Annotated in this window: 54 protein-coding genes and 1 tRNA gene (2 of these 55 cut by a window edge); 25 read left to right on the top strand and 30 right to left on the bottom strand. The window is 70.9% G+C overall.

Annotation, left to right across the window (positions count from 1 at the left end; all coding sequences use genetic code 11):
• Both AC07DC_RS14095 and AC07DC_RS14090 read right to left on the bottom strand, forming a co-directional pair.
• Positions 1 to 872, bottom strand: the 5' portion of a protein-coding gene (locus AC07DC_RS14095) for a M24 family metallopeptidase (protein WP_478914609.1). Its footprint begins 250 nt before the window's first position; the window shows 872 of its 1122 coding nt (coding positions 1-872); the start codon lies at positions 870 to 872; its stop codon lies beyond the left edge, outside the window.
• Between the two features lie 167 nt (positions 873 to 1039).
• Positions 1040 to 1111 (bottom strand) — tRNA-Val (locus tag AC07DC_RS14090).
• A gap of 189 nt (positions 1112 to 1300) precedes the next feature.
• Between AC07DC_RS14090 and AC07DC_RS14085 the strand changes: the two genes are divergently transcribed.
• The 3 genes from AC07DC_RS14085 (at position 1301) to tmpA (ending at position 4604) form a co-directional block, all read left to right on the top strand.
• Positions 1301 to 2542 carry a hypothetical protein gene (locus AC07DC_RS14085; RefSeq protein ID WP_478914608.1) on the top strand — a complete coding sequence of 414 codons (1242 nt, stop codon included), beginning with the start codon at positions 1301 to 1303 and terminating at the stop codon, positions 2540 to 2542.
• A gap of 87 nt (positions 2543 to 2629) precedes the next feature.
• Positions 2630 to 2845: an FmdB family zinc ribbon protein gene (locus tag AC07DC_RS14080; RefSeq protein WP_478914607.1), complete on the top strand. Its 216-nt coding sequence runs from the start codon at positions 2630 to 2632 to the stop codon at positions 2843 to 2845.
• Positions 2846 to 2969: 124 nt separating this feature from the next.
• Complete coding sequence (tmpA, locus tag AC07DC_RS14075; RefSeq protein ID WP_478914606.1) at positions 2970 to 4604, top strand: 2-trimethylaminoethylphosphonate dioxygenase; 1635 nt, start codon at positions 2970 to 2972, stop codon at positions 4602 to 4604.
• 43 nt (positions 4605 to 4647) lie between these two features.
• Here tmpA and AC07DC_RS14070 read toward each other — a convergent pair whose 3' ends face one another.
• Together AC07DC_RS14070 and AC07DC_RS14065 are read right to left on the bottom strand one after the other, a co-directional pair.
• Positions 4648 to 6591 (bottom strand): phosphocholine-specific phospholipase C, encoded by a 1944-nt coding sequence (locus AC07DC_RS14070; protein ID WP_478914605.1) that lies wholly within the window; start codon positions 6589 to 6591, stop codon positions 4648 to 4650.
• Positions 6592 to 6695: 104 nt separating this feature from the next.
• Complete coding sequence (locus tag AC07DC_RS14065; protein ID WP_478914649.1) at positions 6696 to 7424, bottom strand: GntR family transcriptional regulator; 729 nt, start codon at positions 7422 to 7424, stop codon at positions 6696 to 6698.
• A gap of 293 nt (positions 7425 to 7717) precedes the next feature.
• Here AC07DC_RS14065 and AC07DC_RS14060 point away from each other — a divergent pair, with 293 nt between their 5' ends.
• From AC07DC_RS14060 to AC07DC_RS14035, 6 genes are read left to right on the top strand one after another with little or no spacing between them, the layout of a single operon-like run.
• The gene (locus AC07DC_RS14060; protein ID WP_478914648.1) at positions 7718 to 8863 is read left to right on the top strand and encodes an ABC transporter substrate-binding protein; all 1146 of its coding nucleotides are present in this window, start codon (positions 7718 to 7720) and stop codon (positions 8861 to 8863) included.
• Positions 8863 to 9717, top strand: coding sequence for an ABC transporter permease (locus AC07DC_RS14055; RefSeq protein ID WP_478914604.1), 855 nt, complete (start codon positions 8863 to 8865; stop codon positions 9715 to 9717). The genes AC07DC_RS14060 and AC07DC_RS14055 overlap by 1 nt, the downstream gene beginning before the upstream one ends.
• Positions 9714 to 10592 carry an ABC transporter permease gene (locus tag AC07DC_RS14050; RefSeq protein ID WP_478914647.1) on the top strand — a complete coding sequence of 293 codons (879 nt, stop codon included), beginning with the start codon at positions 9714 to 9716 and terminating at the stop codon, positions 10590 to 10592. Before AC07DC_RS14055 ends, AC07DC_RS14050 begins: the two co-directional genes overlap by 4 nt.
• 35 nt (positions 10593 to 10627) lie before the next feature.
• Positions 10628 to 11707 (top strand): ABC transporter ATP-binding protein, encoded by a 1080-nt coding sequence (locus tag AC07DC_RS14045; protein WP_478914646.1) that lies wholly within the window; start codon positions 10628 to 10630, stop codon positions 11705 to 11707.
• Positions 11704 to 12405, top strand: a complete 702-nt coding sequence (locus AC07DC_RS14040; protein WP_478914603.1) for an HAD family hydrolase — start codon at positions 11704 to 11706, stop codon at positions 12403 to 12405. Before AC07DC_RS14045 ends, AC07DC_RS14040 begins: the two co-directional genes overlap by 4 nt.
• Positions 12406 to 12459: 54 nt before the next feature.
• The gene (locus AC07DC_RS14035; RefSeq protein WP_478914602.1) at positions 12460 to 13002 is read left to right on the top strand and encodes a DUF4383 domain-containing protein; all 543 of its coding nucleotides are present in this window, start codon (positions 12460 to 12462) and stop codon (positions 13000 to 13002) included.
• Positions 13003 to 13030: 28 nt separating this feature from the next.
• On the opposite strand, the gene AC07DC_RS14030 is transcribed toward AC07DC_RS14035, so the two are convergent.
• Entirely contained in the window at positions 13031 to 13690 is a 660-nt protein-coding gene (locus AC07DC_RS14030) for an O-methyltransferase (RefSeq protein ID WP_478914601.1), read from the bottom strand.
• 52 nt (positions 13691 to 13742) lie between these two features.
• On the opposite strand from AC07DC_RS14030, the gene AC07DC_RS14025 reads away from it, so the two are divergent.
• The gene (locus tag AC07DC_RS14025) at positions 13743 to 14369 is read left to right on the top strand and encodes a nucleoside/nucleotide kinase family protein (RefSeq protein WP_478914600.1); all 627 of its coding nucleotides are present in this window, start codon (positions 13743 to 13745) and stop codon (positions 14367 to 14369) included.
• Positions 14370 to 14411: 42 nt separating this feature from the next.
• Here AC07DC_RS14025 and AC07DC_RS14020 read toward each other — a convergent pair whose 3' ends face one another.
• The 3 genes from AC07DC_RS14020 to AC07DC_RS14010 form a co-directional block, all read right to left on the bottom strand.
• Complete coding sequence (locus AC07DC_RS14020) at positions 14412 to 15266, bottom strand: HAD family hydrolase (RefSeq protein WP_478914599.1); 855 nt, start codon at positions 15264 to 15266, stop codon at positions 14412 to 14414.
• Complete coding sequence (locus tag AC07DC_RS14015) at positions 15263 to 17728, bottom strand: phosphoribosyltransferase (protein WP_478914598.1); 2466 nt, start codon at positions 17726 to 17728, stop codon at positions 15263 to 15265. Before AC07DC_RS14015 ends, AC07DC_RS14020 begins: the two co-directional genes overlap by 4 nt.
• A gap of 106 nt (positions 17729 to 17834) precedes the next feature.
• Positions 17835 to 19001, bottom strand: coding sequence for an HpcH/HpaI aldolase/citrate lyase family protein (locus tag AC07DC_RS14010; RefSeq protein ID WP_478914597.1), 1167 nt, complete (start codon positions 18999 to 19001; stop codon positions 17835 to 17837).
• 177 nt (positions 19002 to 19178) lie between these two features.
• Here AC07DC_RS14010 and AC07DC_RS14005 point away from each other — a divergent pair, with 177 nt between their 5' ends.
• On the top strand, positions 19179 to 20009 hold the full coding sequence (locus AC07DC_RS14005; protein ID WP_478914596.1) for a TerD family protein: 831 nt from the start codon (positions 19179 to 19181) through the stop codon (positions 20007 to 20009).
• A gap of 8 nt (positions 20010 to 20017) precedes the next feature.
• Here AC07DC_RS14005 and AC07DC_RS14000 read toward each other — a convergent pair whose 3' ends face one another.
• The 6 genes from AC07DC_RS14000 to AC07DC_RS13975 form a co-directional block, all read right to left on the bottom strand.
• Positions 20018 to 20752: a TerD family protein gene (locus AC07DC_RS14000; RefSeq protein ID WP_478914595.1), complete on the bottom strand. Its 735-nt coding sequence runs from the start codon at positions 20750 to 20752 to the stop codon at positions 20018 to 20020.
• A gap of 88 nt (positions 20753 to 20840) precedes the next feature.
• Positions 20841 to 21983 (bottom strand): DUF475 domain-containing protein, encoded by a 1143-nt coding sequence (locus AC07DC_RS13995; protein ID WP_478914594.1) that lies wholly within the window; start codon positions 21981 to 21983, stop codon positions 20841 to 20843.
• A 49-nt stretch (positions 21984 to 22032) separates the two neighbouring features.
• The gene (locus AC07DC_RS13990; protein WP_478914593.1) at positions 22033 to 22608 is read right to left on the bottom strand and encodes a TerD family protein; all 576 of its coding nucleotides are present in this window, start codon (positions 22606 to 22608) and stop codon (positions 22033 to 22035) included.
• Positions 22609 to 22693: 85 nt separating this feature from the next.
• Positions 22694 to 23269 (bottom strand): TerD family protein, encoded by a 576-nt coding sequence (locus AC07DC_RS13985; protein ID WP_138356774.1) that lies wholly within the window; start codon positions 23267 to 23269, stop codon positions 22694 to 22696.
• Between the two features lie 98 nt (positions 23270 to 23367).
• The gene (locus AC07DC_RS13980; RefSeq protein ID WP_478914592.1) at positions 23368 to 23826 is read right to left on the bottom strand and encodes a peroxiredoxin; all 459 of its coding nucleotides are present in this window, start codon (positions 23824 to 23826) and stop codon (positions 23368 to 23370) included.
• 211 nt (positions 23827 to 24037) lie between these two features.
• Positions 24038 to 24478 (bottom strand): DUF3052 domain-containing protein, encoded by a 441-nt coding sequence (locus AC07DC_RS13975; RefSeq protein WP_138356772.1) that lies wholly within the window; start codon positions 24476 to 24478, stop codon positions 24038 to 24040.
• A 381-nt stretch (positions 24479 to 24859) separates the two neighbouring features.
• On the opposite strand from AC07DC_RS13975, the gene aceE reads away from it, so the two are divergent.
• Positions 24860 to 27592 (top strand): pyruvate dehydrogenase (acetyl-transferring), homodimeric type, encoded by a 2733-nt coding sequence (gene aceE / locus AC07DC_RS13970; RefSeq protein WP_478914591.1) that lies wholly within the window; start codon positions 24860 to 24862, stop codon positions 27590 to 27592.
• Positions 27593 to 27675: 83 nt separating this feature from the next.
• Here aceE and AC07DC_RS13965 read toward each other — a convergent pair whose 3' ends face one another.
• Together AC07DC_RS13965 and AC07DC_RS13960 are read right to left on the bottom strand one after the other, a co-directional pair.
• Positions 27676 to 27933 carry a small hydrophobic protein gene (locus AC07DC_RS13965; protein WP_478914590.1) on the bottom strand — a complete coding sequence of 86 codons (258 nt, stop codon included), beginning with the start codon at positions 27931 to 27933 and terminating at the stop codon, positions 27676 to 27678.
• A 64-nt stretch (positions 27934 to 27997) separates the two neighbouring features.
• Positions 27998 to 28357 (bottom strand): peptidase inhibitor family I36 protein, encoded by a 360-nt coding sequence (locus AC07DC_RS13960; protein ID WP_478914589.1) that lies wholly within the window; start codon positions 28355 to 28357, stop codon positions 27998 to 28000.
• Between the two features lie 295 nt (positions 28358 to 28652).
• Between AC07DC_RS13960 and AC07DC_RS13955 the strand changes: the two genes are divergently transcribed.
• Both AC07DC_RS13955 and AC07DC_RS13950 read left to right on the top strand, forming a co-directional pair.
• On the top strand, positions 28653 to 29858 hold the full coding sequence (locus tag AC07DC_RS13955) for an alpha/beta hydrolase (protein WP_478914588.1): 1206 nt from the start codon (positions 28653 to 28655) through the stop codon (positions 29856 to 29858).
• 112 nt (positions 29859 to 29970) lie between these two features.
• Positions 29971 to 30705 carry a DUF4429 domain-containing protein gene (locus AC07DC_RS13950; protein WP_478914587.1) on the top strand — a complete coding sequence of 245 codons (735 nt, stop codon included), beginning with the start codon at positions 29971 to 29973 and terminating at the stop codon, positions 30703 to 30705.
• Here AC07DC_RS13950 and AC07DC_RS13945 read toward each other — a convergent pair.
• Both AC07DC_RS13945 and AC07DC_RS13940 read right to left on the bottom strand, forming a co-directional pair.
• Positions 30683 to 31711: an aldo/keto reductase gene (locus AC07DC_RS13945; RefSeq protein ID WP_478914586.1), complete on the bottom strand. Its 1029-nt coding sequence runs from the start codon at positions 31709 to 31711 to the stop codon at positions 30683 to 30685. The genes AC07DC_RS13950 and AC07DC_RS13945 overlap by 23 nt on opposite strands.
• Before the next feature lie 5 nt (positions 31712 to 31716).
• The gene (locus AC07DC_RS13940) at positions 31717 to 32193 is read right to left on the bottom strand and encodes a MerR family transcriptional regulator (protein WP_478914585.1); all 477 of its coding nucleotides are present in this window, start codon (positions 32191 to 32193) and stop codon (positions 31717 to 31719) included.
• A 79-nt stretch (positions 32194 to 32272) separates the two neighbouring features.
• On the opposite strand from AC07DC_RS13940, the gene AC07DC_RS13935 reads away from it, so the two are divergent.
• Positions 32273 to 33088: a serine hydrolase domain-containing protein gene (locus tag AC07DC_RS13935; RefSeq protein ID WP_478914584.1), complete on the top strand. Its 816-nt coding sequence runs from the start codon at positions 32273 to 32275 to the stop codon at positions 33086 to 33088.
• On the opposite strand, the gene AC07DC_RS13930 is transcribed toward AC07DC_RS13935, so the two are convergent.
• Positions 33085 to 33741, bottom strand: a complete 657-nt coding sequence (locus AC07DC_RS13930; RefSeq protein ID WP_478914583.1) for a pirin family protein — start codon at positions 33739 to 33741, stop codon at positions 33085 to 33087. The two genes, AC07DC_RS13935 and AC07DC_RS13930, sit on opposite strands and share 4 nt — an antisense overlap.
• A gap of 53 nt (positions 33742 to 33794) precedes the next feature.
• Between AC07DC_RS13930 and AC07DC_RS13925 the strand changes: the two genes are divergently transcribed.
• The 5 genes from AC07DC_RS13925 (at position 33795) to AC07DC_RS13905 (ending at position 38738) form a co-directional block, all read left to right on the top strand.
• Positions 33795 to 35009: a PucR family transcriptional regulator gene (locus AC07DC_RS13925; RefSeq protein ID WP_478914645.1), complete on the top strand. Its 1215-nt coding sequence runs from the start codon at positions 33795 to 33797 to the stop codon at positions 35007 to 35009.
• Positions 35010 to 35098: 89 nt separating this feature from the next.
• On the top strand, positions 35099 to 36094 hold the full coding sequence (locus tag AC07DC_RS13920) for an ACP S-malonyltransferase (RefSeq protein ID WP_478914582.1): 996 nt from the start codon (positions 35099 to 35101) through the stop codon (positions 36092 to 36094).
• Positions 36091 to 37098, top strand: coding sequence for a beta-ketoacyl-ACP synthase 3 (locus tag AC07DC_RS13915; protein ID WP_478914581.1), 1008 nt, complete (start codon positions 36091 to 36093; stop codon positions 37096 to 37098). Before AC07DC_RS13920 ends, AC07DC_RS13915 begins: the two co-directional genes overlap by 4 nt.
• Before the next feature lie 68 nt (positions 37099 to 37166).
• On the top strand, positions 37167 to 37415 hold the full coding sequence (locus AC07DC_RS13910) for an acyl carrier protein (protein WP_138356760.1): 249 nt from the start codon (positions 37167 to 37169) through the stop codon (positions 37413 to 37415).
• Between the two features lie 60 nt (positions 37416 to 37475).
• Complete coding sequence (locus tag AC07DC_RS13905; RefSeq protein ID WP_478914580.1) at positions 37476 to 38738, top strand: beta-ketoacyl-[acyl-carrier-protein] synthase family protein; 1263 nt, start codon at positions 37476 to 37478, stop codon at positions 38736 to 38738.
• Between the two features lie 77 nt (positions 38739 to 38815).
• Here AC07DC_RS13905 and AC07DC_RS13900 read toward each other — a convergent pair whose 3' ends face one another.
• Complete coding sequence (locus AC07DC_RS13900; protein ID WP_478914579.1) at positions 38816 to 39775, bottom strand: beta-ketoacyl-ACP synthase III; 960 nt, start codon at positions 39773 to 39775, stop codon at positions 38816 to 38818.
• A 99-nt stretch (positions 39776 to 39874) separates the two neighbouring features.
• Between AC07DC_RS13900 and AC07DC_RS13895 the strand changes: the two genes are divergently transcribed.
• The gene (locus AC07DC_RS13895) at positions 39875 to 40495 is read left to right on the top strand and encodes a TetR/AcrR family transcriptional regulator (RefSeq protein ID WP_478914578.1); all 621 of its coding nucleotides are present in this window, start codon (positions 39875 to 39877) and stop codon (positions 40493 to 40495) included.
• Positions 40496 to 40518: 23 nt separating this feature from the next.
• Here AC07DC_RS13895 and AC07DC_RS13890 read toward each other — a convergent pair whose 3' ends face one another.
• Together AC07DC_RS13890 and AC07DC_RS13885 are read right to left on the bottom strand one after the other, a co-directional pair.
• Positions 40519 to 41394, bottom strand: a complete 876-nt coding sequence (locus tag AC07DC_RS13890; protein ID WP_478914577.1) for an NAD(P)-dependent oxidoreductase — start codon at positions 41392 to 41394, stop codon at positions 40519 to 40521.
• A 52-nt stretch (positions 41395 to 41446) separates the two neighbouring features.
• Positions 41447 to 41941 (bottom strand): DUF3145 domain-containing protein, encoded by a 495-nt coding sequence (locus tag AC07DC_RS13885; protein ID WP_164294043.1) that lies wholly within the window; start codon positions 41939 to 41941, stop codon positions 41447 to 41449.
• Positions 41942 to 42200: 259 nt separating this feature from the next.
• Between AC07DC_RS13885 and AC07DC_RS13880 the strand changes: the two genes are divergently transcribed.
• Both AC07DC_RS13880 and AC07DC_RS13875 read left to right on the top strand, forming a co-directional pair.
• On the top strand, positions 42201 to 43079 hold the full coding sequence (locus AC07DC_RS13880; RefSeq protein WP_478914576.1) for an SGNH/GDSL hydrolase family protein: 879 nt from the start codon (positions 42201 to 42203) through the stop codon (positions 43077 to 43079).
• A gap of 113 nt (positions 43080 to 43192) precedes the next feature.
• Positions 43193 to 44677, top strand: a complete 1485-nt coding sequence (locus AC07DC_RS13875) for an MFS transporter (protein ID WP_478914575.1) — start codon at positions 43193 to 43195, stop codon at positions 44675 to 44677.
• Here the strand turns inward: AC07DC_RS13875 and AC07DC_RS13870 are convergent.
• The 3 genes from AC07DC_RS13870 to AC07DC_RS13860 all read right to left on the bottom strand — a co-directional run bounded on the left by AC07DC_RS13870 (position 44646) and on the right by AC07DC_RS13860 (position 49015).
• Entirely contained in the window at positions 44646 to 45494 is an 849-nt protein-coding gene (locus tag AC07DC_RS13870; protein ID WP_478914574.1) for a class I SAM-dependent methyltransferase, read from the bottom strand. The two genes, AC07DC_RS13875 and AC07DC_RS13870, sit on opposite strands and share 32 nt — an antisense overlap.
• An 83-nt stretch (positions 45495 to 45577) precedes the next feature.
• Positions 45578 to 46414, bottom strand: a complete 837-nt coding sequence (locus tag AC07DC_RS13865; RefSeq protein ID WP_478914573.1) for an EI24 domain-containing protein — start codon at positions 46412 to 46414, stop codon at positions 45578 to 45580.
• A gap of 114 nt (positions 46415 to 46528) precedes the next feature.
• Entirely contained in the window at positions 46529 to 49015 is a 2487-nt protein-coding gene (locus tag AC07DC_RS13860; RefSeq protein WP_478914572.1) for a beta-glucosidase H, read from the bottom strand.
• Positions 49016 to 49164: 149 nt separating this feature from the next.
• On the opposite strand from AC07DC_RS13860, the gene AC07DC_RS13855 reads away from it, so the two are divergent.
• The gene (locus tag AC07DC_RS13855) at positions 49165 to 49740 is read left to right on the top strand and encodes a TetR/AcrR family transcriptional regulator (protein WP_478914571.1); all 576 of its coding nucleotides are present in this window, start codon (positions 49165 to 49167) and stop codon (positions 49738 to 49740) included.
• An 81-nt stretch (positions 49741 to 49821) separates the two neighbouring features.
• On the opposite strand, the gene AC07DC_RS13850 is transcribed toward AC07DC_RS13855, so the two are convergent.
• Together AC07DC_RS13850 and AC07DC_RS13845 are read right to left on the bottom strand one after the other, a co-directional pair.
• Positions 49822 to 50250 (bottom strand): organic hydroperoxide resistance protein, encoded by a 429-nt coding sequence (locus AC07DC_RS13850; RefSeq protein WP_478914570.1) that lies wholly within the window; start codon positions 50248 to 50250, stop codon positions 49822 to 49824.
• 135 nt (positions 50251 to 50385) lie between these two features.
• Entirely contained in the window at positions 50386 to 51393 is a 1008-nt protein-coding gene (locus AC07DC_RS13845; RefSeq protein WP_478914569.1) for an NADP-dependent oxidoreductase, read from the bottom strand.
• Between the two features lie 113 nt (positions 51394 to 51506).
• Here AC07DC_RS13845 and AC07DC_RS13840 point away from each other — a divergent pair, with 113 nt between their 5' ends.
• Entirely contained in the window at positions 51507 to 51935 is a 429-nt protein-coding gene (locus tag AC07DC_RS13840) for a MarR family winged helix-turn-helix transcriptional regulator (protein WP_478914568.1), read from the top strand.
• A gap of 135 nt (positions 51936 to 52070) precedes the next feature.
• Here AC07DC_RS13840 and AC07DC_RS13835 read toward each other — a convergent pair whose 3' ends face one another.
• The 3 genes from AC07DC_RS13835 to AC07DC_RS13825 form a co-directional block, all read right to left on the bottom strand.
• Positions 52071 to 52670, bottom strand: a complete 600-nt coding sequence (locus tag AC07DC_RS13835; RefSeq protein ID WP_478914567.1) for an SCO2400 family protein — start codon at positions 52668 to 52670, stop codon at positions 52071 to 52073.
• Positions 52671 to 52826: 156 nt separating this feature from the next.
• Positions 52827 to 54746: an ABC transporter ATP-binding protein gene (locus AC07DC_RS13830; RefSeq protein WP_478914644.1), complete on the bottom strand. Its 1920-nt coding sequence runs from the start codon at positions 54744 to 54746 to the stop codon at positions 52827 to 52829.
• A gap of 41 nt (positions 54747 to 54787) precedes the next feature.
• Positions 54788 to 55631: the 3' end of an ABC transporter ATP-binding protein gene (locus AC07DC_RS13825; RefSeq protein ID WP_478914566.1), read on the bottom strand. Its footprint extends 890 nt past the window's final position; the window shows 844 of its 1734 coding nt (coding positions 891-1734); its start codon lies off the right edge, out of view; its stop codon occupies positions 54788 to 54790.

The following is a 55631-nucleotide window of genomic DNA, read 5'->3' as shown; positions in this document are numbered from 1 at the left end:
ATGACCTTGCGGGCCACCCGGTCGATCTCCTGGCAGGCGATACCGGGCCGGACCGCCTCGAAGGCCGTCTGCTGCGCCTCGCGCACGATGTCGTGCACCTCCCGCTCCTCGGCCGACGGCTCACCGACATGCACGGTCCGGGTGGTGTCGGAGCCGTAGCCGTCCTTCAGCCCGCCGAAGTCCAGCACCACCATGTCGCCGTCGGCGATGGTCCGCTCCCCCGCCTCGTGATGGGGGTTGGCGCCGTTCGGCCCGGAGCCCACGACCGTGAAGTCGACCTGGCTGTGCCCGTACGACACCAGCAGATCCGCGAGATCGCCCGCCACCTCGGTCTCCCGGCGGCCCGCGAACCGCACCTCCAGGATGTCGACGTACGCGGCGTCCGCCGCCGCGCCGGCCGCGGCCAGCCGCGCCAGTTCGTGCTCGTCCTTGACCGCCCGCAGCATCGGCAGCACATCGGTCAGCGACGCGTACGCCGTACCCGGCAGCGTCCGCTGGAATCCCAGCAGATGCATCGCCCACGCCGAATCGGAGATCCCGTACCGTCCCTCGGGCCGCAGCAGCGCGATCGCCGCGTTATAGGGGTCCTGCCCGTCGGTCCAGTCCGTCAGCAGGACCGCCCCCGCGCCCTCCGCCGCCTCGGCGTCCGGCCGCTCCAGGACCGGCACCAGCATCTGCGGCTCCTCGCCGGCGGACAGGACGAGCATCGTCAGCCGCTCGGTGATCGCCGTCGGCTGGTACCCGCACAGATAGACCAGATCCGGGCCGGGTGTCACGACCACCCCGGCCAGCCCCGCCCCGGCCGCCGCCTCCGCCGCCCGCGCCATCCGGGCCGCGTAGTCCTCCCGCGTGAACGGCTGGATACCTGCCATGACTCCTCCTGAGGCCGCCGGACACCACCGGACACCGGACCGTACGGCTTCCAGCCTCAGGGCTCATGACCCGGTCCGCGACCGGGAACGGGCGGCGCGGGCGGGCCCCGGGAACGCCGGGAGCCCCCGGCCATTGCTGGCCGGGGGCTCCCGGATGGATCGAGCGGTGGGCGTGGACGGGTTCGAACCGCCGACCAGCGCCGTGTAAAGGCGCTGCTCTACCACTGAGCTACACGCCCTCGGAACGTGAAGTGACAGATTACATCGCCGGACCCTGTGGTCCCCAACCGGATACCAAGGACGGGTAAAGCATCGCCCGGCGTTCGGTCACGTGTCCGTGCAACCGGCCCGGGCCGTGTATTCGTCTTGGTCAGGTGGGAGACTGGAGCCGACAGACACCAGCGGCGGACCTGCGGGAGAGAGTCACTGTGACGACGGCACGCTCGTGGTGGCGGCGCGGCGACAACCTGCGCGCCGATGCTCAGGCCGCGAAGGACGCCGCCTCTCAGGCCTTCTACGAGCTGGACACCGCACAGCGGGACCTGGACCTGTCGATAGAGACCATCAGCGCCGTCGACAACTCGCCCGCCGCGCAGCGCGCGCTGGCCGGGTTCCGGGCGCTCGGGGAGCAGATCGACCAGGTCAGCGGCGCCTACATCGCCACCGTGGACGCCCACGACCTGGACCGCGACGAGCTGGACACGGCGACCGCCACCCGGGCGCGCAACGAGCTGACGAAGGCGAAGGACGACCTCGACCGCGCCAAGGCGGACCTGGAGCGGTTCGCGCAGAGCCTCGCACCGCTGCTGGGGAAGGCCGAGACGCAGCTGGCGCGGCTGGCGCCGGCGGTGGAGCGGGCGCGGCAGGGGCTGTTGGCGGCGAGCAACGCGCTGGACGGGGTACGGGCCGCCGGGCTGAAGGGCGACGAACTCGCGGCGCGGCTGGCGGCGCTCTCGCCGGAACTGACGAAGCTGAACCAGGGGGCCGGTGCGCACGGCGTGCCGGAGACGCTGGCGCGCGCGGAGGACGTGCAGCGCCGCGCGGAGGCGATCCGCGCGGAGGCGGCCCGGCTGCCGGAGCAGGCGAAGGAGATCGACAAGCGGCTGGTCAGCCTGCGCACCCGCGTCGAGGCGCTGGCCACCCGGGCCGGCGGCGTCGAGCCCGTCCTCAGCGAACTGCGGCGGCGTTTCTCGCTGGCCTGCTGGCAGGACCTGCAGCAGGTGCCGGCGCAGGCGGAGACCGCCGTGGCGCAGGCCGGGGCCAAGCTCGCGGAGGCCGCCAAGGCGCGCGACGAGCAGCGCTGGGCCGACGCGACGTCCCGGCTGAGTACGGTACGGGCGCTGCTGGACGACGTGGACGGGTCGGTGTCCGCCGCCGGTGACCGGCTGCGCCGGCTGAACGAGGTCAGCAAGGATCCGAAGGCCGAGGTCGAGAAGACCCGGTTCGCGATCCGTGACGCGCAGCGGCTGGCGATGCAGGGCCGGACGACTCCGGAGCCCCGCCATGCCCGCCCGCTCGACGACGCGGTGGCGCGGCTGGACCGGGCGCTCGCCGCGCTGGAGGGCCGGCACCCGGACTACTGGGCCTTCCTGACGGAGACGGCGTCGGTGCGGGAGACCGTGAACCGGGTCGTCGCGAACATCCGTGAGGACCGGGCGCAGGGGCGCTGACCCTGCCCGGGCCGGGCGGGACGCGTCGGATCCGGTCCGGGGCCGCGTGCCGATCGCCCTTGAGGTGGCGGGGCTATTCTTCGGGGCATGCCTCGATACGAGTTTCGCTGCCGGTCCTGCGGTACCACCTTTGAGCTGAACCGGCCGATGGCCGAGTCCTCCGCCCCCGCGAGCTGCCCGGAGGGCCACGACGACACGGTGAAGCTGCTGTCGGCCGTCGCCGTGGGCGGCAGCGCCGCCGCTCCCGCGTCGGGCGGCGGTGGCGGAGGCGGCGGGTGCTGCGGAGGCGGCTGCTGCAGCTGACGCTCCTCGTCGGTCCTCGTCGGGACCCGGTGTTCATCCTCGCGACATGTGGCCGTTCGTCGGTCCTCATGACCGGATGCGACGTTCCCTTCTAAAGTTGGCCAGACAACTTATGGAGGCCGTAATGGACCTGACCCGTCTCCCGGCGGCCTGGCTGCGGGACAACTGCGGCTGCGCCCTGTGCCGCGATCCGCGCAACGGCCAGAAGCTCTTCCAGATCACCGATCTGCCAACGGACCTGGCGGTCGGCGAGGTGCGGGCCGGCGACGTCTCGTTCGAGGTGGAGTGGCTTCCCGACGGGCACCGCTCCGTCTACAGCATGGAGTGGCTCGCCGCTGCCGACGCCGGGATCGACGGCGCCGCCGGTGACCACGGCGACGGCCGTACCGAGGCCGGAAAGCACCTGTGGTGCGCCGCCGATCTGGACGGCCGGCTGCCCGAAGCCGGCTGGGAGACGTATCTCGCCGACCCGGCCGAGCGGATACGGGTCCTGGAGTCCGTCCAGCGGCTCGGCTTCGCGCTGCTGCGGGACGTGCCGTGCGCCGAGCGGCAGGTGCTGGCCGTCGCCGGGACGTTCGGCCACGTCCGCGAGACGAACTACGGCTCGCTCTTCGACGTCCGCGTCGAGGCGGACCCGAACAACCTCGCCTTCACCGGCGCGGCGATCACCCCGCACACCGACAACCCGTACCGCGACCCCGTGCCGACCCTGCAGTTGCTGCACTGCCTGACGAACGCCGCGGTCGGCGGCGACTCGGGTCTGGTCGACGGCTTCGCCGCCGCCGCGCTGCTGCGCACCGAGGACCCGGCCGCGTTCGAGGTGCTGACCCGCACCCTGGTCCCCTTCCGCTTCGACGACGCCCGCACCGCGCTGCGCGCCGACCGGCCGCTGATCGATGTGGACCCGCTCGGCCGGATTCGCGAGGTCCGCTTCAACAACCGGTCCATCGGGACGTTGCGGCTGCCGCGGGAGGCGCTGGACTCCTTCTACCGCGCCTACCGGGCCTTCGGTGAGCTGCTGCTCCGCCCGGAGCTCCAGCTCGAGTTCCGGCTGGCTCCCGGTGACTGTCTCGTCTTCGACAACACCCGGCTGCTGCACGCCCGTACCGCGTTCGCCGAGAGCGGCGAGCGCCATCTGCAGGGGTGCTACGCCGACCTCGACGGGCTCGCGAGCACGCTTGCCGTGCTGCGACGGGAGCGGCCGCTCGACGAGCTGGCCGCCCTCTTCGACGGCGCGGGCGCCGAGCAGTACCTGGGCGAGGACGTCACCCAGGCCCAGCACATGCTGCAGGCCGCCTCCCTCGCGGCGGCCGCCGGCGCCGCGCCTTCGCTCGTCGCCGCCGCCCTGCTGCATGACGTCGGACACTTCCACGGGACGGTGAGCGGCGCGGAGCTGATGGCCGGGACCGACAACCGTCACAGCCACACCGGGGCGGAGTGGCTGGCGCGGTGGTTCGGGCCGGAGGTGACCGAGCCGGTGCGGCTGCACGTCGCCGCGAAACGGTATCTGTGCGCGGTGGAGCCGGAGTACTTCGGACGGTTGTCGGAGGCCTCGGTCCACACCCTGCGGGTGCAGGGTGGGCCGATGTCGCAGAGCGAGGTGCGCGACTTCGAGGCCGAGGCCTTCGGGGCCGAGGCGGTGCGGCTGCGCCGGTGGGACGAGGGCGCCAAGGACGTACGGGTGGCGGGGGTAGCGGACTTCGCCCACTACCGGCCGCTGCTGGCCGGGCTGATGAGGATCAGCCCGGCCGGCGTCTGAGCCCGGAACCTCCGACCCGCGCGGAGCGCTGGCCGGACAGGCCCTACGGCTGGAGGCGTCCCGCGAAGCGGCGCTCGAAGCCGTCGGCGGTGTCCGCCGTCACCGTGAAGTCGTAGCGCCCCGCGGCGGCGGACGGGACGACCGCTGTCGCCGAGGCGCCGGGCGCGACCGTCACCTGGTGGCCCGGGAAGGTGAACACCGCTGGCTTTCCACCCGCGTTGGTGAGCTTGAGGTGGACGCCGTCCGGTTCCTCGACCGCCGCGACTTCCGGGTGGGCCTTCGCCGGGTTGGTCCAGGTGCGGACATCGCCCTTGTAGCCGCGCAGGAATCCGTCGGGGCCGTGGGTGTCGATGTCGTACGGGCCGCCGCTGACGGCCTGGGCGCTGAAGTAGTCGGTGATGCTGCCGCCCACCGGCAGCGTGTAGCGCCAGGCGCCGAACTTGCGGTGGTTGACGGTGTACATCGACAGGCCGGCGCCGAGGGTGCCGAGGTTGTCGACGGTGATCCAGATCTGGCCCTTGGCGGCGTCGGTCCGCGAGGACGAGCCGAAGCGGTAGCCGGTGGGCAGCGCCGGGCGGTCGCCCGGTTCCACCTCGGGGAAGTGCTGGGTCAGCGGCGGGAAGAGCGGCGGAAGGACCTTCTTGTGCTGCTCGGCCAGGTCCGCGAGGAGCTTCTTGGTGTCGGGGAGGGCGGGGAACGTCGTGCTGGACGTCCGGAAGTCGAACGCCGACATCAGGTCGCCGCAGACGGTGCGGCGCCAGGCGGAGATGTTGGGTTCGCGCACTCCGGTCCAGTTCTCCAGGAACCGCAGCACCGAGGTGTGGTCGAAGACCTCGGAGTTGATGCGGCCGCCGCGGCTCCAGGGGGATATGACGATCATCGGGACGCGCGGGCCGAGGCCGATGGGCGCGCCGTTGATGAACTCGTCGGGGGTGCCGTCGGGGGCGGTCGGCGGGACGACGTGGTCGAAGAAGCCGTCGTTCTCGTCGTAGTTGAGCAGGACGACGGTCTTGGCCCAGACCTCGGGGTGGGCCGCGAGGGCTTCCAGCACGTAGGAGGAGGTGAAGTCCGCGCCCTGGGCCGGCGGGTGGTTGGGGTGCTCCGACTGGTCGGTGGGGGCCACCACCCAGCTGACGGCGGGCAGTTTCCCGTTGGCCACGTCCTGCGCGAAGTCGTCCGCGCCCCGCTTGACCATGCCGTTGACGTAGAGCGGGGAGTCCTTGGGAGCGGTCTGGTACTGCTTGAACCACGCCAGGGCGTTGTCGTCGTAGTTGTCCTCCTGCTGGTAGACCTTCCAGGAGATGCCCGCGGACTGCAGGCGCTCCGGGTAGGTCGTCCAGGTGTACCCCTTCTCGCTGTTGTCGACGACCGGTCCGCCGGCGGTGCCGCGCGGGTCGACCGTCCCGGACCACAGGTAGAGGCGGTTGGGGTTGGTGGACGCCATGGTGGAACAGAAGTACTGGTCGCAGAGGGTGAAGGCATCGGCGAGCGCGTACTGGAAGGGGATGTCCCGGCGCCGGTAGTAGCCCATCGTGTACCAGGACTTGGCGGGGATCCAGTTGTTGTACTGGCCGTTGGCCCAGGCGCTGTGGGTGCCGTCCCAGGAGTGGTCCAGGTCGAAGATCCGCTGGGCGTCGGAGGTGGCGGTGTCCAGGTGCCAGGGCAGCAGGGTGGTGCCGCCGACGGAGCCGAGCAGCCGCTGGTGCAGGACGTCGGATCCGTTCGGGAAGCGGAGGAGCGAGCTGTCGCCGTAGCCGCGGGCGCCGTTCAGGGTCCCGAAGTAGTGATCGAACGAACGGTTCTCCTGCATCAGGACCACGACGTGTTCGACATCGTCCAGCGTGCCCTGATGTGCGGGCTCGGCCAGCGCCTGCTGGAGGCCCGCGGGCAGGACGCCGGCGCCGATGGCCGCGCCGGTGGCGACGGCGGAACCCAGCAGTTTGCGGCGGGAGATGCCTGGGCCGGGCGGGCGGGAGAGGTCGGACACGGTGCCTCCTGGTCAGAGAGGTGCGAGGGTTACTCGGGGTTACTGGCGAGTAGGATGATCGCAGCCGCACATGAACATAGGAAGACCCCGGGACAGACGTTTCGTCAGATTCCCGTGCGACGGGAGAGGGACGTGACCGCCGTCGAGTTGTGGACGGTGAAGGCCACGGTTCCGGGCAGGTAGCGGTCCTGCGACCACTCCACCGGGGTGCCGGCCGGATCGGTGGTGCGGCGCCGTTCGCGCAGCAGCGGATCGCCCACCAGGCAGCCGAGCAGCCGGGCGTCGTCGGCGTCGGCGAGGGCCAGGTCGATGGTGTGGTGGGCGTCGGTGAACAGCACGCCCTGCTCCTGCAGCGGCACGGTGTGCGAGACCGCGTGCGGGTCCAGCGCCTCGACGAGGGCGCCCACGTGCTCGGGGTAGACGGTGCGCTCCACCATCACCGGGGCGCCGGACAGGGTGCGCACCCGCAGCACCCGGTAGACCTCGGCGCCCGGCTCCAGGCGCAGTTGCTCGCGTTCGACCTCGTCGGCGGGGCTGCGGATGATCTCCACCACCCGACCGCCGGGCTCCTCGCCGATGGAGCGGGCCCAGCGGGTGAAGCTGAGCAGTTCGCCGAAGCTCTGGACCCGGGCGGTGCCGAGGACGACGCGGCGGGTGCCGCGCCTGGAGGTGACCAGTCCGTCGGCGCGCAGTACCGCCAGGGCCTGGCGCACGGTGCCGCGCGAGACGCCGTAGCGGGTGGCGAGTTCGCCCTCGGCGGGCAGGCGGCCGCCGGACCCGTAAGCGCCGTCGGCGATGGCCTGCCGGAGATCGGCGGCCACCTTCCGGTACATCGTCTGCCGGCCGTCCGCCACGCTGCTCCCCACATCGATCGCTGCTCAGGTGACCGAGCCTAGAGCCTGTCCGCCGGATCGCCTCCGGACGGCCCACCGGCGGACCACAGTCGACCCTAACCGCCGTTTCAACCGCCGATTCCGGGACAACCACGCCATTCCTGCGGCCGACACCGGAACGCAGTGGCCCGTTCATCCGCCGGACACTGGACTACGGCGTACTGGGGTCGTCATTGTTCGAGTTGTACAGCCAACCCTGGCTATCTCCCGTCCCCATGGAGAGTCCCGTGATTCTGCTCCGCCCCCGGGCCGCCGGCCTCGCAGGTGTCCTCGCCATAGCTGCGCTCGGCCTCAGTGCCTGTGGCGCCGCACCCACCGAGACCACCTCGGCCGACGGCAAGAAGAGCGCCGCCACCGCCACCTCCGCCGCCGAGTTCGGCGGGATGGACGCCCTGGTCGCCGCCGCGAAGAAGGAGGGCAAGCTCAACGCGATCGCCCTGCCGCGCGACTGGGCCAACTACGGCGCGCTCATCGACGGATTCAGCAAGAAGTACGGCATCAAGGTCGAGGTCGAGAACCCCGACGCCTCCAGCCAGATCGAGATCTCCGCGATCAGCACCCGCAAGGGCCAGGACCGCGCCCCCGACGTCGTCGACCTCGGCAGCGCCTTCGCGCTGAGCGGCGCCGCGCAGGGCCTGTTCGCCTCGTACAAGGTCGCCGACTACGAGAAGATCCCGGCCGCCCAGAAGGACGCACAGGCGCGCTGGTACTACGACTACGGCGGCTACGTCTCGATCGGCTGCGACGCCAAGCGCGTCAAGGAGTGCCCCTCGACCTTCGCGGACCTCCTCAAGCCGCAGTACAAGGGCCAGGTGGCGCTGAACGGCAACCCGACGAAGTCCGGTTCGGCCTTCGGCGGCGTCTACGCGGCGGCCATCGCCAACAAGGGCTCCTTCGACAACATCCAGCCCGGTCTGGACTTCTTCGGGCAGCTGAAGAAGTCGGGCAACTACAACCCGGTGGAGTCGACCCCGGCGACCGTCCAGAAGGGCGAGACGCCGATCAGCATCGACTGGGACTACCTCAACGCGGGCTACACCGACGAGTTCAAGACAAAGAACGTGGACTGGAAGGTCGCCATCCCCAGCGACGGCGTCTACGCCCAGTACTACGCGCAGGCCGTGAACAAGGACGCGCCGCACCCGGCCGCCGCCCGCCTGTGGGAGGAGTACCTGTACAGCGCCGAGGGCCAGAACCTGTGGCTCAAGGGGTACGCCCGCCCCGTGCTGATGGACGCCCTCAAGACGGCCGGCACGCTCGACGCGGCCTCCGCCGCCAAGCTGCCCGCCGTCGCCGGCACCCCGGCCTTCCCGACGCCCGCGCAGGTGGACGCGGCCAAGAAGGCTGTCACCCAGGGCTGGGCCAAGGCCGTCTCCTGATGACCCTGAAGACCAAGGCGCCGGCCGGCATGCTGGCGGCGCTGCCACTCGTGCTGTTCATGCTGGTGGCGTTCGGCCTGCCGGCCGTCGCCATGCTGACCGGTGCCTTCAGTACGTCGAGTGACGCGCCGGGCGGCGAGCAGTGGACGACGGCGAACCTCACGGACTCCGTGCAGGGCGCCTACCTCACCGGGCTGGTCAGCAGCGTCAAGCTGTCGGCGCTCTCCGCGCTGCTGGCCACCGTGCTCGGACTCCCCCTCGCACAGGCCGTGGTGACGTCACGTCACCGCGCCCTGCGCGAGGGCGTCCTCGCGGCGTCCGGGGTGCTCGCCAACTTCGGCGGGGTACCGCTCGCGTTCGCCTTCATCGCCACCCTCGGCAACGCGGGCGTCCTCACCGAGCACCTGGGACTGACCGGCGCCGGCTGGAGCCTGTACACGTTCTGGGGCCTGGTCATCGTCTACCTGTACTTCCTGCTGCCGCTGATGGTCCTGGCCATCACCCCGGCGCTGGAGGGCCTGCGCAAGCAGTGGCGCGAGGCCGCGCAGAACAGCGGCGCCACCGGCCTCCAGTACTGGCGGCACGTCGCGCTGCCGGTACTGGCCCCGTCCCTGCTCGGCGGGTACGTGCTGCTCTTCGGCAGCGCCTTCGCCGCCTACGCCACGGCCGCCGCGCTGGGCAGCGGCTCGGTGCCGCTGATCACCGTGCAGATCGCCGACGCGCTCTCCGGCAACGTCCTGGTCGGCCAGGGCAACATCGCGCTCGCGCTCAGCCTGGACATGGTCGTGGTCGCCGGGCTCGTCATGGCGGTCTACGTCCCCCTCCAGCGAAGGAGCGCACGATGGCTCGACTGACCCGCAAACCGCTGTGGCGCGGCGCCGTCGGCCTGCTGGCCGGCCTGTACTTCCTGGTCCCGGTGGCCGCCTCGGTGATCTTCACCGTGGACATTCCGGGTCAGGGCCTCACCCTGGACGCGTACACCGGCATTTTCGGCGCGGACGGCTTCACCGACAGCCTGCTGCTCACCATGGAACTGGCCGCCGCGACCATCGTCCTGGTGATGCTGCTGCTGGTCCCGGCACTGGTCGCGGTACGGCTCGGCGCCCCCCGGCTGCGGCCGGTCCTGGAGATCATCTGCTCGCTGCCGCTGGTGGTGCCGTCGGTGGCGCTGGTCTCCGGCTACAGCAGTGTGCTGCGCTGGGGCCCGGAACACCTGTCGCGCACCCCGCTGTTCCAGACGTTCACCGCCGTGCAGGACAAGCGGTTCCCGTTCGTGCTGGTCCTCGCCTACACGGTGATGGCGCTGCCGCTCGCCTACCGGGCGCTGGACTCCGGGCTGCGCGCGGTCGATGTCCGCGTCCTGGTGGAGGCCGCCCGCAGCTGCGGCGCGAGCGCGCCGCGGGCCGTCCTGCAGGTGGTGCTGCCCAACATGCGCGGCGCGCTGCTGAACGCGTCCTTCCTCACGCTCGCGCTGGTCCTGGGCGAGTACACCGTCGGCGCGCTCCTCGGGTACCAGCCGTTCGCGGTGTGGATCGTCAACACCGGGGGCAACCAGGCGCAGTTGTCGGTGGCCGTCTCGGTGCTGAGCCTGGTGGTCACCTGGATGCTGCTGCTGGTGTTCGCCGCCCTGGGCCGGCCCCGCAACCGCTCCCGCTCCCTTTCCCGCACGTCCCGCCGGGCCGGCCACGACACGGCCGCTCCCGCACCCATCGCACAGGAGGTGGCATGACCGCCGCCACGGATTCCCAGGCCGCTGCGTCAGCCATGGACCCAACGGACCCGACAGACACCGCGGACACCTCGACGGCCACCACCGTCGAGTTCCGCGCACTGCGCAAGTCGTTCGGCGCCACCACGGCCCTCGACGGCCTGGACCTGACCGCCCGTCCCGGTGAGCTGCTCGCGCTGCTCGGCCCGTCCGGCTGCGGCAAGACCACGGCGCTGCGCATGCTGGCCGGCTTCGAACGGCCCGACTCCGGCCAGGTCCTGGTCGACGGCCAGGACATCAGCGGGGTGCCCGCGCACCGCCGGGACGCCGGGATGGTCTTCCAGTCGTACAGCCTCTTCCCGCACCTGACGGCCGCCGACAACGTCGCGTTCGGCCTGAAGATGCGGCGGACCGGCGCCGCCGAGCGCCGCTCGCGCGCCCACGAGCTGCTGGAGCTGGTGGGTCTGCCGCAGCACGCCGACCGCTTCCCGCACCAGCTCTCCGGCGGCCAGCAGCAGCGCGTGGCGCTCGCCCGCGCGCTGGCGCTGCGGCCCAAGGTGCTGCTGCTGGACGAGCCGCTGTCGGCGCTGGACGCCAAGGTCCGGGTGACGTTGCGCGAGGAGATCAGGCGGCTGCAGCAGGAGCTGCGGATCACCACCGTCTTCGTCACGCACGACCAGGAGGAGGCGCTGTCGACGGCCGACCGCGTCGCGGTGATGCGCGACGGCCGGCTGGAGCAGGTCGCGGCCCCCGCCGAGCTGTACGACAACCCCGCGACCGCGTTCGTCGCCGAGTTCGTCGGCACCATGAACCGGCTGCCCGGTGTCATGGCGGACGGCGTCGTGGAGGTGCTCGGGCAGCGGCTACCGGTGCGCGGCGACGCCCCGGCGCACGGCCCGGTGGACGTGCTGGTCCGGCCGGAGGCCCTGGAGGCCACCGCGGACGGCGATGGCCGCTCCCGGGTGCTCACCGCCGCCTTCCACGGCTCGGTCACCCGCCTCACCCTGTCGCTGCCGGACGGCGCGACCGTCAAGGCGGACGTGCCCAGCCACCTCGCGGCCACCCTGCCGGCCGGCGCGACCGTCACCGTGACCCTCCCGCAGCGCCCCGTGCTCGTCGACGGACCCACCGCGTGACGCTGCAGGCAGTGCTCTTCGACATGGACGGCACGCTGGTCGACACCGAGGGGGTGTGGTGGGACACGGTCGCCGAGACCGCGTCGGCGCTCGGCCACACGCTCTCCGAGGCGGACGTCCCCGACGTGCTGGGCCGGTCGGTCGACCACACCACCGGCCATCTGCTCGACGTCACCGGGACCGCCCGCCCCCGTGAGCAGCTGGCGGCGGAGCTGGACGCCCGCTTCGCCGAGCTGGTGGCCCGCGAGGTACGGCCGCGCCCCGGCGCGGTCGTGCTGCTGGCCCGGCTGCGGGCGGAGGGGGTGACGACGGCGCTGGTCTCCGCCTCGCCGCGGCGCGTGGTCGAGCTGGTGCTCGACGTGCTCGGCCGGGAGAACTTCGCGGTCTCCGTCACCGCGGACGACACCACGCTCACCAAGCCGGCCCCGGACCCGTACCTGGCCGCGGCCCGGCTGCTCGGCGCCGATCCGGCCCGCTGCGTCGCCGTGGAGGACACCCCGACGGGTGTGGCCTCCGCCGAGGCCGCAGGCTGCCAGGTGCTGGCCGTCCCGTCCGTCGTGCCGATCGTGGCCGCCCCGGGCCGCACGGTGCTGCGGAGCCTGGAGCAGGCGGGGCCGGCGCTGCTGCGCTCCCTCGTCGAGGGCAGGCCCGGCAAGGGCGGAACGGTTGATGAAGAGGCCCTCCGGGAGGATGCTTGAGTTAAGTGGGGCGTGTGGTTCCGTTTGCCCCCGCTTCCGCGAAGGAGGCTGTTCATGGTCATGCGACTCGACGAGCATCTGCCCGCGGATCACCGGCTGAGTCAGGTCTATCGCGTGGGCGCGGGCCTCACCGGGCTGGTGCTGCTGGTCTTCGGCATCCTGGGCCTGCTGAACGAGGTCCCGTTCCTCGACACCCACGGCGACACGGTGGCGGGACTCAACACCAACGGCACGCTCAGTGTCCTGTCGATCGCTGTCGGACTGCTGCTCTTCGCGGGCATGGTCATCGGCGGCAACATCGCCTCGACGCTGAACATGGTCCTGGGCGTCCTGTTCATCCTCAGCGGCTTCGTCAATCTCGCCCTGCTGGACAGCAGCCACAACTTCCTGGCCTTCGAGATGCCCAACGTGATCTTCAGCTTCGTCGTCGGCATCATGCTCCTCATGTTCGGCATGTACGGCCGCGTCACCGGCGGCCTCCCGCACGACAACCCGTACTGGCAACAGCGCCACCCCGAAGCGGCGGCGCGCGAGGCGGCGGCACGAGCGGCTGTGGCCGCCCGCCGGACCCCGCCTCGCGGGCTGCCTCAGCACTAGGACCGGACGACCCGGACCGGCGCCGGAGCTACCGCCTGCGGGCGACCGTGAGGCCGTCCGCGACGGTGAGCAGCACGTCGTCCATCCGGTCGTCCTCGCGCACCCGGTCATTGAAGGCGCGGATCGCCGCGGCGGGGCCCTCGACGGCCGGATCGGCGACCGCGCCGTGGAAGAGGGTGTTGTCGGCGACGATGAGGCCGCCGGGGTTCATCCGCGGCACGAGCTCCTCCCAGTACGCGATGTAGCTCACCTTGTCCGCGTCGAGGAAGACGAAGTCGATCCACGGCCCCTCGGGCAGCGCGCGCAGGGTGTCCAGCGCCGGTGCGATCCGCAGGTCGATCCGGTCCGCGACACCCGCCTTCGCCCAGGCCTCGCGGCCGACGGCCGTCCACTCCTCGGAGACGTCGCAGGCGATGAGCTGCCCGTCCTCCGGCATCGCCTGGGCCATCGACAGCGTGGAGAACCCGGTGAACGTGCCGACCTCGACGACGCGGCGGGCCCCGATCAGCCGCACCAGGAAGGCCAGCAGCGGGCCCTGCTCCTCCGCGGTCTGCAGACCGGACACATCGGCGAGCCGGGTGTGGGTGATCTCGACCAGTTCCCGCTGGACCGGGTCCAGGGGCGGGTTGTGCGCGAGTACATATGCGTAGAGCTCGGGGGTGAGCTGGGGATTCTTCGTCTCGTACAAGGCTTCTCCTCGGATGGACGCTTCGACCTGCACCAAGTCGTAAGGTGACGGCATGCTCGTCGATGACGCCGTCGCCCTGGTGCCCAGCATTCCAGGCCGCAGGGCCCTGCTGGGGATGGCGGGCGCACCCGCCGCGGGCAAGTCCACCCTCGCCCGCCGGCTGGTCGACGGGGTCAACGCGCGGCTCGGCGCGGACATGGCGGCGTACGTCCCGATGGACGGGTTCCATCTGTCCAACGCCCAGTTGGTGCGACTGGGGCGCGCCGGCCGCAAGGGCGCGCCCGACACCTTCGACGTGGACGGCTACGTCCAACTGCTGCGCCGGCTGCGGTCCAGCCATGAACGCCCCGTCTACGTCCCCGAGTTCGACCGCCGGCTGGAGGAACCCATCGCCGCGGGCCTGGTCGTGCTGCCGGAGGTGCGGCTGATCGTCACCGAAGGGAACTACTTGGCCGACGACGGGCCGGGCTGGGAGGCGGTGCGCGACCTGCTCGACGAGCTGTGGTTCGTCGACGCCCCGCGGGCGGTGCGCGAGCGGCGACTGCTGCGCCGCCACATCCGCGGCGGGCGCAGCGAACCCGAGGCGCACGCTTTCATAGCGTCCAGCGAGCGCCCCAACGCGGACCGGGTCGAGGCCGCCCGCGCCAACTGCACCCGCGTGGTCACCACCAGGGACTGACCATGCCGCTGTCGAGCGGGAACGGCCAGTCCCGCGGCGGTGTCACGCGGCTGCGGCGCCGTCCTGCGCGCTGTCCGCGCTGGCCGCGACGTGCGCCAGCATCCGTCGCAGGATCTCCTCGCCCGCCGCCACACCCAGCGTCGCCAGCGGCGTCACGTGCGGCGCCGACCAGCCGCTGTCCGCCAGCTCCCCGTGCCCCGGCTGCCAGCCGGCGTCGGCGGCCATCAGCAGATCGGCGTCCAGGAGGGAGTCGCCCGCGGCCAGCACCTCGGTGGCACCGGTACGCCGTACGACCTCCTCGAGCGCCGCGCTCTTGCGCAGCGGCTTGGGGACCGTGTAGATCTTCCGGCCCTGCAGCGACACCGTCCAGCCGCGCCCGTCGGCCCACTCGGTCAGATCCTTCACGAAGTTCTCGGGCAGCAGCGACCGCTCCACCACGAGGTACGCGAACAGGTCCTCGGCCACCCGCTCCTTGCGCAGCCACGCCGGGTCGGTCACCCGCGCCAGATGCGCGCGCACCTCGGCCAGCGGCACGGAACCGTCCGCGAGACGACGGCGCATCTCGGCGTTCCAGTCCTGGTCGGTGCGGCCGTCGACCAGCAGATGGCCGCCGTTCGCGCAGATCGCGAAGCGCGGCACCGGGCCCGGCAGGCTGATCCGCCGATACTGCTTGCGCGTACGGGTGGTCGCCGGCACGAACTCCGCCTCGGCGGCGAGCCGCTGCACCAGCGCGGCCGCGGTCTCCGTCATGAACGACAGCGGCTTCGACTCGTGCACCTCGACGCAGAGCAGCCGCGGCGCGTGCTCGTCGGGCATCCCCAGCGCGAGCGCGGCGGAGGAGTAGATCAGCGTCCGGTCCAGGTCGCTGGCGGCGAGGGTACGGCGTGCGGCGCTCATCGGGCGACCACCTTGCCGGCGGTACCGATGGCCGTCAGGCCGTCGGCCCCCGTGGCCCCCCGCGTGAAGCGTGGGTGGATCAGGCCGACACACGAGTACGGCAGCCCGTCCACCTCCTCCACCGGCACCCCGCGCTGCTCGGCGAGCAGCCGCACATGGTCCAGGTCCGCGCCGGCGCCCCGCTGCGCCAGGATCTTCCACGGGACGCGGCGCAGCAGCACCCGCGTCGTCTCGCCGACACCGGGCTTGACGAGGTTGACGTCCCCGATGCCGTACTCCTCGCTGATCCGCTCGACGGCGGCCCAGCCCTCCCAGGTGGGGCTGCGGTCCTGCGACCGCAGCGCCCTGACGTCCTCGGCGACGGCGTCGGCGACCTCGTCGAAGCGGGCCGTCACGGCGTCCAGGAAGAGCCCGGAGACATCCGCGCCGGCCAGTTCGCGGTAGAACTTCCCGCCGTGGAACTCGTCGGGTCCGATCAGGTCCGCGCGCAGCACGGTGCGCGAGATGAGCCCGGAGACGGTGGAGTTGAGGCACGCGGAGGGGATGAGGAAGTCGTCACGGGTGCCGTAGGTGCCCACGCAGCCGCCCGGGTCGGCGAGCACCGCGATGTCCGGGTTGAAGTTGCCGAACGGCTTGACGGCCTCGGCCAGTTCCCGGGTGATCGCGCCCTTGCCGGTCCAGCCGTCGACGAAGACGACCTGTTCCGGGTTGTGGTGCCCGGCCAGCCAGCGCAGCGCGGTGGTGTCGATGCCCCGGCCGCGCACGATCGAGACGGCGTAGTGCGGCAGCTCCAGGCCGTGCGCGTGCTTCGCCCAGCGGCGCATCAGCACCCCGACCGGCGTGCCGGCGCGCGCCAGCGAGACGAGCACGACGTCCCGGCCGCGCTCTTCCAGCACCAGCTCGGTGACGGCGCCCACCGCCCGCGCGATCCGGTCGGCGGAGGTGTCCAGCGCGGCACGGAACAGCGCCTGGTACGCCTCGCTCGGCTGGTACTCCACCGGCAGCGACTCCGCGTAGTGCGCCCCGCCGCTCTGGATCGCCTCCTCGCGCTCCTCGGTCGGCGCCTCCAGCTCCACATCCGACAGGTCCTTCAGCAACCAGCCGACCTCGTCCGCCGCGTACGACGAGAACGCCGGACCGCGCAGCGGCGAGGGGAGCGTACGGGTCTGGGCCATCTGCATCTGCTGAACCTGTCCGTTCGGTCGGTACGCGGGCACGACGGCGAGCAGTACCTGCCCGGTGTGGGCGGCAAGATGCGCCAGCAGCCCGTCGGGCGCGTGCAGTTGCGGGGTGTCCCCCGCCGAGTCCACGACGGCGACGATCACGTCGAAGCCGCCGCCCGCGACGTTGTAGGCGTAGCGCGGGCCGGGCCCGTCGGAGGGGTCGTCGTGGGCGGGGAAGACGATCCGGGTGCGGATCGCGTAGCCGGGGTCGTCCACGGCCAGCACGGGTGAGCGGGTGGTGGTGGAGAACCGGACCTCGGCGCCTGTGCCGTCCTGGATCTCCTGGGCGAGCCGCAGCGGCGCGTACATCAGCTCCTCGTTGCCGAGGACGAGGATGCGGCGGGGCTCTTCGCCACCGGCGGTGTGCTCGTGCAGCGCGACGCGGACCGCCTCCGCCATCGACGGTAGCGCCGCCTCCAGCCGCTCCCGGTGCGCTGGGGTGAAGCCGTGCCGTCCGCCGTCCGGCAGTCCCTCGGGCCAGCCGAGGTCCACCCGGACCACCTCGTACGCCGTCGCGGGCGCGGGCGGCGGGGTCACGCTGGCCCTGACGAGCTCCTGGCCACGTTCCAGTACGCCGTCCGGCAGCCGGACCGTGCCGGACGCCAGCGACAGCAGGTCGACACGCGCGCCGAGGCCGGCAGCGAACTCCGCCAGCCGCTCCCGGTCCTCGTCCGACCGCATGTCGACGAGCGCGACGACCACGTAGTGGGCGCGCGGGTGCCGGGCGTGCAGGTCCCTGATCGTGTTGAGGACGGTCTGGCCCGTCGAGAACTCGTCGTCGACCAGCACCAGGGGCCCGGCGCCGGTCAGCAGCTCCGGGTCCTCCGGCAGCAGCAGATGGCCGGTCGCATGGCTGTGCTCCTCCTCGAAGCCGCCGGCCGCCGCCACCCCGGCGACCTCCCGCCGCGTCGAGTGCAGATACGGCGCGAGGGCCACCCCGTCGGCCACCGCGTGCCCGAGGCCCGTCGCGGTCTCCGCGTAGCCGAGGACGACGGCCCGCGCGGCCTCCTCGTCACCGAGCAGCTCCCGCACCCGGCGGCCGAGGCCGTATCCGGCGGCGTGGACGTCGAAGGGGTGCCGGGGAACGTGCTTGCCCAGCACGTTCGACACCAGCAGATGCGCGCGCTTCGGGTTGTCGCGCAGCGCGAGGCCGAGCAGCTCGCTCAGTCCTTCGCCTTCGAGGGCGATGTCCAGCCGGTCGGCGACCCACTGGCCGGACCATGTCGGTGTTGCTGCCATGCGGCGGTTCTCACTTCTGTGAATCAGGCGCAGCGTTGAATCGGTCGCGGCGTTGATCAGGTACGGCCTCGACCAGGTCGGCGTTGACCAGGAGGGGCGGTAATGGTCAGGACGGCAGACAGGCCGCGAGCAGTTCCACGAAGCCGATGTCGGCGCGGGCCACCCCGAAGGTCTCGGCACGGCGCATGGTGCGCTCGGCCCAGGCCCGGTGGGGCTTCACCTCGTTCATCTTGTTCGTGTAGGTGGAGCGCAGGACCCCGCCGCCGGTGCGGTCCTCGTGGAGGATGTCGGCGGCGTCGCAGTACTCCTCGTGCGTGACCACGTTCAGCGCGTGCACGGGGAACACATGGGTGGGGTGGATGCAGGTCTTGCCCTGGAGGCCGTTGGCCCGGTCCAGCTCGATCTCCCGGAGCAGCCCGTCCATGTCGTGCTCGATGAGCGCGGTGCGCAGGTCCTCCGCCTCCGGGGTGAAGGGGCTGCGCCGCAGCTGCGGCTTGAACATCCGCTCGTGGTGCCGGAAGTACTCCCACACCGGCCCGGTCACCGTGAATCCGGTCCCGTCGGCCCGGCCGAAGACGTTGACGACGTCGGCGATCACCGAGGCGACGATCTGGACGTCGTACGCCGTCATCGCGGGCGCCCTGCGCAGCGCGTACGAGGAGCAGAAGTCCGTCACGCCCAGCCGCAGGGCCAGCACGCGGTCCCGGTACTTGTCGACCGTGCGGTAGATCCCGGAGAGCGTCTCGACGCGGCTCTCCAGGTGCATCAGCTGCGGGGACTCCAGGACCGGCATGGCGAAGAGCCGGTGGCCGCAGGCGGCCTCCGCCTCGGCCAGCGCCTCCATGAAGGGGACGCCGCTCTCCTCGGTGAACTTCGGCAGTACGAATCCGGACAGCAGTCGCACGGTGTCACCGAGCCGGTGCACCAGGTCGAGAATCTGCGCCGGGGTGCGGACCCGGATGAAGAGCAGCGGAGGGTCGCCGGCGCCCTGCCGCCGGGCCAGGTCGGCGAACTGCCGGACCAGGTTGGCCTCGGCGTCGACCACCTCGCGGTCGTCTATCGAGTCCTCCAGGCACAGCACCATGGACACGACGCCGTGCGCGGCCTGCTTCAGTACGTCGTCGGCCAGATGCGGCCGGGTGGCCGGGCTGTAGAGGGTCGCGCCCAGGGCGACGGAGAGCGTTCGGGCGGAAGAGTCCGCGGTGAATTCCTGCGGCTCGCGGTGGAACAGTTCGTTCCGTACGTCCGTCGCAAGGTGTCCGAAGTGGCGCATATGCCCCCTTTTATGCATGGCTGACCGAATGGCATCTGGCGGATTATCGTACGTGCGGTCACACGACTGACGTTCCCCCTGTGCGTGAAAATCAGGTAACCCCCGCACGTCCTTCGCATGACCCTTCCCGGCGCGTCCGGTCCCCTGCGTTGTGGCCCGCGCACCGGGGAAGGCAGGATGACCGGCATGACGCACGCGATGGTGAAGGGCTCGAACATCCCCCTGGACGTCCTGGGGATCAGGGCGGTGCTGCGCTGGAGCCCCGGCGCCGGTGTCCCCGACGTCGACGCCTCGGCCCTGCTGCTGGGCGCGGACGGCCGGGTCCGCTCGGATGCGGACTTCGTCTTCTACAACGAACCGAGGCATCCCTCGGGGCTCGCCCGGCACCTGCCGAAGAAGCGGGTCGCCGAGGGCCTCACCGACACCGTCGAGGTGGACCTGGCCTCCCTGGACGCCTCCGTGGCCCGCGTCGTCATCGCCGCGTCCGCCGACGGCGGCTCCTTCGGCCAGGTCCCCGACCTGCACGTACTGCTCTTCGACACCGGTGCCGCCGTCCAGTCCGCCCCGCTGGCGACCTTCGACGTCACCCCCGACACCGGCGACGAGACCGCGCTGATCTGCGGCGAGCTCTACCGCCGCGACACCACGTGGAAGTTCCGCGCGCTCGGACAGGGCTACGCCACCGGCCTCGTCGGCCTCGCCACCGAATTCGGCATCGCCGTCGACGACGAGGCGGAATCCGTGGCGGATCCCGCCGCCGGCTCCCACGAGCCCGCCCAGGCGCCGCCCGCCGTCCCGGAGCCGGAACCCACCTCCGCGTACGGCTACCCGCTCCCGGAGCCCGCTCCCGGCCACGTACCGGCCCAGCCCGCCTACGGATACCCCCAGCCCCCGCAGCAGCGCCCCCAGCCCGCCGCACCGGCCTACGGGTACCCGCAGCCGGTGGCGGCCTCCCCCGGCTTCGTGCTGCCCCCACAGGGCCCCCAGTTCCAGACCGGGCGACGCTAGCCGGGCCGTCAAACCTTGGTCTTGTAGCCCCGGCCCCACTGCAGACCCCAGCCGTACAGCCGGTCTATCTCGGCCTGGAACCCGTAGACGTACTTCACCTCGCGCCGCACCGTCAGATCGCCCTTGCGGTTCTCGATCAGCACCACCGCACAGGACCGCGCCTGCGGCTCGCGCTCGCTCAGCGGGATCTCGATCCGCGGACCCGAGCTGGGGAAGAGCGTGACCATGGCGTGGGTGCGGTCGAACGCGGGCGTGCCGTCGTAGATGTAGACGAAGACCAGGAGCCGGACGAACTCCTCCCGCTTGTCGAAGTTGATGTAGATCGTCTCGCCCGAGGACCCGCCGAACCGGTCGTCGCCGCTGAGCTTGATGTACGGCGCCTCGTTCAGGTCCCCGAGGAAGTTGCCGAGCGGCTGGACGACGCCCTTCGTCCCGTCGGCGAGCTCGTACATGCACGCCAGGTCCAGGTCGACATTGACCATCGCCGGCCCTGCCGCCTGCACGATCTCCGGCTTGAAGAGGTTCATCCGGCGGCTGAACAGCCCGCCGCCGCCCTGCTTGTTCCAACCGCCGGTGTCCGAAGTGCGCATTTCCCAGGAAAGGTTGATCCGCAGGTTGCCCACGGCCGCGCCCTGTTTGCTCAGCGAGACCATGGGGTGCCGTTTCGTGAGCTCCACGGTGTGCGCGTTCGCGACATCGAACTGTGTTGCGCCACTGGGCCGCAGGAACTTCCACCACGCCATGACCACCCCTCCCCTGAACGGACACCGCCCCCCGCCGGATCGGCGGGGGGCGGGACTTCTCGCTCCGGGGTTCAGACTGTCAGAGCTCTCAGACCCCGGAAGAGACTTCCGCCGTATCGTTCGACCCCTCTGAGTTTTCCCCGATCCGCCGGTTTCGCACCACCGAGGACCAGTAGGAAGCCGCGATCAGCACAACGCCGACGAGGCCGGTGATGACCTCGTTGATCTCGTACTTGATCGTGACGAGCAGGATCATCGCCAGCGCGCCGATCGCGTAGTGCGCGCCGTGCTCCAGGTACACGTAGTCGTCCAGGGTGCCCTTGCGGACCAGGAACACCGTCAGCGACCGGATGTACATGGCGCCGATACCGAGGCCGAGCGCCATCTCGAAGATGTCGTTGGTGATCGCGAACGCACCGATGACACCGTCGAACGAGAACGACGCGTCGATGACCTCGAGGTACAGGAACATGAAGAACGCGGCCTTGCCGGCCAGCCCGACGACGGCCGCCGTGCTGCCGTTCTTCGAGCCCGCCCCGGCCTCTTCGTCCGCCTCGTCCTCGGCGTCCTCCAGCTGGTCCTCGAAGAAGCCGGAGATCCCGCCGACGACCAGATACGTGATGAGCCCGGCGATCCCGGACAGCAGCACCGTCGCGGTCTTGTCGATCGTCCCGTCCCCGCCGTGCACCGGGACGCTGGTGGCGACCGTGGTCGCGGCGATCAGCAGCACGACCATGGCGATCACGACGGAGAGCATGTCGAGCTTGCCCAGCTTGCCCAGCGGCTTCTCCAGCCAGCCGAGCCACCGGATGTCCCGCTCCTCGAAAATGAAGTCGAGGAAGATCATGAGCAGGAACATCCCACCGAACGCCGCGATCGCCGGGTGCGCCCCGGTGACCAGCGCCTCGTAGCGGTCGTGGTCGTTGATCGCGACATTGACCGCCTCGACGGGGCTGAGCTTGGCGGTGATGGCGACGATGACGACCGGGAAGACCAGTCGCATACCGAAGACGGCGATCAGGATGCCGACGGTGAGGAACATCTTCTGCCAGAAGGCGTTCATCTTCCGGAGGATCCCGGCGTTGATCACCGCATTGTCGAATGACAGCGAGATCTCTAGGACCGAGAGGATCGCGACCACCGCGAGCCCCTGCCACCCCCAGAGGTACGCAGCCAAGGCCAGGCCGGCGGCAGTGATGCCGAACGACCAGCCAAATGTCTTGAGGAGCACGGGCTACCCAGTCCTTCTCTACGAGAGATCCCCCGCGCAGGGCGCGGCTTTACGAAACGTTGACCCCGAAGTCTAGGGCGATGCCTCGCAGTCCTGACGCGTACCCCTGTCCTACTGCACGGAATTTCCACTCGCCGTTGTACCGGTACAGCTCGCCGAAGATCATTGCGGTCTCGCTGGAGGCGTCTTCGGAGAGGTCGTAGCGGGCCAACTCGGCCTGGTCGAACTGGTTGACGACGCGGATGTAGGCGTTGCTGACCTGGCCGAAGGTCTGGCCGCGGCTGTCGGCCTCGTGGATGGAAACGGGGAAGACGACCTTGTCGACGCGCTCGGGAACCTTGGTGAGATCGATGAGGATCTCCTCGTCGTCGCCCTCGCCCTCGCCGGTGAGGTTGTCACCGGTGTGCTCGACGGAGCCCTCGGGGCTCTTGAGGTTGTTGTAGAAGACGAAGTGTTCGTCGCTGAGTACCCGGCCGTTGGCGCACAGCAGGGCGCTGGCGTCGAGGTCGAACGGCGCTCCTGTGGTGGAGCGTGCGTCCCAGCCGAGGCCGATCATCACCTGGGTGAGATTCGGTGCGGCCTTGCTGAGGGAGACATTGCCCCCCTTGGCGAGCGTGACGCCCATGGTTTTCGCTTCCTCCCCGTGCGTACTGAGGTCGGGACGTGCACGGCGCCGCACGCCCTGCCGGGTGTGCGGCGCCGCGAGCGGTTCAGACGTTGACGCCGAAGTCCTGCGCGATGCCGCGCAGTCCGGAGGCGTAGCCCTGGCCGATGGCGCGGAACTTCCACTCCGCGCCGTTGCGGTAGAGCTCACCGAAGACCATGGCGGTCTCGGTGGAAGCGTCCTCGGTGAGGTCGTAGCGCGCCAGTTCGTTGTTGTCGGCCTGGTTCACGACGCGGATGTACGCGTTGCGGACCTGGCCGAAGCTCTGCTGACGGCTCTCGGCCTCGTAGATCGAGACCGGGAAGACGATCTTGGCGACATCGGCCGGGACACCGGCCAGGTTCACCTTGATGACCTCGTCGTCGCCGTCGCCCGAGCCGGTGAGGTTGTCACCGAGGTGCTCGACCGAGCCGTCCGGGCTCTTGAGGTTGTTGAAGAAAACGAAGTGCGCGTCAGAGATGACCTTGCCCTCGGGGCTGGCCAGCAGTGCGCTGGCGTCCAGGTCGAAATCGGCGCCGGTGGTGGTCCGGGCGTCCCATCCCAGAGCGACGATGACCGCCGTGAGATTCGGGGCCTCCTTCGTCAGTGAGACGTTGCCACCCTTGCTGAGGCTGACTCCCACGAGTCCTCCATACGGTCATGGGGTATCAGGCAGTACCCTCGCCCCCGTCGTGCGGTACACAGATCAACGCGTCGAGCTTAGTGAGCGGTTCCCGTCGGCTACAGGTCTTCGAGGGCCTTTGCGTAGTCATTGAGGTCCCGGGCGTCCGGAAGGCCGTTGACGACGGTCCAGCGGACGAGGCCGTCCTTGTCGATGACGAAGGTGCCGCGGACCGCGCAGCCCTTCTCCTCGTCGAAGACGCCGTAGGCGCGGGAGGCCTCGCCGTGCGGCCAGAAGTCGGAGAGCAGCGGGTATCCGAGGCTCTCCTGATCGGCGAAGACGCGCAGCGAGAACGGGGCGTCGCAGGAGACGGCGAGGAGCTGGACCTCGTCGTTCTGGAACCTCGGCAGGTCGTCGCGCAGGGCGCAGAGCTCTCCGGTGCAGACGCCGGTGAACGCGTAGGGGTAGAAGAGCAGGACGACGTTCTTCTCGCCGCGGAAGTCGGAGAGCCGCACGGTCTGCCCGTGCTGGTTCTTCAGCTCGAAGTCCGGGGCCTTGCTGCCGACCTCGATCGCCATGCGGACACATCCTCGACTCGGTACCGGAAAGGTCACGGACAGTCTGTCACTGCCGTTCGCGGCCGAACCCACCGCGTCCCGGTCGGTGCACCCGGCCGCGTCCCGGACCCTGCACCCGGCCGCGTCCCGGACCGGACGCGGCGACCCGGCGGAACGCACCGCGCCCCCGGCGACCGAGGTCGCCGGGGGCGCGGTGCAGGGTCCGCAAGAGCTACCGCTTTGCGGCCCGGGCCGTCTTCGGAGTGACCAGGCGGCTGCCGGACCAGTCCTTGGCGGCGTTGACTGTGCTGGTTTGGGCCAGACCTGCGGTCTGGGCTGCCTCGCCGATCTCGCTTGGCTCGACATGGCCCTCACGGCCGGTCTTCGGGGTCATCAGCCAGATCGGGGCGCCGTCGTCGATCGTCGACGTGGCGTCGACCAAGGTGTCGGTGAGGTCGCCGTCGTCCTCCCTGAACCACAGCAGGACGGCGTCGGGCACGTCGTCGTAGTCCTCATCGGCGAGCTCTTCGCCCGTGAGCTCCTCGATACCTTCTCGGAGCTCCTGGTCGCAGTCGTCGTCGTACCCGAGTTCCTGGACCACCTGTCCGGGTTCGAATCCAAGCCGGCTAGCCGGGTTGGTCCGGTCCTCCGCGTGGTCCGCGGTCGCGCTCACGCTTTGCCTCCTGTCATGGGGGGAAACTCCCCGCGCCTGTGCGGGGTTATTGGCGGTAGTCCACACGGACGCGGCGGATCGCGCAAGTACCCGGCCACCGAGACCGCCTAAACGGTGACGTGTCACCGCAACCCGCACGTCCAATCGTGACGCAGATCACGCCGGTTTGCCGGGGTTGTGCACGAATGAAGTCTGGGGTCGGTCGTACGTCCGAGTGGGCGTAGAGTTGCGATTTGGCCCCCTGAAGGCCTGCTTCGCTGCGCACCTCTCCGTCTCACGGAGTGGCAGTTACCGCTCAGTAGAGATGACGTTTCTGGCGACGCGGTACACGATGGAGGCGGCGCGACCCAGCAGAGCAAGACCTAGTAGCGAAGGAACAGCGTGGCTTCCGGATCCGATCGCAACCCGATCATCATTGGCGGCCTTCCCAGCCAGGTCCCGGACTTTGATCCCGAGGAAACGGCGGAATGGCTCGACTCGCTCGACGCGGCTATCGACGAACGCGGCCGTGAGCGTGCCCGCTACCTCATGCTCCGCCTCATCGAGCGCGCCCGCGAGAAGCGTGTCGCGGTGCCCGAAATGCGCAGCACGGATTACATCAACACCATCGCGACCAAGGACGAGCCGTTCTTCCCCGGCAACGAGGAGATCGAGCGGAAGATCCTGAACGCGACCCGCTGGAATGCGGCGGTCATGGTGTCGCGCGCACAGCGCCCGGGTATCGGCGTCGGCGGCCACATCGCCACCTTCGCCTCCTCCGCCTCCCTCTACGACGTGGGCTTCAACCACTTCTTCCGGGGCAAGGACGAGGGCGACGGCGGCGACCAGATCTTCTTCCAGGGGCACGCCTCCCCGGGCATCTACGCCCGCGCCTTCCTTCTGGACCGGCTCTCCGAGCAGCAGCTCGACGCGTTCCGCCAGGAGAAGTCGAAGGCTCCGTACGGCCTGTCCAGCTACCCGCACCCGCGGCTCATGCCGGACTTCTGGGAGTTCCCGACCGTCTCGATGGGCCTCGGCCCGCTCGGCGCGATCTACCAGGCGCGGATGAACCGCTACATGGAGGCGCGCGGCATCGCCGACACCTCCAAGTCGCACGTATGGGCGTACCTGGGCGACGGAGAGATGGACGAGCCCGAGTCGCTCGGCCAGCTGTCGATCGCGGCCCGTGAGGGCCTGGACAACCTGACCTTCGTCGTCAACTGCAACCTGCAGCGCCTCGACGGGCCGGTGCGCGGCAACGGCAAGATCATCCAGGAGCTGGAGTCGCAGTTCCGCGGCGCCGGCTGGAACGTCATCAAGCTGGTCTGGGACCGCAGCTGGGACCCGCTGCTCGCCCAGGACCGCGACGGCATCCTGGTCAACAAGATGAACACCACGCCGGACGGACAGTTCCAGACGTACGCCACCGAGACCGGCGGCTACATCCGTGAGCACTTCTTCGGTGACGACCAGCGGCTGCGCAAGATGGTCGAGGGCATGACCGACGAGCAGATCCTGCACCTCGGCCGTGGTGGTCACGACCACAAGAAGGTCTACGCGGCGTACGCGGCGGCCAAGGCCCACAAGGGCCAGCCGACGGTGATCCTCGCCCAGACCATCAAGGGCTGGACGCTCGGGCCGAACTTCGAGGGCCGCAACGCGACCCACCAGATGAAGAAGCTCACGACCGAGGACCTCAAGCGCTTCCGCGACCGGCTGCACATCCCGATCACGGACAAGCAGCTCGACGAGGGCTACCCGCCGTACTACCACCCGGGTCGCGACTCCGAAGAGATCCAGTACATGCACGACCACCGCAAGGCGTGCGGCGGCTATGTGCCGACCCGTGTGGTGCGCGCGAAGCCGCTGCCGCTGCCGGACGAGAAGGCGTACGCGCCGGCCAAGAAGGGCTCCGGGCAGCAGTCGATCGCCACCACCATGGCGTTCGTCCGCATCCTCAAGGAGCTCATGCGGGACAAGGAGATCGGCAAGCGTTTCGTGCTGATCGCCCCGGACGAGTACCGCACCTTCGGTATGGACGCGTTCTTCCCGTCGGCGAAGATCTACAACCCGCTGGGCCAGCAGTACGAGGCGGTCGACCGCGACCTGCTCCTCGCGTACAAGGAGTCGCCGACCGGGCAGATGCTGCACGACGGCATCTCCGAGGCGGGCTGTACGGCCTCGCTGATCGCGGCGGGCTCCGCGTACGCCACGCACGGCGAGCCGCTGATCCCGGTCTACGTCTTCTACTCGATGTTCGGGTTCCAGCGCACCGGTGACCAGTTCTGGCAGATGGCGGACCAGCTGGCGCGCGGTTTCGTGCTCGGCGCGACCGCGGGCCGGACCACCCTTACGGGTGAAGGCCTGCAGCACGCGGACGGCCACTCGCAGCTGCTCGCCTCGACCAACCCGGCCGTCGTCGCGTACGACCCGGCGTTCGGCTTCGAGATCGCGCACATCGTGCAGGACGGTCTGAAGAGGATGTACGGCGAGAACGCCGAGGACGTCTTCTACTACCTGACGGTCTACAACGAGCCGATCCAGCACCCGGCCGAGCCGGCCGATGTGGACGCCGAGGGCATCCTCAAGGGTCTGTACCGGTACGCGCAGGGCACCGAGGGCACCGTTCCGGCGCAGATCCTGGCGTCCGGTGTGGCGGTTCCGTGGGCCGTCGAGGCGCAGCGGATCCTCGCGGCGGACTGGGGCGTCAAGGCGGACGTCTGGTCGGCCACCTCGTGGAACGAGCTGCGTCGTGACGCCATCGCGGTGGAGGAGCACAATCTGCTCCACCCCGAGGAGGAGCAGCGCGTCCCGTACATCCGGAGCAAGCTCGCCGGTGCGCAGGGCCCGTTCGTGGCGGTCTCGGACTGGATGCGCGCGGTTCCGGACCAGATCTCGCGCTGGGTTCCGGGCACGTACCAGTCGCTGGGTGCCGACGGTTTCGGTTTCGCCGACACCCGTGGCGCGGCCCGTCGCTTCTTCCACATCGACGCCCAGTCGATCGTCCTGGCGGTGCTCACCGAGCTCGCCCGTGACGGCAAGATCGACCGTTCGGCGCTGAAGCAGGCCGTGGACCGCTACCAGCTGCTCGATGTCGCGGCGGCCGACCCCGGCGCCGCGGGCGGCGACGCCTGAGTCAGCCCCCGAGGCGGTACGTCTCACGTATCGAACGCCGGGCCCGCACCAATTTCCGTGGTGCGGGCCCGGCGTTCGTTCGTCTATTGGGCCAGCCAGAGAAGGGCGACGACGGTGTCGAAGGCGCCGAGGACGACGGCGACGACCCCGGGGATGGACTTCGCGCCACGCCAGCTGCGGCCCATGGCGAGCCAGCCGAAGATGATCGCGAGGGGTCCGAGGACGATCCCCAGGACGAAAAAACCGACGACGGCGCAGACGGCGCCGACGACGGCGATCGTCCCGGTGTCGGTGCGGTTGCGGGAACGCAGACGGGTGCGGGTGCGGGTTCGGGCGGCCATCGTGCCTCCGTAGGGTGTCGGGGCTCGCCCTTCGCGTTCCCCGGCCCCGGCCGCCCATGCGGTGTCAGTTCTCCCAGACCTTGAACGCCCGCACGGTGTAACGGGATTCGGGCACCCAGGTGCCCGTCGGATAGGTCTCGAACTCGGCCTCGGTCGCGCACTCCGCGCTCTGGTACGTGGTGACCGGCCGGCCGATGCGGTTGACGAAGGAGCGGGCGGGGGTGCCGGGCGGGAGCACCACGCAGTTGTCGATGCCGGTGTCGGCCAGTTCGTGGATCTGCCGGGCGCTGCTGTAGCCGGCCTTGCCCCACAGGCACAGCTGTCCCGGGTCGCAGGCTCCGGAGGACGCGGCGGAGGCGGGGGTGAGGGCGGTGACGGGCAGCAGCGCGGCGGCCAGGGCGGCGGCGGTGAGGATCGTGTTCATGCGGCTCAGGCTGGTGCGGCGATCATGGCGCCCGCAAGAGCGGGCGAGCCCGTTCCCCCTGATAGGGGGATTGCGTCCGGCGCGCCCCACCGGCAACGCCCGGCTCATCCGTTTAGCCCGTACTGTCACTTTCGAAACGTGACTTGGGTCACCCTTGGCTCAGGCATGGCCGTGCGTCTTCTACGCTGGCGGAGATACCGCAAACCTCCGAGGGGCCACCACACCCCCCGCGCACCCTCTGCCGACGGACCGGGTCGGCGTGCGCGTCCGGGACGATTTCGCGAGGCAATCCTGAGTGACCCCGTTCGATGAGCGCTTCAATGCAACGTCCCTTCGGGCCCTGCTGGCCCTGGCCGTCATCTTCGTCATGCTCGCGACCACCGGCTGGACCGCCATCCGGCCGCACAAGGGCGCCGAGGATCCACGGGCGGCGGCGCTGGTGTCGTGGCTGCACGGCTCGGTGGCCGGGCACAAGCTGCCCAGCGCCTCGGCCGGTGCCGACTCCATAGCGCACTTCTTCGCGACGCTGACCGCCGGCCAGACCCGGCAGCTCGCCAACGAGTACCCGCTCGTCGTCGGCAACCTGGACGGCGCGCCGGTGAGCGTGCGCTATCTGGCCAACCGGGTGGCGCTCGCCCAGACGCGCGTCACGGAGATCGCCCGCTCGCACAGTGCGCTGCTCACACCTGCCGGCCGCAAGGACGCGGACAAGCGCGCCCATCGCTACGCCTCGCTGCTGAGCGACGGACGGCAGATCCTCGCCTTCGACCCGACCGGAGCCGGCCGGGCCGCCGAGGTCTTCGGCGATCTCGGTTCCGCCGATCGGGTGGCGCTGGTCGTGCCGGGTGTGGACACCGACATCAGCACCTTCGAGCGCACTGCCAAGGCGTACGCGGCCCCGGTCGGCATGGCGCGCGCCCTGTACTCGGCCGAGCGCGCCCAGGACCCGTCGGCGCATACCGCGGTGATCGCCTGGGCGGACTACACGACGCCGTCGGGTGTCGGTCTTGACGCCTCCACGGGCGAGCTGGCGGAGAACGGTGCGGTCCGGCTGAACTCCCTGGTCGAGGCGTTGCCGTCCACCGCGCGCATCTCGCTGTTCTGTCACTCGTACGGTTCGGTGCTGTGCGGGGTGGCCGCTCCCGACCTGCCTGCGGACAGGATCTCCGACATCGCCGTCTTCGGCAGCCCGGGGATGCGGGTGAGCCGCGCCGACCAGCTGCACACCTCCGCCAATGTGTGGGCCGCCCGCGATCCGAGCGACTGGATCGGCGATGTGCCGCACCTGGAGATCGCGGGCCTCGGGCACGGCGCAGACCCGGTCTCGCAGTCCTTCGGGGCACGCGTGGTGGGCACCGAGGGCGCGCTGGGCCACCCGGGTTACTTCGCACCCGGCACCGAGAGTCTGGCGAACTTCACCGACATCGCCCTCGGCCGGTACAGCGCCGTGCAGTGCGCGCCGAACCGCGACGACTGCGCGTCCGGTCTCGGACAGAACTAGCCCTGAACGGTGCGGTGGTTCCGGCCCGGAACCTGCGAAGGAGGCGGGCCGGAGCCACCGCACCACCGTTTTTGCGGTCAGTTCGGCGGTTGATGCCGCATTCGGCCCTACGATGAGCCGTATGGGTGACGTTTTGGCCGGATCCAATGCCGTGTGGGAGTTCGACACGGATGCCGTGGTCATCCGGTACGAGCGGGGGGTGCGCGGTTCGAAGCTGCTGCAGACGCTCGGCGAGCGCCGGATCCCGTACGCCGCGCTGACCGGCGTCGAGCTCCTGCCGGGCAAGCGCGGCACGGTCGTGCTGCGCGCCCTGCCGCGGCCCGGCGCCGATCCGCTGATGGAAGCGGCGGGCGGGCAGCTGAAGGACGCCGCGGACCCCTACCGGCTGGTGCTGCCCGCAGAGCGCGAGACCCTCGCCGAGTACTACACGGACGAGCTACGGGTCGCGGTCACCGACAACGACACCGGCGAACCGGCCGACCGCTTCCTGGTCGCCGCGCCCGCCGGGCCGCAGTCGTTCAAGGCGTACGACGCCAGAGCCGCCTTCGACGGCCGCACGGTGTCCTTCCGCTGGTTCTGGACCGGCGCCTCCACCGCCAAGTGGAAGGCCGGCGACCAGCACTTCCCGGTAGGCGACCTGACGGGCGTCGACTGGCGCTCCCCCGAGCTGCTGCACGGCTATCTGCGGCTGCGGCCGAGCGACGGCGACGAACGCCCCGGCGACCCCGACCAGAACCCGGCGGCGGTGGTCTTCGGGCTCGGCTACGGGCAGGTCCATGAGTCGCTGCCGTTCGCCGCTTCCGTGCTGGCCGCCGTGCAGGCGGCTACTCGCGCGCGGCGGAAGTAGAGCTCATGTCCGGGTAGCGGTCGCCCGCGACGTGTTCGGCGATCGGTTCCAGCCACTCCAGCTCGATCTGATCGAGGGTGATCCGGGTCGCGCCGGTGTTCTCCAGCACGCGGCTGACCTTGCGGGTGCCCGGGATCGGCACCACGGCCAGCTGGTGCACCTGCGCCCGCTGCTGCACCCAGGCGAGCGCGATCTGCCCCACCGTCGATCCGTGGGCCTTGGCGGCCTTGCGGACCGGGTCCAGCAGATCCGCGTTCCGCTTGGCGTTCTCGCCGGTGAACCGGGGCTGGTCCTGCCGGTAGTCGCCGCCGCTCAGATCCGTCTTGGCGTCGAGGAACGCACCGGTCAGGAAGCCCCGGCCGAGCGGTGAGTACGGCACGAAGGCCACGCCCAGCTCGGCGGCGGCCGGTACCGCGCTGCGTTCCACATCACGGCTGAAGAGCGACCACTCGGACTGCAGCGCGGCGATCGGGTGCACCGCGTGCGCCTCGCGCAGCTCCGCCCCCGTCACCTCCGACAGGCCCAGGTGCTTGACCTTGCCCTCGGCCACCAGCTCGGCCATCGCGCCGACGGACTCCGCGAACGGGACGGCCGGGTCGCGGCGGTGCATGTAGTACAGGTCGATGACGTCCGTGCCCAGGCGGCGCAGGCTGGCCTCGACGGCCTGCCGGATGTACGCCCGGTCGTTGCGGACGCCGCGGAACCTCGCGTCGTCCGCCCTGCGCTCGATGGCGAACTTGGTCGCCAGCGTGATCTCGTCCCGGTGCGCCTTCACGAACGGGGCGATGAACTCCTCGTTCGCCCCCGAACCGTAGACGTCGGCGGTGTCGAAGAGCGTGACGCCCGCCTCCAGGGCCGCTTCCAGCGTGGCCCGCGCGGCGTCCACGTCGGTCTCGCCGTAGAACTCGCTCATGCCCATGCAGCCCAGGCCCTGGACGCCGACCAGCGGTCCGTCCGTGCCGAGCCGTACGGTGTCGATCTTTTCCGTGCTCGTGTTCTCGCTCATCGGGGTCAGACCCTCTCCGGCGCGCGCTGGGCGCCCCCATACATGTCGATCTTGTAGTCCAGTACCGCGAGGGTGTCCTGCAGCTCGGCGATGCGCCGGTGCACATCCTCACGATGCGCGACGAGCAACTCCTGCCGCGCGGCGAACGTCTGCTCGCCCTCGCGCACCATTTCCGCGTACCTGACCATGTCCGCGACCGGCATCCCGGTCAGCCGCAGCTTGCCGACGAAGGCCAGCCAGTGCAGATCGCGGTTGGTGTAGCGGCGCTGCCCGGTGTGGGAGCGGTCGACGTGCGGCATCAGTCCGATCCGCTCGTACCAGCGCAGGGTGTGCGCGCTCAGCCCGGTCACCGTGACCACTTCGCTGATCGTGTACTGGTCCTGCCCGTCCGGCCGCAGGATCGAGGCCTCGTCCTCACAACTGGCGATCCGGCCGGCCCTTGTCCTCGCCACCTGCGTCACAGCCACCTGCGTTACGGTCATGCCCCTACGCTACGGACTTGGAGTGCACTCGAAGCAAGCGCCTCAGGAGATCTTTTCCGGCCGCGTTACGCTCGCCCCCATGCAGAGTTTGCGCGCGATCCAGAACTGGCCCGTCCCCACGGCGGCCGCGGCCGTCGTCCGCCGGGACGGCACGGTGGCCGGCTCCCACGGCCCGGTCGGCGACCAGTTCCGGCTCGCCTCCGTCACCAAGCCGCTGACGGCCTACGCGGCGCTGGTCGCCTGCGAGGAGGGCGTCTTCGAGCTCGACGACCCGGCCGGGCCCGAGGGCTCGACGGTGCGCCATCTGCTCTCCCACACCTCGGGGCTGGCCTTCGACCAGCACCGCGTGATGGCGCCGCCCGGCGACCGCCGGCTGTACTCCAACGCCGGGTTCGAGGTGCTCGCCGACCACATCGCCAAGGCCACCGGCATCCCGTTCCCCGAATACCTGCGACAGGCGGTCCTGGAGCCGCTGGGGATGACCGCCACCACGCTGCCCGGCTCGGCCGCCGCCGACGGCGTCTCGACCGTCGAGGACCTCGTCCGCTTCGCCGCCGAACTGCAGGCACCGCGCATCCTGCACCCCTCGACCCTCGACGAGGCCACGTCCGTCGTCTTCCCCGGTCTCAAGGGCGTGCTGCCCGGCTACGGCCACCAGAACCCGAACGACTGGGGCCTCGGCTTCGAGATCCGGGACTCCAAGACCCCGCACTGGACCGGCTCCGCCTCCAGCCCCCGCACGTTCGGCCACTTCGGCCAGACCGGGACCTTCCTGTGGGTCGACCCGGACGCGGGCGCGGCGTGCGTCTGCCTCACCGACCGCGCCTTCGGCGAATGGGCGGTCCCGCTGTGGCCGGCCCTGACGGACGCGGTCCTCGCGGAGCTGCGGGCTTAGTCCCCCGGGTCGCGCGGTACCGGATGCATCTCCCAGACGAGGTACTCCACCGGGCCCGCCGCCCGCGCCCACAGCCCCTCCTCGTCGGTGATGCGCGCCGCGTCGCCCTCTTCGAGGGTCTCGTCGCCCAGCAGGACGCTGCCGCGCACCACGTGCACGTACACGAAGGGCGCGGCCGGCAGTTCCCCCGGGCCGCGGCCGACGGACAGCGCCGCGTACGGCTGCCGGATGGGGACGAACCGCGTGCCGCGTTCGACGGTGTAGTGCGGCCTGCCGTCGAACGCCACCGGTTCGAGCCACATCTGAAGGAACCTCAGCGGGCTCTCGCCGGCGTTGCGTTCGACGTGCCGGATCCCGTCGCCCGCGCTGAGCAGCTGTGCCTCGCCGGCTCGCACCACGCTCTCGTGACCCGCGGAATCCCGGTGTCCCAGCTCGCCCTCGATCACCCACGTCACGATCTCGACTCCCCCGTGCGGGTGCTCCGTGAAGCCCGCGCCGGGCGCCAGTCGCTCCTCGTTGCACGCCATCAGCGGCCCGAACCGCAGGTTGTCGGGGTCGTAGTGGGAACCGAAGGAGAACGCGTGCAGGGTCTCGATCCCCGCGTCGGGATCACCCCCGGCGTACCGCTGTCCACCGCGCCGAACGTCGATCATTCCGCCACCGTACTGGGCCGCGCCGCGCCCCCCGGCGCCGCGCACCCCCGGGGATAAGGCAGTCTTGTCCCGTGCCCGACACCCCGCAGCCCCCGAAAAAGCCCGTCCGCGCTGAGCACGCCGCGACGCTGCGACGACTGGAGAAGTCGTCCGGCCGGCTCGCGGCGAACGCCATCGCCCGGATGGATGAGCAGCTGCCGTGGTACCGGGCGATGCCGCCAGAGAACCGGTCCTGGATCGGGCTGGTGGCGCAGGCCGGCATCGCGGCCTTCACCGAGTGGTTCCGGCACCCCGAGGCGCCGCAGGCGATCAGCACGGATGTGTTCGGGACCGCGCCCAGGGAGCTGACCAGGGCGATCTCGCTGCGGCAGACCGTGGAGATGGTGCGGACCACCATCGAGGTGATGGAAGCGGCCATCGACGAGGTGGCGGCGCCCGGCGACGAGTCGGTGCTGCGCGAGGCGCTGCTGGTCTACGCCCGGGAGATCGCGTTCGCCACCGCCCAGGTGTACGCGCAAGCGGCGGAGGCCCGGGGCGCGTGGGACGCGCGCCTGGAGTCGCTGGTCGTCAACGCGGTGCTGTCGGGCGAGGCCGACGAAGGGGTGCTGTCGCGGGCGGCGGCGCTGGGCTGGAGCTCGCCCGACAAGATCGTGGTGGTGCTGGGGACCGCGCCGAACGGCGACAGCGAGCTGACGGTGGAGGCCATCCGGCGGGCCGCACGGCACGCGAAACTGCAGGTACTGACCGGAGTGCTCGGTGAGCGGCTGGTCGTGGTCGCCGGCGGCGAGGGTGAGCCGATCAAGGTCGCGAAGGCGCTGATCGCCCCGTTCGCCGCGGGCCCCGTGGTGGCCGGACCGGTCGTCGGGGACCTGCTGTCCGCCACCCGCTCGGCGCAGGCCGCCGCCGCCGGGCTCAAGGCGTGCGCCGCCTGGCCGGACGCGCCCCGGCCGGTCGTCTCGGACGACCTGCTACCGGAGCGCGCGATGGCCGGCGACCGGTACGCGCGCGAACAGCTGGTGGAGGAGATCTACAGACCGTTGGAGGAAGCGGGCTCCGCGCTCCTCGAAACGCTGAGTGTCTACCTCGAGCAGGCGTCCTCGCTCGAGGGGGCGGCACGGATGTTGTTCGTTCACCCAAACACCGTCCGCTACCGGCTGCGACGTGTGACCGATGTCACCGGATGGTCACCCTCAGACGTGCGTTCGGCGTTCACGCTGCGCATCGCCCTCATCCTGGGACGACTGTCCGCCGCGGATCAATCACCCTGAGTTTTTGTTGGACACCAACAAATCGTCCAGCAGTTCTTCGTCCCTGTCCCCACGGGCGGTGAGACCCGCCCGCGAGAGAGAGTGTGTACGTGCTCGTACTCGTCGCTCCCGGCCAGGGTGCCCAGACGCCCGGCTTCCTGACTCCATGGCTCGACCTCCCCGGTGTCGCAGACCGCCTCAACTGGTGGTCCGCGGTAGCGGGGCTCGACCTTGTCCACTACGGCACCAAGGCCGACGCGGACGAGATCCGCGACACCGCCGTGGCCCAGCCGCTGCTGGTGGCCGCCGGCCTGGTCTCGGCCCTGTCGCTGTTCCCGCACCCGGCCGACGGCCGGCGCGCGGTCGGCGCGGTCGCCGGACACAGCGTCGGTGAGATCACCGCCGCCGCCGGCGCCGGTGTGATCACCGCCGAATCGGCGATGGCCCTCGTACGGCAGCGCGGACTGGCCATGGCCAAGGCCGCGGACGTCACCAGCACCGGCATGTCCGCGGTGCTCGGCGGCGACCCCGAAGCGGTCCTCGCGCACCTGGAGAAGCTCGGCCTGACCCCGGCGAACATCAACGGCGGCGGGCAGATCGTCGCCGCCGGTACGGCGGAGCAGCTCGCCGCGCTCTCCGAGGACAAGCCGGAGAAGACCCGCGTCATCCCCCTGAAGGTGGCCGGCGCGTTCCACACCCTCCACATGGCTCCCGCGGTGTCCACGCTGCAGTCCCTGGTGCCCGGCGTGACCGTGCACGATCCGGGTATCCGATACGTGTCGAACGCCGACGGCCAGGTCGTCGGCAGCGGCGACGAGATCGTCCGGCGGCTGGTCCAGCAGGTCTCCAACCCGGTCCGCTGGGACCTGTGCATGGAGACGTTCAAGGAACTCGGCGTCACCGCGATCATCGAGATGGCGCCGGCCGGCACGCTGGTCGGCCTGGCCAAGCGGGCGCTGCCGGGCGTCACAACGCTCGCCCTGAAGACCCCGGACGACATCGACGCGGCCCGCGCGATCGTCGCCGAGCACGGCGACCCGGATGCCACCGGCGCGTCCCTGCCGCTCACCCATCCCGCGGCCGAAGAGGAGTCACCCCAGACATGACGGCGAAGATCCAGCCCAGCAAGGGTGCCCCGTACGCGCGGATTCTCGGGGTCGGCGGCTACCGTCCGACCCGGGTGGTCCCCAACGAGGTGATCCTGGAGACCATCGACTCCAGCGACGAGTGGATCCGCTCCCGCTCCGGTATCTCCACGCGCCACTGGGCGAACGACGCGGAGACCGTCGCCGAGATGTCGATCGAGGCTTCGGGCAAGGCTCTCGCTGACGCGGGTCTGTCCGCCGAGGACATCGGCGCCGTGATCGTCTCGACCGTCTCGCACTTCAAGCAGACGCCGGCCATCGCGACGGAGATCGCGTTCCGGCTCGGCGCGGGCAGGGCCGCCGCGTTCGACATCTCCGCGGCCTGCGCCGGCTTCACCTACGGGCTGACGCTCGCCAAGGGCATGATCACCGACGGCAGCGCCGGACATGTGCTGGTCATCGGCGTCGAGCGGCTGAGCGACCTGACCGATCTGACCGACCGTGCCACCGCCTTCCTCTTCGGCGACGGCGCCGGCGCGGTCGTGGTCGGCCCGTCCGACGTGCCCGCCATCGGCCCCGCCATCTGGGGCTCGGAGGGCGACAAGTCCGACGTCATCTCCCAGACCGACTCGTGGGAGGTCTTCCGCGACGGCGGCCAGCCGGAGAAGTTCCCGGCGCTGCGCCAGGAGGGCCAGACGGTCTTCCGCTGGGCGGTCTTCGAGATGGCCAAGGTCGCCCAACAGGCGCTGGACGCCGCCGGGATCACCGCTGACCAACTGGACGCCTTCATCCCGCACCAGGCGAACATGCGGATCATCGACTCGATGATCAAGGCACTGAAGTTGCCGGAACACGTCGCGATCGCCCGCGACATCGAGACCACCGGCAACACCTCGTCGGCCTCCATTCCACTGGCGATGGAACGGCTGCTGGCCACCGGACAGGCCAAGAGCGGTGACACCGCCCTGGTCATCGGCTTCGGGGCGGGTCTCGTGTACGCCGCAACTGTGGTTACTCTCCCCTAGTCACAACCCCTTCGCGGCGCCGCAGTCCCGCACGCCGCACTCCCCCGCAACACATAAGGAGCGCCGTAATGGCCGCCACCCAGGCAGAGATCCTCGAAGGCCTCGCCGAGATCGTCAACGAGATCGCCGGCATCCCGGTCGAGGACGTCCAGACGGAGAAGTCCTTCACCGACGACCTGGACGTCGACTCCCTGTCCATGGTCGAGGTCGTCGTGGCCGCTGAAGAGCGTTTCGAGACCAAGATCCCGGACGACGCCGTCAAGGACCTGAAGACCGTCGGCGACGCTGTCGACTACATCCTCAAGAACCAGGCCTGACATACCCCCTGGGACGACGTGTCTGTCGCCCGCCCTTCTATACGTGGAGAGACAATTCCTGTGAACTCGACCAATCGCACCGTGGTCGTCACCGGTATCGGCGCAACCACACCGCTGGGTGGCGACAGCGCGTCGACCTGGGAAGGCCTGGTTTCCGGACGTTCCGGTATCAGCGCCCTGGAGCAGGACTGGGCCGCTGAGCTGCCCGTCCGCATCGCCGGTCAGATCGCCGTCGAACCGTCGGAGATCCTGCCGCGCCCGCTGCTGCGCAAGCTGGACCGCTCGGCGCAGTTCGCGCTGATCGCGGCCCGTGAGGCGTGGGCCGACGCCGGCTTCACCGCCAAGGCCGGCGAGGACTCCTCGATCGACCCGGACCGGCTCGGTACCGTCGTCGCCTCCGGCATCGGCGGCGTCACGACGCTGCTGGGCCAGTACGACGTGCTCAAGGAGCAGGGCGTCCGCAAGGTCTCCCCGCACACCGTTCCCATGCTCATGCCGAACAGCCCGTCCGCCAACGTCGGCCTGGAGGTCAACGCGCGGGCCGGCGTCCACTCGTTGGTGAGCGCGTGCGCGTCCGGCGCCGAGGCCGTCGGCTATGCCATCGAGATGATCCGCACCGGCCGCGCCGATGTGGTCGTCGCGGGCGGCACCGAGGCGGCCATCCACCCGCTGCCGATCGTCGCCTTCGCCAACATGATGGCGATGTCCAAGAACAACGACGACCCGCACGGCGCTTCGCGTCCGTACGACAAGGGCCGCGACGGCTTCGTCCTCGGTGAGGGCGCGGGCGTCATCGTCCTGGAGTCGGCCGAGCACGCCGCGCAGCGCGGCGCCAAGGTCTACTGCGAGGCGCTGGGCCAGGGCCTGTCCGCGGACAGCCACCACATCGCGCAGCCCGAGCCGACCGGCCGCGGCATCTCCGCCGCGCTGGAGCACCTGATCGCCTCCACCGGCCTGAACACGTCCGAGATCATGCACCTGAACGCGCATGCCACCTCGACCCCGCAGGGTGACGTCGCCGAGGTCAAGGCGCTCGCCAAGGTGCTGGGCCACGAGCTGGAGCACATCTCGATCTCGGCCACGAAGTCGATGACCGGGCACCTGCTCGGCGGCGCGGGCGGTATCGAGTCCGTCGCCACCGTGCTCGCGCTCCACAACCGCCTCGCCCCGCCGACGATCAACATCGCCGACCTGGACGACGAGGTCGACGCGAAGCTGGTCTCCACCGAGGCGAAGCCGCTGCCGGAGGGCCCGATCATCGCTCTCAACAACTCGTTCGGCTTCGGCGGACACAACGTCGTACTGGCGTTCCGTACCGTCTGACGGCCACAGCGCCGAAACGGCCCGTTCCCCGGTTCACCGACCGGGGAACGGGCCGTTCTCGCTTTCCCGCTATCCCGCTACGGGCAGGCCACCACCTGAGCGGCCCAGGACAGGCCGCCGCCGAAGCCCAGCAGCAGCACCGGGGCGCCCTGCGGGATCGTACGGTCCTCGACGAGCTTGGAGAGCGCCAGCGGGATCGAGGCGGCGGAGGTGTTGCCGGAGACCGTGACATCGCGGGCCACCACGGCCTGCGGGGCGTCCAGTTGACGCACCAGCGAGTCGATGATCCGCAGGTTCGCCTGGTGGGTGACGATGCCGCCCAGGTCCGCGGGGGTGAGGCCGGCGCGGCGGCAGGCCTCGACTGCGACGGGTGCCAACTCGGTGGTGGCCCAGCGGAAGACGGTCTGGCCGTTCTGCCGGAAGCGCGGCTGCCAGTCGTCCTGGAGGCGGACGGCGTCCCCGCGGGAGGGGTCGGATCCCCAGACGACGGGGCCGATGCCCGCGCCGGCGCTCGGGGTCTCCTGGGCGCTGACGACCGCGGCGCCCGCGCCGTCGCCGAGGAGCACGCAGGTGGTGCGGTCGGTCCAGTCGGTGAGGTCGGACATCTTCTCGGCGCCGATGACGAGCGCGTGGTGCGCGGCTCCGGCGCGCAGCGAATGGTCCACGGTGGCGAGGGCGGTGACGAAGCCCGTGCAGGCGTTGTTGAGGTCGTACGCGGCGGCCGCCGGTATGCCGAGCCGGCCCGCGGTCTGCGCGGCGACGCTGGGGCAGCGGTCGATGGCGCTGGAGGTGGCGACGACGACCAGCCCGATGTCGGCGGGGTCGAGCCCGGCGGCGGCGAGCGCCTTGCCGCCGGCCGCGGCGGCCAGGTCGGTGACCGATTCCTGGCGGGCGACATGGCGGGTCTCGATGCCGGTGCGCTGCCGGATCCACTCGTCGCTGGTGTCGACGAGGCCGGCGAGGTCGTCGTTGGTGAGGACCTCACTTGGCTGGTAGTGGCCCATGGCGGCGATGCGGCTTCCGGCTGATTCCCACATGGCTGACTCCTCGGATCGGTGCTCGGTGGCAGTGCCGATCAATATAACGTCCGACCGGTCGGACTCTAAAAGCGCTCCGAGGACCGATACGATGGGGGCATGAGTCCCAGAAAGTCGGCCGCCGAGGCGCACCGCACCCGTGAGCGCATCGTCGAGCGCAGCATCGCGGTGGCCTCGGTCGACGGTCTGGAGGGGCTGACGATCGGCCGGCTCGCCACCGACCTCGGCATCAGCAAGTCGGGGCTGCTGGGCCACTTCGGCACCAAGGAGGCCCTGCAGCTCGCCGCCCTGCGCCGGGCGTCCGAGGTGTTCTCCCGGTCGGTCTGGGAACCGGCCGCGGACACCGAGCCGGGGCTGGCCCGGCTGCGCGCGATGTGCGAGGCGTGGACGACGTACCTGGACCGCGAACGCGCGACGTTCCCCGGCGGCTGCCTCTTCACGACCTCGGCCGTGGAGTTCGACGCCCGCCTGCCCGGCCCGGTACGGGACGCCGTGGTGAAGCTCCATCTGACGTGGCGCCACCGGCTGCTGGCCGACATCCGGCACGCGGTGGCGGCGGGCGAACTGCCGGACGACACCGACCCCGATCAGCTGGTCTTCGAACTGACCGGGATCTTCTACAGCCTCAACCACATGGTGCAGCTCTTCGGCGACGCGACCGCCCCCGACCGCACCCGCCGCGCGGTGGCGCGCCTGCTGAACGGGCCCGCCGCGCGCTGAGCCGGGCCCCGGCCCGGCCGGCCCTACGTGTCGAAGCTCGCGAAGTACGAGGCCGCCATGTCCTTGCCGCCGTGCCCCTGGCCGGCCGCGCGGCTGAAGCGTTCCGCGCCCGCGGCGGCCATGTCCAGACGAACGCCGTGCGCCTCGCCCGCGGCGACGATGAGCCGGGCGTCCTTCAGCGCGCCGTCGACCGTGAAGTTCGGCGCGAGGTCGCCGCTGAGGATCGCCTCGGCCTTCAGATGCAGATAGGGCAGGTCGAGCGGGCCGCCGCCGAGCGCCTCGAAGAAGCGCTCGGGGTCCACGTCCAGGCCCTTGGCGAGGGCCATCGCCTCGGCGGCGCCGTTGGTGACCGCCAGGACCCAGCTGTTGAGCACCAGTTTGAGGCTGCTGGCCGTTCCCTGCCCACCGTCGTCGCCCAGCCACATCACCTTGCGCCCGATCGCGTCGAAGACCCGGTCCGCCACCGGTCGGGCGGCTCCGGGTCCGGCGGCCAGTACCGTCAACTGGCCCGCTTCCGCGGCCGAGCGGGTGCCGAGCACGGGCGCGTCGACGAAGTGCGCGCCGCGCTCCCGGGCGAGGGCCACCAGCGGCGCCAGCGCGTCGGGGCCGACCGTGCTCATCTGGGCCCACACCACGCCCTCGCGCAGCCCGGGCGACGCCTTGCGCATCGTGTGCTGCACGGACGGGCCGTCAAGCAGCATGGTGACGACGGCATCCGCGCCGCGGACCGCCTCGGCCGGGTCGCCGGTGATGTGCACCCCGTCGGCGGCCAGCGGCTCGGCGCGCGCGAGGGTGCGGTTCCAGGCGCGGACTTCGAGGCCGGCGGCGGCGAGGTTGCGCGCCATGCCAGAGCCCATGAGGCCGGTGCCGAGCACCGCTACGGAAAGTGTGTCGTCCATACCGGCACGTTAGACCCCGCGGCGGGACATACGGCAGGGGCGCGGGCGGGCGTCACACGACCTGGTGCAGCCAGCGGACCGGTGCGCCCTCGCCCGCGTACCGGAACGGTTCGAGCTCGTCGTCCCACGGTTTGCCCAGCAGCCGGGCGACCTCGGTCTCCAGATCCGCCTCACCGGTGCGGGCCCGCTGGAGCGCGGCGCGGAGCCGGTCCTCGGGGATGAGGATGTCGCCGTGCATGCCCGTGACGGCGTGGAAGATGCCGAGTTCGGGGGTGCAGCTGTATCTCTCCCCTTCGGCGGCCGGGCAGGGTTCGGCCGTGACTTCGAAGCGCAGCAGGTGCCAGCCGCGCAGGGCGGACGCCAGCTTCGAGGCCGTACCGGGCTCTCCCTGCCAGGAGAACTCGGCCCGCCAGGTGCCCGGTGAGACGGGCTGGCGGATCCAGTCGAGGCTTACGCGCACGCCGAGGACGCCCGCGACGGCCCATTCGACGTGCGGGCACAGCGCGCGCGGTGCGGAGTGAACGTACAGAACTCCACGTGTCGTCACCGGTACCTCCAGTGTGGGACGAGGTTCGCCTTCCCCAGCGGCCTCACGCCCGAACCGGCTGCTTCCGGGGCAACATTAGATATTCTGCACCATTGATAACAAACAGGACAAGAGTTAACTACTGCCAACTGGGCTTCGGTAAACCTCCCACCGGATTCTCCTGGCTGTCAGGGAAAAGCTACCGTGCGGCGTCTCCACAGGAGTGACGTACCGTCGGGCTCGTAGCAGATGTCACCCACTCGTCGGAGGCGATTACCGGATGCGACAGTTCCTGAGAGGCTGTCTGGCCGCTGCCGCCGCCTCCCTGTTGCTGGCCGGATGCTCCGACGGGGGACCTTCACCGCACGAGAAGCCGGCCGCCTCCGCCGCCCGCTCACCTGTTCCCAGGCCCACCCCCACGTGGAACGCGCACCCCGCGTCGATCGCCGCGCTGGGCGATTCCATCACCCGTGGCTTCGACGCCTGTTCCCTGCTGGCCGACTGCCCCGAGGTCTCCTGGGTCACCGGTACGCGGACCCAAGTGGACAGCTTCGCCGGGCGGGTGTTGGCCGGGGCCGGCGTCGCCAACAGCTGGAACCTCGCCAAGAGCGGCGCCCGGATGTCGGATCTGCCGGACCAGGCGGTGGCCGCCGCCGCCAGGAAGCCGTCGATGGTGACGGTGCTGATGGGCTCCAACGACGCCTGCCGCGACTCCGTCGCCGACATGACACCGGTGGCCGACTTCCGCGCCGACTTCACCCGGGCGATGACCGGGCTGCACAGCGCGCTGCCGAAATCGCAGGTGTTCGTGGCGAGCATCCCCGACCTCAAGCGGCTGTGGGAGGTGGGCAAGGAGAACCCGCTCGGCAAGCAGATCTGGAAGCTCGGCATCTGCCCCTCGATGCTGCGCGACGCGGACTCGGTGACCGAGAGCGCGCAGACGCGGCGGGACGCGGTCCGGGCGCGGGTGGTGGCGTACAACCGGGTCCTCAAGGAGGTCTGCGCGAAGTACGAGCACTGCCGCTACGACGGCGGGGCGGTCTTCGACTACCGCTTCACGTCGGACGAGTTGAGCAGCTGGGACTGGTTCCACCCCAACGCCCAGGGGCAGGCGCAGCTCGCCCGGATCCTCTACACGGCGGCCTTCGCCAAGCCGTAGAGAAGCCGCAGAAAAGCCCGTAGAAGATCCGTACGGAAGCCGCGGCGAACCCGTCCAACTCCCCTGTTCCTTGCGGACAGAAGCTGACCGCATGGGTCCGTAACGTACTGCTCATGGACACGAAGAACGCACTTCACCGGTACCGCTGGCTCGGGTACACCGCCGTCATCGCGGCGAGCGTCATGGACCTGCTGGACTCGACCGTCGCCAATGTCGCGGCGCCCGCGATCCGCACCGGACTTGGCGGCTCGTACGCCGACCTCCAGTGGATCGCGGCGGGCTACACCCTCGCCATGGCCGTCGCGCTGCTCACCGGCGGCCGGCTCGGCGACATGTACGGCCGCAAGCGGGTCCTGCTGGCCGGGATCGCCGGGTTCACGCTCACCTCGATGATGTGCGCGGGGGCGCAGTCGCCGCAGATGCTGATCGTGGCGCGGATCGCGCAGGGGGTGTGCGGCGCGGTGATGCTGCCGCAGGGCTTCGGGCTGACCCGGGACCTGTTCCCGACCTCCGAGATGAAGAAGGCGTGGGGGATCTTCGGGCCGCTGATGGGGCTGTCCGCGGTGATGGGCCCGATCATCGCCGGAGTGCTGATCCACGCGGACCTGTTCGGTACCGGCTGGCGCATGATCTTCGGCATCAACCTGCCGATCGGCGCGTTCGCGTTCGTGATGGGCTGGAAGTACCTGCCGGACGTGGCTCCGACCGCCCGCGGCTCGCGGCTGGATCTCCCCGGCGTGCTGCTCGCCGGAACCGGCGCCTTCCTGCTGGTCTTTCCGCTGGTGCAGGGCCGTGAACTGGGCTGGCCCGGCTGGGTGCTGGTGATGCTCGTCGCTTCGCTGCCGGTCCTGGCGGTCTTCGCCCGCTACCAGGTCCTGCGCAAGCGCTCGGGCCGCACGCCGCTGGTGGAGCCGAGCGTCTTCACCAAGCGGGCCTACGTCTCCGGCGTCGCGTTCGCCATCGCCTTCACCGCGTCCATGGGCGGCATGATCCTGACCCTCGGCATCTTCCTGCAGCTCGGCCTCGGCTACACGGCCCTGCACTCCAGCCTGACCACGGCGCCCTGGGCGCTGGGCGCACTCTTCGGCTCCGCCTTCGGCGGCATCATGATGGTCCGCCTCGGCCGCCGCATCCTGCACCTCGGCCTGATCCTGATGGGCGGCGGGCTGCTCGCCCTCTACGGCGTCTTCCAGTGGGCCGGCGCGGACATCACCGACTGGGACTTCACCGCCCCACTGCTGGTCGGCGGCGCCGGGATGGGCATGATCTTCGTGCCGCTCTTCGACATCATCCTCAACGGCGTCGACGGCCACGAGATCGGCTCCGCCTCGGGCACCCTGCAGGCACTCCAGCAGCTCGGCATGACGCTCGGCTTCGCCGTCCTCGGCACCGTCTTCTTCAACATCCTCAGCGACGCGAAGCCGGGTCCCGCCGGCCACATCGACGCCGCGCTGGACGCGGCCGGGACAACCGCACTGTGCACGGTGGGACTGATCGCGCTGGCCTTCGTCCTCGGCTTCTTCCTGCCGAAGACGGTCCGCGCCACGGAGGAAGCGGAGGCGGACGTCACGGCCGACCGCGAACTCGCCCTCGTCTGACAGCCGTCCGACCGACATCCCGCAGCTCCCCCGGCCACCGCCGGGGGAGCTCCGCGACGTTGTCACCCCGCCTTGCGCGCCAGGAAGAAGATGCTGGGGCCGAACGACAGCCGCGCCAGCGGCGACTGGAGAGCGCCCTCGGCGCGGACCAGGGCCTGGTGGGGCACGACTTCTTCAGCGTGCCGCTGCGCAGATTGGAGACGGACAGTGTCCGCTCCACCGTCAGGCCCGCCTCGGCGAGCTGCTCGGCGACCTTGCGCGGGTGGTGGTTGACGAAGGGGATCGAGTCCCGTTCGCGGTTCTCGGCGGAGCGGATGTCGACCGGCTCGGTGGGGATGCGCTGCCGGCGGGCGGCGTAGCGGACGCGGTTGGCCGCGTGCGCGAGGTTGGCGCTCTCGACGATGGCGATACCGCCGGGTCGCAGCAGCCGGGCGATCTCGGTCAGGGCGGGCACCGGGTCGGGCAGGTGGTGCATGACGCGGATCATCGTGACCAGGTCGACGCCGGCCTCGTCCATGTCGAGCCGGCCCGCGCTCATCAGCCGCATCGAGACATTGCTCTGGCCGGCGAGGAACTCCTCGGCGTCCGAGAGCTGCCTCTTGCTGGAGTCGACGAGCGTGACGTGGTCGGCGAACTCCCGGAGCACGGGGACGAGACGGCCGTAGCCGCCGCCCACGTCGGCCGCGTGGCCGAACCGCCGGCCGTCCAGGAGCGAGCGGAGCGCGGCGACCTCGGCATCGTGCTCGTAGCTCCGGTCCTGCCAGTACGTCCGGTAACTCTGCTCGTTCTCGTCGTACTGGTTCGTGCGCTCCGGCATGAAGATCCCCTCCCATGTCACTGCGGTCCTCCGCATGGACTGGGTTCCCCCCCATGTCGATGCGGTCTCTCGCATGGACATGTCTAGGAGGCCGGAACGGTTCCCGTCGCGTCGTCATTGTCTTCGTCAAGATCCTCGTCAGGTACCGGACCGGCGTCGTCCGGATCGGCGTCCGGATCGTCCGGAGCCGGAACGAGTTCGCGCACCAACAGGGCGGCGCCCGCGACCGCGCCCGGCATCGCGAAGACGGCGATGACCGGTACCAGGAAGAGCAGGACCAGCGGCACCCCGAATCCGAGGGCCAGCGGGAGCCGCCCGCGCAGCAGCCGCAGCCGGGTCCGCAGCGGGACGGAGCGGCGCTGCATCGCCACCGAGGTCAGTTCCGTGGTCAGGAAGAAGCCGGAGACGCAGAAGCCCACGACCGGGACGACGGTCTGGCCGACCACCGGGATGAAGCCGCAGGCGAAGAGCACCAGCCCGAAGGCCACGACCCGCGCCAGCACGGACAGGCTGTCCCGCACCGAAGTGAGGATCTCGCGCCAGAGCGGGATGTCGGGCTTGGGCGGGGCGCCGCCCTCCATCTCCTCGACGCGTTCCGAGAGCGACTCGTAGAACGGGTCACCGATCAGCAGCGCCACGGCGGTGAAGGTCACCATCGCCAGCAGCAACCCGCCGCTGAAGACGATGACCGTCAGCGTCCAGCGCAGCAGCGACCGGAACGGGGTGTCCCAGCCGTCCGCGAACGGCGTCGCCCAGGAGGAGAGGTCGTCGGCCCAGAAGCCGAGGGCGACGAGCGCCGCGATGTAGAGGACCAGGGCGATCAGGCCGGGCAGCAGCCCGAATCCCCACCACCTCCGGTGCCGCGCCACCCAGCGCTGGCCTTCCAGGAAGTACTTCACACCGGTCGTGAGATCACGCATGGGCGTCACCCTAACGACTCGGCCCGACAGCCCGGCCAGGGAGGGTGGAAGGGGCGGGGCGCGTCAGGGCGCCCCGCCCCCCGTCATGGGTCCCCGCCGTGTGGCGCGCGGGCGTTACGCGAGGTCCAGCGGGGCGCTCACCCGGAGGTCGGCGACCGAGCGGCCGGCCTCGACCTCGTAGTGCCCGGGGACGAGCAGCCAGTCGCCGTCCGCCTCGTCCCACACCTCGGCGGCGCGGCGCGGGAGTTCGACGACGGCCTCGACGCTCTCGCCGGGTCCTGCCTCGACGGACGCGAAGCCGGCCAGCCAGCGGGCCGGTCGCTCGACGGCGTCGGAGGCGGGGGCCAGATAGACCTGGACGACCTCGCGGCCGGTCCGCGAACCGGTGTTGCGGACGCGGACGGTGAGCGTGCCGAGCGCGTCGCCCTCACCCTCGCCGCGCTCGAACTCCGCCGACTCGTAGGCCCAGTCGGTGTATCCCAGGCCGTGGCCGAAGGCGTACGCGGGGGTGGCGCCGGCCTCCTCCCAGGCGCGGTAGCCGATGAAGACGCCCTCGTCGTAGGAGAGGGTGCCGTCCTGCGGGGTGACCTGGGCGACTGGCACGTCCGCGAGGGCGACGGGCCAGGTGGTGGGCAGCCGGCCGCCCGGCTCCTCGGCGCCGAGCAGGACGTCGGCGAGCGCGGCGCCGGCCTCCTGGCCGGGGAACCAGCCGAGCAGCACCGCGGCGACGTCCTCGCGCCACGGCATCTCCACCGGCGAGCCGGAGTTGACGATGACGACGGTGCGCGGGTTCGCGGCGGCGACCCGGGCGACGAGCTCGTCCTGGCGGCCGGGCAGCCGCAGATCGGTGCGGTCGAAGCCCTCGCTCTCGACGCGCTCGGTGGTCGCGACGACCACGATCGCCGTCTCGGCCGCGGCGGCGGCCGCGACGGCCTCCTCGATCAGCTGGTCGGGGTCGCGCTCCGGCTCGCCGTGCACGAAGGAGAAGCCGATCGCCTGGATCGGGGCGTCGGCGAACTTCGCGACGGTGTAGGTGAGGCTGACCTCGACGGTCTCGCCCTCGGTCAGTTCCACGGTGCCGCGCGGCACCGGGGAGCCGAAGAACGCCTCGAACGGGTCGGCGTGGTCGGCGGACTGCTCGCCGTCGAAGAGCCCGGTCCCGGCGACGACGAGCCGGAAGCCGCCGAGGCCGCGGGTGCCGAACGCGTGCGCGCCGCTCTCGCGCGGGGTGAAGGTGCCGGTCGCCTCGACGGTGGTCACCGCGTCGTAGCTGACGCCCTCCGGCATGTCGCCAAGCCACTGCACCATGCCGTTGGGCATCCGCTCCGAGCCGAGCTCGCGGCCTTCGGCGTCGCGGGCGACGGCGCGCAGCGTGAACCCCTTGTCGGCGACCGAGAGTTCGTCGCTGGGGTCGGCGCCGACCGCGTAGCCGAGCGCGAAGCCCTCGGGCAGCGCGGCGCGCAGGCCGTCGAGCGGGGAGACGATGTGGTCGGGGAAGACCTGCGCGGAGCCGCCGCCGAGCACCCGGGCGTCGCGGGCCGCGGCGCCGATCAGGGCGATGCTACGGACGGCCGAGGCGTCGATGGGCAGCGCGCGGCCGCCGCCGGCGACGGTCTCGTTGCGCACCAGGACGAAGGCGCGGCGGGCGATCTCGCGGGCCAGCGCCTCGCCGTCGATCCCGGCCGGGCGGTCCGCTGCGGCGACGGCGGCCGGGACGCCCTCCAGGATGCCGACGCGGGCGGCGAGCCGCAGCACGTTGCGGACGGCCTCGTCGACCACCGGCTCGTCGACGCTCCCGTCCCGGACGGCGGCGGCCAGCGCCTCGCCGTAGACGGTCCGCGGGCCGGGCATGGCCACGTCCAGGCCGCCGTTGATGGTGCCGACGGTGTCGCGGGCGGCCATCCAGTCGGAGACGATGTAGCCGTCGAAGCCCCATTCGCCGCGCAGCACCACGTTCTGCAGGTAGTGGTGCTCGCTCATCGTGGTGCCGTTGACGCCGTTGTAGGCGCACATGATGCCCCACGGGTGGGCGTTCTTGACGATGGCCTCGAACGGCGCCAGGTACAGCTCGCGCAGCGCGCGGGCACCGACCACGTTGTCGACGGTGAAACGCTCGGTCTCCGCGTCGTTGGCCACGAAGTGCTTGACGGTGGTGCCGACGCCGCCCGCCTGCACGCCCGCCACATAGCCGGTGCCGATCGCCCCGGTGAGGTACGGGTCCTCGGAGTACGCCTCGAAGTGCCGTCCGCCGAGCGGGGAGCGGTGCAGGTTCACCGTCGGCGCGAGCAGGACGTGTACGCCCTTGCGGCGGGCCTCCTGCGCGAGGAGGTTGCCGGCCCTGCGGGCCAGCTCCGGGTCCCAGGTCGCGGCGAGCGCGGTCGGGCTGGGCAGCGCGATCGACGGGTCGTCGGCGGTCCAGCGCACCCCGCGCACGCCGATCGGGCCGTCGGACATCACCAGCGAGCCGAGGCCGATCTCCGGCAGCGCGGGCAGCGTCCACATGTCCTGGCCGGACAGCAGCCGCGCCTTGGCGTCCAGATCCAGCTTGCCCAGCGCGGCCTCCACCGCTTCCTCGATGGTCGTGCGCCCGGTCTCCGTCATCGTCTGCTCCCTGTCGTCCCTCGGTGTCGTCCCTCCGCCCATCCTCACCCCACCTACCTGTAGATCGGTAGGGTAAGTTATCCATACGTTATCGAAATCTTTCAGCGACCAGGTTGGATTAGGCTCACGGCCGAAACGAAGGGGGCACGGTGTCCAGAACGACCGGAGACCGGCGGGCGGAGATCATCCAGGCCGCGGTGGAAGTGATCGCCGAACGCGGCTACCGCGGGGCGTCCCTCGGCGCGGTGGCCGAGCGGGTGGGCCTGACCCAGCAGGGGTTGCTGCACTACTTCCCGACCAAAGAGGCGCTCCTGGTCGCGGTGCTGGCGGCGCGCGACCAGTGGGACGTGGCCTCCACCGCACTGCACGGCACGACGTGGCCGCTGGAGATGCTGACCTCGCTGGTCGAGTACAACGTGACCCGACCCGGCATCGTGCAGACCTTCACGGTCCTGGCGGGCGACAGCGTCACCGAGGACCATCCGGCCCGCTCGTACTTCGAGGAGCGCTACCGCTGGGTGCGCGAGGGCGCGGCCGACATGCTGCGCGCGGAGTTCGGGGACCGGCTGCCCGGCGGCCTCACCCCGGAGCGGGCGGCGCCACTGCTCGTCGCCGTCATGGACGGCCTGCAGGTGCAGTGGCTGCTGGATCCGGAGGCGGTGGACATGGCGGCGGCGTTCCGGGACTTCGTCGCGCTGCTGGGCGCGACCACGCGGAGCGGCTGACGGACACGGGTAAGGGCCGCACCCCTGGGGGTGCGGCCCTTACCCGTGTGCCTTTTACCCGCGCCGATGGCCGGGCGGGGATCAGACGACGGTCAGCGCCACGTCGATGTTGCCGCGCGTCGCGTTGGAGTACGGGCACACCTGGTGCGCCTTCTCCACGAGCGACTGCGCGGTGGCCGCGTCCACGTTCGGGATCGAGACCGCGAGCTCGACCGTGAGGCCGAAGCCGCCGGCCGGGGTCTTGCCGAGGCCGACCTTGGCGGTCACCCGGGAGCCGGATATGTCCGCCTTCTCCTGGCGGGCCACCACACCGAGGGCGCCCTGGAAGCAGGCGCTGTAACCGGCGGCGAACAGCTGCTCCGGGTTGGTGCCGGCGCCGTTGCCACCCAGCTCCTTCGGCGGGTTGACGACGACGTCGAGCTTGCCGTCGTCGGTGGCGACCCGGCCGTCACGGCCGTTCTCGGCGGTCGCGACGGCGGTGTACAGGACGTCTACGGACTGGATGGTCATGAAAAGAACCCCTCCTGGTTGGTGCACTCGCGTGCATCGCCACGACTCGCGCCCACGGTCGCAACAATTTGTTGAAGAGCTTAGCCGGTCCCTTCAAGAGGGCCCCGGCCGCTCATGGCGACCGGGACCCGGCGATCACTCCGGCAGGGTGACGATCATCTTTCCGGTGTTGTCGCCGCGCAGTACGCCGAGGAACGCCTCGAAGTTGTTCTCGATGCCCTCGACGACCGTCTCGCGGTACCGCAGCTTGCCGTCCCGGATCCAGCCGCCGACCTCCTGCACGAACTGCCCCTGCAGCGCGGCGTGGTCACCCACGAGCATGCCCTGCAGCCGCAGCCGCTTGCCGATGATCTGCGCGAGGTTGCGCGGCCCGCCCGAGGCCTCGGTGTCGTTGTACTGGGCGATGGCGCCGCACAGCACGGCACGGCCCCGCAGGTTGAAGGAGCTGATCGCGGCTTCCAGGTGCTCGCCGCCGACGTTGTCGAAGTAGACGTCGATCCCGTCGGGGGCGGCCTTCCTCAGCTGCTCGGCCACCGGGCCGTTCTTGTAGTTGAAGGCGGCGTCGAAGCCGTACTCCTCGACGAGGAGCTTGACCTTCTCGTCCGAGCCGGCGCTGCCGACCACCCGGGAGGCGCCCTTGAGCTTGGCGATCTGGCCGACCTGGCTGCCGACCGCGCCGGCCGCGCCGGAGACGAAGACCGCGTCGCCCTCGGTGAACGAGGCGACCTCCAGCAGTCCCGCGTAGGCGGTCAGGCCCGGCATGCCGAGCGCGCCCAGATAGGCGCTGAGCGGCGCCGCCTGCGGGTCGACCTTCACGCTGTGCGCCGCGTCCAGCACCGCGTACTCGCGCCAGCCGAGCCCGTGCAGGACGTGGTCGCCGACCGCGAACCCGTCGGCATTGGAGGCGGTGACCCGGCCGACCGCGCCGCCCGCCATCGGCTCGTCCAGGGCGTACGGCGGCGCGTACGACTTCACGTCGTTCATCCGGCCGCGCATGTACGGGTCCACCGACAGGTGGAGGTTGCGGACGACGATCTGGCCGGGGCCCGGCTCCGCCGTCTCGACCTCGCGCAGGGCGACGTCATCGGTCGTCGGCCACCCGTGGGGGCGGGCTACCAGGTGCCATTCACGACTCTTCGGCATGAGGGGGATGCCTCCGTCCGCCATAGCTTGACTACGGCAAAGATTGATTTCCTCAAATAACGATGGACCTTGATGTTTGAGGTTGTCAAGTAACCGGGGGTACGCTGTGGCACATGTCCCCCACGCCTCAACGTACTGACCCCCTGACCCTCGAAGTGGTCGACCTGATCGCCACGGTCGTGGCGCGCTACCACGAGGAGTACGAGGAGGCCGCCGCAAACCACCAGCTCACCGGTGCGCAGGCCCGCGTCCTGGCGCTCCTGTCACGTGAGCCGCTGCCCATGCGGCACATCGCCCAGCAGCTCAAATGTGAGCCGTCCAACATCACCGGGATCGTCGACCGCCTGGAGGCCCGCGGGCTCGCCGAGCGCCGGCCCGACCCGGCCGACCGCCGCATCAAGCTGGCCGCGGCCACCGACGAGGGCCACGAGACGGCGGCCCGGCTGCGCAGCGCGCTGAATTTCGCCCGCGCGCCGCTGGCCGGGCTCTCCGAGGCGGAGCGCACCTCGCTGCGCGATCTGCTCAAGCGCATGCTGACCTGACGGCCACCCGGCATCAGCCCTGGGGGCACCTCCCAGGGCTGGCTCTGGGGGCACCTCCCAGGGCTGGCTCTGGGGGCACCTCCCAGCGGTAGCTGGGGGCGTACCTCCCAGCGGTAGCTCTTGGCTGGGGACTCTCTACCCGCACCACCACAGGACGGGCTTGCAGCTCGGGCTGTGTGTCGGGCTCGGCGGCCGGGTCGGCGAGGGCGAGTCCGAGGTCGTCGGCGCCGTCGGGCGCCGGCTGGTCGGCGATGACGACGACGTCGGCGTCCTGGACGCCGTCGCGGACGGCGAGCCCGACGGGGTGCCGGAGGTGCTCGCCCTGGAGGCCGGGGCCGAGCGGGCCGGCCGGGCGGTGCTGTGCCGCGGGGTGGGGCTGGACGCGCCGGCCTGCGGGATGGAGTCCCCGGCGGGCGCCTGCGAGGGGCCGTTGTCCGCTTCCGGTCCGCTCGCGAAGGTCCCCGACGACAGTGCCGCGGCCGTGCAGACGACCAGGACCAGGCCGACCCCGGCTCCCGTCAGTAGCCGGGCCCTGCCGCGGCGCCGCGCACGGCGGCGCGGTGCGCGGCGCCGTGCGGCCCGGCCACCCTCGTGGTCCGGCTCCGGGAGGACGGCCGGTGCGCCGGACGCGGGTGCGGGGTCCACGGGGATGACGAGCTGTTCCACGGGCGTGCCGCACCCGGGGCACGACAGGGCTCCGTTGAGGTGCCGTCGGCACGAGTAGCAGTAGTCCATTGTGGTTGGGACGCTATGCGGCCCTCAGGTCACGGGTGAATGCGATCGTGTGAAACTTCTGGGAAGATCGCGGCCCCGTAGGGGCGTTGCCGGACAATCCGGTCCCCTTCCGCGGCCACCCGGACGTCATCGGGCAGCCGCAGGAGGGGCGTTGCCTCAGTCGACCTCCGCCACCGCCTGCGCGAACTGCGCCGCGTAGAGCCGGGCGTAGGCGCCCTCGGCGGCCAGCAGTTCGCTGTGCGTGCCCTGCTCCACGATCGAGCCGGACTCCATCACCAGGATCACGTCCGCGTCGCGGATCGTGGACAGCCGGTGGGCGATGACGAAGCTGGTCCGGCCGTGCGCCAGGGTGGCCATGGCGCGCTGGATCAGCACCTCGGTACGGGTGTCGACCGAGCTGGTCGCCTCGTCGAGGACGAGGATCACCGGGTCGGACAGGAACGCGCGCGCGATGGTGATGAGCTGCTTCTCGCCCGCGCTGACCCCCGAGCCCTCGTCGTCGATCACCGTGTCGTAGCCGTCCGGGAGGGTGCGGATGAACCGGTCGGCGTGCGCCGCCCGCGCCGCCTCCTCGATCTGCTCCTGGGTGCGGCCCTCCGACCCGTAGGCGATGTTCTCCGCGATGGAGCCGCCGAAGAGCCAGGTGTCCTGCAGCACCATGCCGATGCCGGAGCGCAGGTCCTCGCGGGACATCGCGGCGATGTCCACCCCGTCCAGGGTGATCCGGCCTGCGGTCACCTCGTAGAACCGCATCAGCAGATTGACCAGCGTGGTCTTGCCCGCGCCGGTCGGACCGACGATCGCGACGGTGTGACCGGGCTCGACGCACAGCGACAGGTCCTCGATCAGCGGCTTGTCCGGCTCGTACCGGAACGCCACCTTCTCCAGGGCCACGCGGCCGAGCAGCTGCTTCGGCCGGGCGGCGTCCGCCGGGTCCGCGTGCTGCTCGGGGGCGTCCAGCAGCTCGAAGACCCGCTCGGCCGAAGCGACCCCGGACTGCACCAGGTTGGACATGCTCGCCACCTGGGTGAGGGGCTGGCTGAACTGCCGGGAGTACTGGATGAACGCCTGGACGTCGCCGATGGACAGCGCGCCGGTCGCGACCCGCAGCCCGCCGACGACCGCCACCAGGACATAGTTGATGTTCCCGATGAACATCATCGCGGGCTGGATGATCCCGCTGATGAACTGCGCCTTGAAGCCCGTCCGGTAGAGCATCTCGTTCTGCACCCTGAAGGCCTCGGCGGACTCGTCCTGCCGCCCGAAGACCTTCACCAGCGAGTGGCCGGTGTACATCTCCTCGATGTGCGCGTTGAGCTTGCCGGTGGTCTTCCACTGCTGGACGAACTGCGGCTGCGCGCGCTTGCCGACCGCCGTGGCCACGACCACCGACACCGGCACCGTCACCAGCGCGACCAGTGCCAGCAGCGGCGAGATCCAGAACATCATCACCAGCACGCCGATGATCGTGAGCAGCGAGTTCACGATCTGGCCCATGGTCTGCTGCAGCGTCTGCGCGATGTTGTCGATGTCGTTGGTGGCGCGACTGAGCACCTCACCGCGCGGCTGCTGGTCGAAGTAGGACAGCGGCAGCCGTGACAGCTTCGCCTCGATGTCCTCGCGCAGCCGGTAGACGGTGCGCTGGATGATGCCGGTGGCGGTCCGCATCTGGACCAGGCTGAACAGCCCGGCGGCCACGTAGATCCCCAGGACGGTCAGCAGCACGCTGCCCACCGCCCCGAAGTCGATGCCCTGGCCCGGCGTGAAGTCCACCGCCGAGAGCAGGTCGGCGACCTGGCCCTGGCCGTGCTGCCGCATGGTCTCGATCGCCTGCGCCTTGGTGGTCCCGGCCTTGAACTGCTCCCCGATCACCCCGGCGAAGATCAGGTCGGTGGCGTGGCCCAGGATCTTGGGGCCCAGCACGGAGAGCGTCACGCTCGCGGTGCCCAGCGCCAGCACCAGGTAGAGGAAGAGCCGGTCCGGGCGCATCAGACGGATCAGCCGCCGGAACGAGCCCTTGAAGTCCATCGACCGCTCGACCGGCCCGCCGCCCATGAAGCGCGCGGGCCCGGCCAGCGGCGCGGGACCGCGGCGGGGCGCGGATTTTGCCGGGGTGGTCATGCTGCCTCCTGCTCGGTGAGCTGGGAGAGCACGATCTCCCGGTAGGTCGGGTTCTCCGACATGAGTTCGCTGTGCGTTCCGGTGCCCACCACCTGACCCTCGTCGAGGACGATGATGCGGTCGGCGTCCCGGATGGTGCTCACCCGCTGCGCGACGATCACGACGGTGGCCTCGGCGGTCTCCCGGCCGAGCGCCGCTCGCAGGGCCGCGTCCGTCGCGTAGTCGAGCGCGGAGAAGGAGTCGTCGAAGAGGTATATCTCGGGCCGGCGCACCAGCACCCGGGCGATGGCGAGCCGCTGCCGCTGGCCGCCGGAGACGTTGGTGCCGCCCTGCGCGATCGGGGCGTCCAGGCCGCCTTCCAGCTCCTCCACGAAGCCACGGGCCTGCGCGACCTCCAGCGCGCGCCACAGCTCCTCGTCCGTCGCGTCGGGCTTGCCGTAGCGCAGGTTGGACGCGACGGTCCCGGAGAACAGGTACGGCTTCTGCGGTACGAGGCCGACGGTCTCGGCGAGCAGCGCGGGGGCCAGGTCCCGGACGGAGGTCCCGTCGACGAGCACCTCGCCGCCGGTCGCGTCGTAGAGCCGCGGGACGAGCCCCAGCAGGGTGCTCTTGCCGCTGCCCGTCGACCCGATCACCGCGGTGGTCTCCCCCGGTCTGGCGACCAGGTCGACGCCGCGCAGCACCGCCGCCTCGGCGCCCGGGTAGCTGAAGTCGGCGCCGCGCAGCTCCAGGTGGCCGTGCCGGAGCAGCTTCGTCACGGGCGCGAGCGGCGGAACGACGCTCGACTCGGTTGCGAGGACCTCCTCGATGCGCTCCGCGCAGACCTCGGCGCGCGGCACC

The organism is Streptomyces sp. NPDC045021, assembly GCF_056432645.1.
The sequence above is the reverse complement of the archived record's forward strand: the minus strand, read 5'-3'. Positions and strand labels throughout refer to the sequence as shown.

Excerpts from the sequence above, each read along its gene's own strand:
- AC07DC_RS14080 (WP_478914607.1), top strand. The coding sequence starts at position 2,630 with ATGCCTCGATACGAGTTTCGCTGCCGGTCCTGCGGTACCACCTTTGAG.
- tmpA (WP_478914606.1), top strand. The coding sequence starts at position 2,970 with ATGGACCTGACCCGTCTCCCGGCGGCCTGGCTGCGGGACAACTGCGGC.
- AC07DC_RS14065 (WP_478914649.1), bottom strand. The coding sequence starts at position 7,424 with ATGTACCGGAAGGTGGCCGCCGATCTCCGGCAGGCCATCGCCGACGGC.
- AC07DC_RS14055 (WP_478914604.1), top strand. The coding sequence starts at position 8,863 with ATGACCCTGAAGACCAAGGCGCCGGCCGGCATGCTGGCGGCGCTGCCA.
- AC07DC_RS14045 (WP_478914646.1), top strand. The coding sequence starts at position 10,628 with ATGGACCCAACGGACCCGACAGACACCGCGGACACCTCGACGGCCACC.
- AC07DC_RS14035 (WP_478914602.1), top strand. The coding sequence starts at position 12,460 with ATGGTCATGCGACTCGACGAGCATCTGCCCGCGGATCACCGGCTGAGT.
- AC07DC_RS14025 (WP_478914600.1), top strand. The coding sequence starts at position 13,743 with ATGCTCGTCGATGACGCCGTCGCCCTGGTGCCCAGCATTCCAGGCCGC.
- AC07DC_RS14020 (WP_478914599.1), bottom strand. The coding sequence starts at position 15,266 with ATGAGCGCCGCACGCCGTACCCTCGCCGCCAGCGACCTGGACCGGACG.
- AC07DC_RS14015 (WP_478914598.1), bottom strand. The coding sequence starts at position 17,728 with ATGGCAGCAACACCGACATGGTCCGGCCAGTGGGTCGCCGACCGGCTG.
- AC07DC_RS14010 (WP_478914597.1), bottom strand. The coding sequence starts at position 19,001 with ATGCGCCACTTCGGACACCTTGCGACGGACGTACGGAACGAACTGTTC.
- AC07DC_RS14005 (WP_478914596.1), top strand. The coding sequence starts at position 19,179 with ATGACCGGCATGACGCACGCGATGGTGAAGGGCTCGAACATCCCCCTG.
- AC07DC_RS14000 (WP_478914595.1), bottom strand. The coding sequence starts at position 20,752 with ATGGCGTGGTGGAAGTTCCTGCGGCCCAGTGGCGCAACACAGTTCGAT.
- AC07DC_RS13990 (WP_478914593.1), bottom strand. The coding sequence starts at position 22,608 with ATGGGCGTCACGCTCGCCAAGGGGGGCAATGTCTCCCTCAGCAAGGCC.
- AC07DC_RS13980 (WP_478914592.1), bottom strand. The coding sequence starts at position 23,826 with ATGGCGATCGAGGTCGGCAGCAAGGCCCCGGACTTCGAGCTGAAGAAC.
- AC07DC_RS13965 (WP_478914590.1), bottom strand. The coding sequence starts at position 27,933 with ATGGCCGCCCGAACCCGCACCCGCACCCGTCTGCGTTCCCGCAACCGC.
- AC07DC_RS13960 (WP_478914589.1), bottom strand. The coding sequence starts at position 28,357 with ATGAACACGATCCTCACCGCCGCCGCCCTGGCCGCCGCGCTGCTGCCC.
- AC07DC_RS13950 (WP_478914587.1), top strand. The coding sequence starts at position 29,971 with ATGAGCCGTATGGGTGACGTTTTGGCCGGATCCAATGCCGTGTGGGAG.
- AC07DC_RS13945 (WP_478914586.1), bottom strand. The coding sequence starts at position 31,711 with ATGAGCGAGAACACGAGCACGGAAAAGATCGACACCGTACGGCTCGGC.
- AC07DC_RS13940 (WP_478914585.1), bottom strand. The coding sequence starts at position 32,193 with ATGACCGTAACGCAGGTGGCTGTGACGCAGGTGGCGAGGACAAGGGCC.
- AC07DC_RS13935 (WP_478914584.1), top strand. The coding sequence starts at position 32,273 with ATGCAGAGTTTGCGCGCGATCCAGAACTGGCCCGTCCCCACGGCGGCC.
- AC07DC_RS13930 (WP_478914583.1), bottom strand. The coding sequence starts at position 33,741 with ATGATCGACGTTCGGCGCGGTGGACAGCGGTACGCCGGGGGTGATCCC.
- AC07DC_RS13915 (WP_478914581.1), top strand. The coding sequence starts at position 36,091 with ATGACGGCGAAGATCCAGCCCAGCAAGGGTGCCCCGTACGCGCGGATT.
- AC07DC_RS13910 (WP_138356760.1), top strand. The coding sequence starts at position 37,167 with ATGGCCGCCACCCAGGCAGAGATCCTCGAAGGCCTCGCCGAGATCGTC.
- AC07DC_RS13900 (WP_478914579.1), bottom strand. The coding sequence starts at position 39,775 with ATGTGGGAATCAGCCGGAAGCCGCATCGCCGCCATGGGCCACTACCAG.
- AC07DC_RS13895 (WP_478914578.1), top strand. The coding sequence starts at position 39,875 with ATGAGTCCCAGAAAGTCGGCCGCCGAGGCGCACCGCACCCGTGAGCGC.
- AC07DC_RS13890 (WP_478914577.1), bottom strand. The coding sequence starts at position 41,394 with ATGGACGACACACTTTCCGTAGCGGTGCTCGGCACCGGCCTCATGGGC.
- AC07DC_RS13880 (WP_478914576.1), top strand. The coding sequence starts at position 42,201 with ATGCGACAGTTCCTGAGAGGCTGTCTGGCCGCTGCCGCCGCCTCCCTG.
- AC07DC_RS13875 (WP_478914575.1), top strand. The coding sequence starts at position 43,193 with ATGGACACGAAGAACGCACTTCACCGGTACCGCTGGCTCGGGTACACC.
- AC07DC_RS13870 (WP_478914574.1), bottom strand. The coding sequence starts at position 45,494 with ATGCCGGAGCGCACGAACCAGTACGACGAGAACGAGCAGAGTTACCGG.
- AC07DC_RS13865 (WP_478914573.1), bottom strand. The coding sequence starts at position 46,414 with ATGCGTGATCTCACGACCGGTGTGAAGTACTTCCTGGAAGGCCAGCGC.
- AC07DC_RS13860 (WP_478914572.1), bottom strand. The coding sequence starts at position 49,015 with ATGACGGAGACCGGGCGCACGACCATCGAGGAAGCGGTGGAGGCCGCG.
- AC07DC_RS13850 (WP_478914570.1), bottom strand. The coding sequence starts at position 50,250 with ATGACCATCCAGTCCGTAGACGTCCTGTACACCGCCGTCGCGACCGCC.
- AC07DC_RS13845 (WP_478914569.1), bottom strand. The coding sequence starts at position 51,393 with ATGCCGAAGAGTCGTGAATGGCACCTGGTAGCCCGCCCCCACGGGTGG.
- AC07DC_RS13840 (WP_478914568.1), top strand. The coding sequence starts at position 51,507 with ATGTCCCCCACGCCTCAACGTACTGACCCCCTGACCCTCGAAGTGGTC.
- AC07DC_RS13835 (WP_478914567.1), bottom strand. The coding sequence starts at position 52,670 with ATGGACTACTGCTACTCGTGCCGACGGCACCTCAACGGAGCCCTGTCG.